This window comes from Myroides sp. LJL115 (genome assembly GCF_054871665.1).
In genome coordinates, this window is sequence record NZ_JBTXLS010000013.1 from 1 (window position 1) to 57386 (window position 57386).

General features: G+C 34.1%; 55 protein-coding genes and 1 riboswitch. Of the genes, 36 read left to right on the plus strand and 19 right to left on the minus strand.

What is annotated here, in order from left to right; genetic code table 11:
* Positions 1 to 232: 232 nt before the first annotated feature.
* Positions 233 to 583, minus strand: coding sequence for a 50S ribosomal protein L19 (gene rplS, locus ACYSNX_RS04925; RefSeq protein ID WP_461753575.1), 351 nt, complete (start codon positions 581 to 583; stop codon positions 233 to 235).
* A gap of 851 nt (positions 584 to 1434) precedes the next feature.
* Between rplS and ACYSNX_RS04930 the strand changes: the two genes are divergently transcribed.
* The 16 genes from ACYSNX_RS04930 to ACYSNX_RS05005 all read left to right on the plus strand — a co-directional run bounded on the left by ACYSNX_RS04930 (position 1435) and on the right by ACYSNX_RS05005 (position 14082).
* Positions 1435 to 1782, plus strand: a complete 348-nt coding sequence (locus ACYSNX_RS04930; protein WP_461753576.1) for a hydrogenase maturation nickel metallochaperone HypA/HybF — start codon at positions 1435 to 1437, stop codon at positions 1780 to 1782.
* A gap of 12 nt (positions 1783 to 1794) precedes the next feature.
* Positions 1795 to 2502: a hydrogenase nickel incorporation protein HypB gene (hypB, locus tag ACYSNX_RS04935; RefSeq protein ID WP_461753577.1), complete on the plus strand. Its 708-nt coding sequence runs from the start codon at positions 1795 to 1797 to the stop codon at positions 2500 to 2502.
* Between the two features lies 1 nt (position 2503).
* Positions 2504 to 2965: an urease accessory protein UreE gene (locus ACYSNX_RS04940; RefSeq protein WP_461753578.1), complete on the plus strand. Its 462-nt coding sequence runs from the start codon at positions 2504 to 2506 to the stop codon at positions 2963 to 2965.
* Between the two features lie 5 nt (positions 2966 to 2970).
* Positions 2971 to 3963 carry an ABC transporter substrate-binding protein gene (locus ACYSNX_RS04945; protein WP_461753579.1) on the plus strand — a complete coding sequence of 331 codons (993 nt, stop codon included), beginning with the start codon at positions 2971 to 2973 and terminating at the stop codon, positions 3961 to 3963.
* Between the two features lie 8 nt (positions 3964 to 3971).
* Positions 3972 to 4973: a FecCD family ABC transporter permease gene (locus ACYSNX_RS04950; RefSeq protein ID WP_461753580.1), complete on the plus strand. Its 1002-nt coding sequence runs from the start codon at positions 3972 to 3974 to the stop codon at positions 4971 to 4973.
* Positions 4970 to 5743 (plus strand): ABC transporter ATP-binding protein, encoded by a 774-nt coding sequence (locus tag ACYSNX_RS04955; RefSeq protein WP_461753581.1) that lies wholly within the window; start codon positions 4970 to 4972, stop codon positions 5741 to 5743. Before ACYSNX_RS04950 ends, ACYSNX_RS04955 begins: the two co-directional genes overlap by 4 nt.
* A 10-nt stretch (positions 5744 to 5753) precedes the next feature.
* On the plus strand, positions 5754 to 6254 hold the full coding sequence (locus tag ACYSNX_RS04960) for a GNAT family N-acetyltransferase (protein ID WP_461753582.1): 501 nt from the start codon (positions 5754 to 5756) through the stop codon (positions 6252 to 6254).
* A gap of 795 nt (positions 6255 to 7049) precedes the next feature.
* Positions 7050 to 7352, plus strand: coding sequence for an urease subunit gamma (gene ureA, locus ACYSNX_RS04965; protein ID WP_461753583.1), 303 nt, complete (start codon positions 7050 to 7052; stop codon positions 7350 to 7352).
* An 18-nt stretch (positions 7353 to 7370) separates the two neighbouring features.
* Complete coding sequence (gene ureB / locus ACYSNX_RS04970) at positions 7371 to 7745, plus strand: urease subunit beta (protein WP_461753584.1); 375 nt, start codon at positions 7371 to 7373, stop codon at positions 7743 to 7745.
* Positions 7742 to 9463: an urease subunit alpha gene (ureC, locus tag ACYSNX_RS04975; RefSeq protein WP_461753585.1), complete on the plus strand. Its 1722-nt coding sequence runs from the start codon at positions 7742 to 7744 to the stop codon at positions 9461 to 9463. The genes ureB and ureC overlap by 4 nt, the downstream gene beginning before the upstream one ends.
* Positions 9464 to 9531: 68 nt before the next feature.
* Positions 9532 to 10041 carry an urease accessory protein UreE gene (locus tag ACYSNX_RS04980; protein WP_461753586.1) on the plus strand — a complete coding sequence of 170 codons (510 nt, stop codon included), beginning with the start codon at positions 9532 to 9534 and terminating at the stop codon, positions 10039 to 10041.
* Positions 10034 to 10723 (plus strand): urease accessory protein UreF, encoded by a 690-nt coding sequence (locus tag ACYSNX_RS04985; protein WP_461753587.1) that lies wholly within the window; start codon positions 10034 to 10036, stop codon positions 10721 to 10723. Before ACYSNX_RS04980 ends, ACYSNX_RS04985 begins: the two co-directional genes overlap by 8 nt.
* A 13-nt stretch (positions 10724 to 10736) precedes the next feature.
* Positions 10737 to 11375 carry an urease accessory protein UreG gene (gene ureG, locus ACYSNX_RS04990; protein WP_461753588.1) on the plus strand — a complete coding sequence of 213 codons (639 nt, stop codon included), beginning with the start codon at positions 10737 to 10739 and terminating at the stop codon, positions 11373 to 11375.
* Positions 11376 to 11377: 2 nt separating this feature from the next.
* On the plus strand, positions 11378 to 12181 hold the full coding sequence (locus tag ACYSNX_RS04995) for an urease accessory protein UreD (protein WP_461753589.1): 804 nt from the start codon (positions 11378 to 11380) through the stop codon (positions 12179 to 12181).
* A 33-nt stretch (positions 12182 to 12214) separates the two neighbouring features.
* The gene (locus ACYSNX_RS05000; RefSeq protein WP_461753590.1) at positions 12215 to 13096 is read left to right on the plus strand and encodes an urea transporter; all 882 of its coding nucleotides are present in this window, start codon (positions 12215 to 12217) and stop codon (positions 13094 to 13096) included.
* Between the two features lie 98 nt (positions 13097 to 13194).
* A complete protein-coding gene (locus ACYSNX_RS05005; protein ID WP_461753591.1) occupies positions 13195 to 14082 on the plus strand; it encodes a helix-turn-helix domain-containing protein in 888 nt (295 codons plus the stop codon).
* 158 nt (positions 14083 to 14240) lie between these two features.
* Here the strand turns inward: ACYSNX_RS05005 and trmD are convergent, their stop codons facing one another.
* Positions 14241 to 14924, minus strand: a complete 684-nt coding sequence (gene trmD / locus ACYSNX_RS05010) for a tRNA (guanosine(37)-N1)-methyltransferase TrmD (protein ID WP_461753592.1) — start codon at positions 14922 to 14924, stop codon at positions 14241 to 14243.
* Positions 14925 to 15114: 190 nt separating this feature from the next.
* Here trmD and ACYSNX_RS05015 point away from each other — a divergent pair, with 190 nt between their 5' ends.
* The 3 genes from ACYSNX_RS05015 to ACYSNX_RS05025 all read left to right on the plus strand — a co-directional run bounded on the left by ACYSNX_RS05015 (position 15115) and on the right by ACYSNX_RS05025 (position 18254).
* Entirely contained in the window at positions 15115 to 16272 is a 1158-nt protein-coding gene (locus ACYSNX_RS05015) for an MFS transporter (protein WP_461753593.1), read from the plus strand.
* 43 nt (positions 16273 to 16315) lie between these two features.
* Positions 16316 to 17248: a peptidylprolyl isomerase gene (locus tag ACYSNX_RS05020; protein WP_461753594.1), complete on the plus strand. Its 933-nt coding sequence runs from the start codon at positions 16316 to 16318 to the stop codon at positions 17246 to 17248.
* A 61-nt stretch (positions 17249 to 17309) separates the two neighbouring features.
* Complete coding sequence (locus ACYSNX_RS05025; protein WP_461753595.1) at positions 17310 to 18254, plus strand: threonine ammonia-lyase; 945 nt, start codon at positions 17310 to 17312, stop codon at positions 18252 to 18254.
* An 85-nt stretch (positions 18255 to 18339) separates the two neighbouring features.
* On the opposite strand, the gene ACYSNX_RS05030 is transcribed toward ACYSNX_RS05025, so the two are convergent.
* The 3 genes from ACYSNX_RS05030 to ACYSNX_RS05040 form a co-directional block, all read right to left on the minus strand.
* Entirely contained in the window at positions 18340 to 19227 is an 888-nt protein-coding gene (locus ACYSNX_RS05030) for a DMT family transporter (protein WP_461753596.1), read from the minus strand.
* Between the two features lie 231 nt (positions 19228 to 19458).
* Entirely contained in the window at positions 19459 to 21015 is a 1557-nt protein-coding gene (locus ACYSNX_RS05035; RefSeq protein ID WP_461753597.1) for an FMN-binding glutamate synthase family protein, read from the minus strand.
* Between the two features lie 287 nt (positions 21016 to 21302).
* A complete protein-coding gene (locus tag ACYSNX_RS05040) occupies positions 21303 to 22523 on the minus strand; it encodes a chloride channel protein (protein WP_461753598.1) in 1221 nt (406 codons plus the stop codon).
* 202 nt (positions 22524 to 22725) lie between these two features.
* Between ACYSNX_RS05040 and ACYSNX_RS05045 the strand changes: the two genes are divergently transcribed.
* Entirely contained in the window at positions 22726 to 23250 is a 525-nt protein-coding gene (locus tag ACYSNX_RS05045; RefSeq protein WP_461753599.1) for a GNAT family N-acetyltransferase, read from the plus strand.
* A 52-nt stretch (positions 23251 to 23302) separates the two neighbouring features.
* Here ACYSNX_RS05045 and ACYSNX_RS05050 read toward each other — a convergent pair whose 3' ends face one another.
* Complete coding sequence (locus ACYSNX_RS05050) at positions 23303 to 23659, minus strand: PUR family DNA/RNA-binding protein (protein ID WP_461753600.1); 357 nt, start codon at positions 23657 to 23659, stop codon at positions 23303 to 23305.
* A 76-nt stretch (positions 23660 to 23735) separates the two neighbouring features.
* On the minus strand, positions 23736 to 25487 hold the full coding sequence (locus ACYSNX_RS05055; RefSeq protein WP_461753601.1) for an ABC transporter ATP-binding protein: 1752 nt from the start codon (positions 25485 to 25487) through the stop codon (positions 23736 to 23738).
* Positions 25488 to 25720: 233 nt separating this feature from the next.
* On the opposite strand from ACYSNX_RS05055, the gene nusB reads away from it, so the two are divergent.
* From nusB to yajC, 3 genes are read left to right on the plus strand one after another with little or no spacing between them, the layout of a single operon-like run.
* Entirely contained in the window at positions 25721 to 26662 is a 942-nt protein-coding gene (nusB, locus tag ACYSNX_RS05060) for a transcription antitermination factor NusB (RefSeq protein WP_461753602.1), read from the plus strand.
* Positions 26663 to 26668: 6 nt separating this feature from the next.
* Positions 26669 to 27121, plus strand: coding sequence for a DUF1573 domain-containing protein (locus ACYSNX_RS05065; RefSeq protein WP_461753603.1), 453 nt, complete (start codon positions 26669 to 26671; stop codon positions 27119 to 27121).
* An 18-nt stretch (positions 27122 to 27139) separates the two neighbouring features.
* Entirely contained in the window at positions 27140 to 27415 is a 276-nt protein-coding gene (gene yajC / locus ACYSNX_RS05070; RefSeq protein ID WP_461753604.1) for a preprotein translocase subunit YajC, read from the plus strand.
* Between the two features lie 82 nt (positions 27416 to 27497).
* Here yajC and gap read toward each other — a convergent pair whose 3' ends face one another.
* Both gap and lipA read right to left on the minus strand, forming a co-directional pair.
* Positions 27498 to 28511: a type I glyceraldehyde-3-phosphate dehydrogenase gene (gap, locus tag ACYSNX_RS05075; RefSeq protein WP_461753605.1), complete on the minus strand. Its 1014-nt coding sequence runs from the start codon at positions 28509 to 28511 to the stop codon at positions 27498 to 27500.
* Positions 28512 to 28560: 49 nt separating this feature from the next.
* Positions 28561 to 29433 carry a lipoyl synthase gene (lipA, locus tag ACYSNX_RS05080; RefSeq protein WP_461753606.1) on the minus strand — a complete coding sequence of 291 codons (873 nt, stop codon included), beginning with the start codon at positions 29431 to 29433 and terminating at the stop codon, positions 28561 to 28563.
* A 368-nt stretch (positions 29434 to 29801) separates the two neighbouring features.
* Here lipA and nhaA point away from each other — a divergent pair, with 368 nt between their 5' ends.
* The 5 genes from nhaA (at position 29802) to ACYSNX_RS05105 (ending at position 35757) form a co-directional block, all read left to right on the plus strand.
* Complete coding sequence (gene nhaA / locus ACYSNX_RS05085) at positions 29802 to 31142, plus strand: Na+/H+ antiporter NhaA (protein ID WP_461753607.1); 1341 nt, start codon at positions 29802 to 29804, stop codon at positions 31140 to 31142.
* A 183-nt stretch (positions 31143 to 31325) separates the two neighbouring features.
* The gene (locus ACYSNX_RS05090) at positions 31326 to 32957 is read left to right on the plus strand and encodes an ABC-F family ATP-binding cassette domain-containing protein (protein WP_461753608.1); all 1632 of its coding nucleotides are present in this window, start codon (positions 31326 to 31328) and stop codon (positions 32955 to 32957) included.
* 186 nt (positions 32958 to 33143) lie between these two features.
* Positions 33144 to 34019, plus strand: a complete 876-nt coding sequence (locus ACYSNX_RS05095; protein WP_461753609.1) for a PPK2 family polyphosphate kinase — start codon at positions 33144 to 33146, stop codon at positions 34017 to 34019.
* Positions 34020 to 34124: 105 nt separating this feature from the next.
* Positions 34125 to 35498 carry an MATE family efflux transporter gene (locus tag ACYSNX_RS05100; protein ID WP_461753610.1) on the plus strand — a complete coding sequence of 458 codons (1374 nt, stop codon included), beginning with the start codon at positions 34125 to 34127 and terminating at the stop codon, positions 35496 to 35498.
* Positions 35499 to 35511: 13 nt separating this feature from the next.
* Positions 35512 to 35757 (plus strand): hypothetical protein, encoded by a 246-nt coding sequence (locus ACYSNX_RS05105; protein WP_461753611.1) that lies wholly within the window; start codon positions 35512 to 35514, stop codon positions 35755 to 35757.
* Here the strand turns inward: ACYSNX_RS05105 and meaB are convergent.
* The gene (gene meaB / locus ACYSNX_RS05110; protein WP_461753612.1) at positions 35754 to 36866 is read right to left on the minus strand and encodes a methylmalonyl Co-A mutase-associated GTPase MeaB; all 1113 of its coding nucleotides are present in this window, start codon (positions 36864 to 36866) and stop codon (positions 35754 to 35756) included. The genes ACYSNX_RS05105 and meaB overlap by 4 nt on opposite strands.
* A 127-nt stretch (positions 36867 to 36993) precedes the next feature.
* Here meaB and ACYSNX_RS05115 point away from each other — a divergent pair, with 127 nt between their 5' ends.
* Positions 36994 to 38238 carry an MFS transporter gene (locus ACYSNX_RS05115; RefSeq protein WP_461753613.1) on the plus strand — a complete coding sequence of 415 codons (1245 nt, stop codon included), beginning with the start codon at positions 36994 to 36996 and terminating at the stop codon, positions 38236 to 38238.
* Positions 38239 to 38322: 84 nt separating this feature from the next.
* On the opposite strand, the gene mgtE is transcribed toward ACYSNX_RS05115, so the two are convergent.
* From mgtE to ACYSNX_RS05145, 6 genes are all read right to left on the minus strand, one after another.
* Positions 38323 to 39636: a magnesium transporter gene (mgtE, locus tag ACYSNX_RS05120; protein ID WP_461753614.1), complete on the minus strand. Its 1314-nt coding sequence runs from the start codon at positions 39634 to 39636 to the stop codon at positions 38323 to 38325.
* Positions 39637 to 39742: 106 nt separating this feature from the next.
* Positions 39743 to 41068: a DNA recombination protein RmuC gene (locus ACYSNX_RS05125; protein WP_461753615.1), complete on the minus strand. Its 1326-nt coding sequence runs from the start codon at positions 41066 to 41068 to the stop codon at positions 39743 to 39745.
* Between the two features lie 146 nt (positions 41069 to 41214).
* Positions 41215 to 44067, minus strand: a complete 2853-nt coding sequence (carB, locus tag ACYSNX_RS05130) for a carbamoyl-phosphate synthase large subunit (protein WP_461753616.1) — start codon at positions 44065 to 44067, stop codon at positions 41215 to 41217.
* A gap of 164 nt (positions 44068 to 44231) precedes the next feature.
* A complete protein-coding gene (gene rpmH / locus ACYSNX_RS05135; protein WP_006256972.1) occupies positions 44232 to 44393 on the minus strand; it encodes a 50S ribosomal protein L34 in 162 nt (53 codons plus the stop codon).
* A 541-nt stretch (positions 44394 to 44934) separates the two neighbouring features.
* A riboswitch (cobalamin riboswitch) is annotated at positions 44935 to 45086 on the plus strand.
* A 324-nt stretch (positions 45087 to 45410) separates the two neighbouring features.
* Positions 45411 to 45632, minus strand: coding sequence for a hypothetical protein (locus ACYSNX_RS05140; RefSeq protein WP_461753617.1), 222 nt, complete (start codon positions 45630 to 45632; stop codon positions 45411 to 45413).
* 191 nt (positions 45633 to 45823) lie between these two features.
* Positions 45824 to 46174 carry a 4Fe-4S dicluster domain-containing protein gene (locus ACYSNX_RS05145; RefSeq protein ID WP_461753618.1) on the minus strand — a complete coding sequence of 117 codons (351 nt, stop codon included), beginning with the start codon at positions 46172 to 46174 and terminating at the stop codon, positions 45824 to 45826.
* A gap of 74 nt (positions 46175 to 46248) precedes the next feature.
* On the opposite strand from ACYSNX_RS05145, the gene ACYSNX_RS05150 reads away from it, so the two are divergent.
* From ACYSNX_RS05150 to ACYSNX_RS05170, 5 genes are all read left to right on the plus strand, one after another.
* Positions 46249 to 47307 (plus strand): acyl-CoA reductase, encoded by a 1059-nt coding sequence (locus ACYSNX_RS05150; protein WP_461753619.1) that lies wholly within the window; start codon positions 46249 to 46251, stop codon positions 47305 to 47307.
* A 13-nt stretch (positions 47308 to 47320) separates the two neighbouring features.
* Positions 47321 to 48397: a 3-phosphoserine/phosphohydroxythreonine transaminase gene (gene serC, locus ACYSNX_RS05155; RefSeq protein ID WP_461753620.1), complete on the plus strand. Its 1077-nt coding sequence runs from the start codon at positions 47321 to 47323 to the stop codon at positions 48395 to 48397.
* A gap of 65 nt (positions 48398 to 48462) precedes the next feature.
* Positions 48463 to 49413, plus strand: a complete 951-nt coding sequence (locus ACYSNX_RS05160; protein ID WP_461753621.1) for an NAD(P)-dependent oxidoreductase — start codon at positions 48463 to 48465, stop codon at positions 49411 to 49413.
* A gap of 122 nt (positions 49414 to 49535) precedes the next feature.
* Positions 49536 to 50000 carry a GNAT family N-acetyltransferase gene (locus ACYSNX_RS05165; RefSeq protein ID WP_461753622.1) on the plus strand — a complete coding sequence of 155 codons (465 nt, stop codon included), beginning with the start codon at positions 49536 to 49538 and terminating at the stop codon, positions 49998 to 50000.
* A gap of 77 nt (positions 50001 to 50077) precedes the next feature.
* A complete protein-coding gene (locus ACYSNX_RS05170; RefSeq protein ID WP_461753623.1) occupies positions 50078 to 50773 on the plus strand; it encodes a pseudouridine synthase in 696 nt (231 codons plus the stop codon).
* 3 nt (positions 50774 to 50776) lie between these two features.
* On the opposite strand, the gene ACYSNX_RS05175 is transcribed toward ACYSNX_RS05170, so the two are convergent.
* A complete protein-coding gene (locus ACYSNX_RS05175) occupies positions 50777 to 52018 on the minus strand; it encodes an ABC transporter permease (protein ID WP_461753624.1) in 1242 nt (413 codons plus the stop codon).
* A gap of 191 nt (positions 52019 to 52209) precedes the next feature.
* Between ACYSNX_RS05175 and hisS the strand changes: the two genes are divergently transcribed.
* Together hisS and ACYSNX_RS05185 are read left to right on the plus strand one after the other, a co-directional pair.
* Positions 52210 to 53580: a histidine--tRNA ligase gene (hisS, locus tag ACYSNX_RS05180; protein ID WP_461753625.1), complete on the plus strand. Its 1371-nt coding sequence runs from the start codon at positions 52210 to 52212 to the stop codon at positions 53578 to 53580.
* 147 nt (positions 53581 to 53727) lie between these two features.
* On the plus strand, positions 53728 to 54201 hold the full coding sequence (locus tag ACYSNX_RS05185; protein ID WP_461753626.1) for a hypothetical protein: 474 nt from the start codon (positions 53728 to 53730) through the stop codon (positions 54199 to 54201).
* A 16-nt stretch (positions 54202 to 54217) separates the two neighbouring features.
* On the opposite strand, the gene ACYSNX_RS05190 is transcribed toward ACYSNX_RS05185, so the two are convergent.
* A complete protein-coding gene (locus tag ACYSNX_RS05190) occupies positions 54218 to 55453 on the minus strand; it encodes a DUF445 domain-containing protein (protein WP_461753627.1) in 1236 nt (411 codons plus the stop codon).
* 37 nt (positions 55454 to 55490) lie between these two features.
* Positions 55491 to 57173 carry an RluA family pseudouridine synthase gene (locus ACYSNX_RS05195; protein WP_461753628.1) on the minus strand — a complete coding sequence of 561 codons (1683 nt, stop codon included), beginning with the start codon at positions 57171 to 57173 and terminating at the stop codon, positions 55491 to 55493.
* Between the last annotated feature and the right edge of the window lie 213 nt (positions 57174 to 57386).

Genomic DNA, 57386 nt, shown 5'->3' on the forward strand with positions numbered 1-57386 from the left:
TTTAAGCCACCCAATAGTACAGCTAGAAAACAAATAACGCTTACAAAGAGACTTAAAAAAGTCCTTTATAAGCGTTATTTTTTGTCTTTAAAAAAGCCGTTTCCTAAAAAGAGGCTACTTTATCAGTACCCTCGAGAAATCAATAGCTTTTTTGTATCCTATATTTTAAGGCAAAAAAAAGAGATTACAACATTTATTGCAATCTCTTTTCTTATTTCTCAGAGAAAGTGAATTATCTTCTTCTTTCTTTGATTTTAGCTTTTTTACCTGTAAGTTCTCTGAAGTAGAAAATACGAGCTCTACGAACTTTACCTCTTTGGTTAACTTCGATTTTTTCTAAAGCTGGCATGTTAACTGGGAAGATACGCTCTACTCCAATGTTACCTGACATTTTACGGATAGTAAAAGTTTCTGTAGATCCAGAACCTCTTCTTTGGATAACTACTCCTTTGAAGAACTGAGTTCTCTTTTTTTCACCCTCTTTAATTTCGTAGTACACAGTGATAGTGTCTCCAGCTCCAAACTCAGGAAAGTCTTTCTTAGCAACTAATTCTTCTTGAACGAATTTTAATAAATCTGCCATTTTTATAATGTATAAATTGTTTTTGTCTAGGGTAACATACACGGACCTCGCCAGAGGTTAGCCCAAATCAGGTGCAAAGATAAAAAATTAAATATAAATACAAACCATAAAAATGAAATACAAAAGAATATTTTTGTGTATTTAACTTGTTGTAAGGTAGCTTGTTAGGATGTTGCTTAGCTAGGTTGTAATACAAAATAAAAATAAGTATAAGCTATTTAAGTGCATTTTATTACTATAAGGGGATAGGAAAACCTATTTTTTCCTGACGGGATTTAAGGGTCGAAAAGTGCTATTTTTTAGTTTTTTTGTAAATGTTTTATTTTAAGGGTTAAATTGATGTGTAGCTATTGTAATTAAAAGGGTTAGCATACTTTTGGTTGAGGCTTTTAATAAAAAAATAAGAAAACTTTATTCTTTTAAATTAGGGTGATTTTATTTTTTTTAGTAATTTAATACTTGCTAATCAATATGTTAACTAAAAGAGATTCTAGGAGGTATACAAAATAGTAGGTCTAAGCAGATTTTATGGTATATTAGTCAAGATTTGTACTATTTTTGCGTTCGCCTAGATGGTAGTTTTGTATAGTGTTAAGCTTCCTTTTATAGGAGGATATATTACACTGCTTTTCAAAAGGTAGAATTCCTTTATCCAATAAGCACTTCAAAGGCAATACTATAGAGTGTTAGTAGCCATGTAGTTATACTTCAAGAAAGTGTGGAGGGTATACAATATCAAAAAATAAGCTATCCTTAAAATACAAAACTCTTCTATGTAGTCCACAAATGATGGGTTTTGAGACCTTAGATCAAAAGTAAAACAGTAAAATAACTAGATAATCCTATTTGTTATGCACGAATTATCCATAGTAAAAGATATTTTCACCACTTTAGAAGAGAACTATCAGGCAAAAGTGGAGGATATCGTAAAAATTGAAATCACAGCGGGCTTACTTTCCAATGTTCAGCCTATTTTAATTCAAAATGCTTTTAATGCTTTCTTACAAGATAATGTACAAAAGTATAAAGATATGGATTTGGAAGTGGTAGTGCAAGATATTGTGGCCCATTGTAAGGTATGCCAAAAAGATTTTAAGGTGGAGTACCACCGTTTTGTTTGTCCTTGTGGGGAGCCCAGCTCTACTATTGTACAAGGAGACGAACTATTTATATCAAAAGTAATTTTCAAACAATCTTAAATAATTATAACAATGTCAAATCCTAAAAGTCTTGGAAACCGTGTAGGTTCGTTACAGTGTGATAACACTACTTTACATTTATTAAAAGCCAATGATTTTGTGGCTAACGCTATTCGCGAAAAATTAAAGGGAATATGTGTCATTAACGTATGTTCTTCTCCAGGATCTGGGAAAACTACTTTAATGCAAGAAACAGGTAAGCGCCTAGGAAAAGAGATGAATATTAGCGTTTTAGTAGGTGATCCTGAAACCGATAGAGACGCTGTGCGTATGAAAGAGGTTGGTCTTAACGCCCTACAGATTGTTACAGGTGGTATGTGTCACATTGAAGCTCAAATGATTTTACAAGCTTTAGATCATATGGACTTAAGTAACATTGACTTATTATTTATTGAAAACGTTGGTAACCTTTTATGTCCTTCTGCTTTTGATTTAGGAGAAGACTATAGAGTTACTTTATTGGCTAGTACAGAAGGAGACGATAAGCCGAAGAAATATCCAAGAATGTTTTTAACCAGTGAGTTAATGCTAGTTTCTAAGTCAGACCTTTTACCTTACGTTCCTTTTTCAGTAGAAGCTGTAACTAAAGATGCAAGAGAGGTAAATCCTAATATTGAAGTAATCACTATTAGTACTTTAAAGGGTGAAGGTATGGACCAGTGGTGTGATTGGTTAAAAGAAAGAGTTGCCCTTAAAAAGGAGCAAAGTCAAAACCTATAATATGTCTGTTTTACCTATAACTATAGATTATATAAACCCTAGCTCGTCTAGGGTTTTAGATCCTAGTATTGCAATATTGCCTATTGAATGGTTTGAGAGTCAAAAAAGCTTTTTTCTTCGAGATACTTCCGATGGAAGTAGTATCAAATTAGAGAAGAACTTTAAAGGACACTGGCAAAATGGTGATTTGTTATATAGTGGTGATCAATTGATTGCTCAAATTGCTATTCAGCCTTGTTTAACTATTTGTTTTAGTGGGTATACTCCCAGAGAATTAGTGGATTTTTCTTACTATATTGGCAATAGACATTTGCCCTTGTTTACCAATGCAGCAAAGGATTGTTTATTAGTGGGATATGATGGGAATTTATTTGAACAATTACAAAATAAATTTTTAGATAAAATTACCTTAGTACAAGAGATATTGCATCCCCATGCACTTTTGCAAAAGCAATTAAAATAAAATTTATGTACAGGAGTATCGTATTGTGTTTGTGTATTGTTGTAACTATGATTAGTTATAGTTGTAAGGATAAGGCAAAGGAGTCTCCCTTAGAGATGAAAAACCAGTATAGTGTTATAGATGCTAGTGGGCAAAGGGTTACTTTAGATACAGTAGCTATGCGTGTTGTGGTGCTTTTTGATTCTGTAGTCGATCATGTTTATATGTTAGGGGCACAGGATAAATTGGTAGGTATTCCCTCTACGGTATATCAATACACGGATAAGTTTATGTTTCTATCCTCTATAGATACTCGTATAAAGAATAAAACCATAGCCACTCCTACCTTTAATGGTAGAAGTAGTGATATGGAAATGATTTTAGCCTTAGAGCCAGATCTTGTGGTTTGTTTCAAAGATGATATTCAGAGTATTGAGCAATTAGAGACTCTTGGAGTCCCAATTTATAGAGTTTCGTCTCAAAATAAAGAAGATATTCTAGATCAGATTATAGGTCTTGGGGTGTTATTAGGTAAACAACAACGCGCTAAAGAAGTTACCAATTATGTAGAAGCTTCTTTAAAAAATATGCAGGAGTATTCTTCTGATGTAAAGAAAAAGGTGTATTACGCTTGGAGTAATAACAGAGTGTTGTCCACCTCGGGAAAAGGCACCTTGATTGATATGGTTATTGAATTAGCCGGAGCAACTAATGCTTGTCCCTTAGAATTAGAAGCGCCAAATATTGGGGCAGAATCTTTGTATTTATGGAATCCAGATCTTATTGTAGTTTGGAATACTTTACCAAGTGATGTGTATGCTATGAAGGAATTGGCATCTTTGCCTTGTGTAGAAAATAAACAAGTTTATTCTCTTGAACCTTCCTTTACCTATGATCCTCATACGGTGAAATTTTTATTATTTGCCAAACAGCTTAAACAATGGTGTTACCAAGTATGGCAACAAGATGACTTTGATAAGCAGATTAAAGAAGATATGGATTTTTTCTATTTAAAATAAAAGAGTAGATGAAGAAAATACTCCAATACAATGCCTTGTGGATAGTACCACTTGCTATTATGTTTATTTCCATCCTACTTGGATCTACTAAGAACACTACCATTGTAGAGTTTATACATTATACTAAAGAATTATTACTTAGCTCGTCCTCTAAGGCAATGAGTCCAGCGGAAACTATTTTATGGAATGTTCGATTACCAAGGGTAATACTTACTTTTCTAGTTGGGGCTTCATTGGCTAGCGCTGGAGGAGTGTTACAAGCTATTTTTCGCAATCCCATTGTAGACCCTTTTACCTTAGGTATTTCTTCAGGAGCAGCCTTTGGTGCAGCTCTTGCTATGTTATTTCCAATTATTAGTTTGAATATTTCCGCTTTTGTCTTTGGAGTGATCGCTGTGGTGTTAACCTATAGTATTTCTTACGTTGGACAAAAAGCCTCTATTGTAGGTGTGGTTTTGTCGGGTATCATTATCTCGGGAATATTTACAGCCCTATTAACTTTATTGCAGTATATCAGTGATCCTTATAAATTACAGGCCATTATTCAGTGGACAATGGGGAATTTACATACCGCCTCTTGGTCAAAGGTACAACAATCAATTTTGCCTATTGTATTAGGATTGGGTTGTATTGTAGGACTTGGCGCAAGATTAAACTTACTTTCTTTGGGAGACCAAGAAGCTAAAGCAGTGGGGATAAATCCTTTTTATTTGAAAATAATCTTGATATCAGCAGCTACTTTAATTACAGCAGCCAGTGTTGCTGCAGTTGGAGTAATTAGCCTATTTGGATTAATTGTGCCACATATTTCTAGAATGATTTATGGGCCTGATAATCGAGTTGGAGTATGGGCAAATATTTCTATAGGTGGATGTTTTTTACTCGTTATTGACTTATTCTCTCGTACAGTGATGCCTTTTGAGCTGCCTGTTGGAGTGTTTACCATGATAATAGGAGCACCTATTTTTATTTATTTGATGAAAAAAAGCTTTAATAACTTACAGCAATGATTAACTCGGCGATTATAAAACTATCCAATGTAGAATTTTCTTATGGGAAGGAGCCTATCTTAAAAAAAATAAGTGGTTCTTTTCGCAAAGGAGCTTTTAGTGTTATACTGGGTAGAAATGGCTCAGGTAAGTCTACTTTGTTTAGCGTGTTAACAGGTTTGCAAAACAAGTATAACGGTGATGTTTTTATTGATAATATACAAAGAAGAGATCTGAAAATTGGAGATAAAACCAAAGTTCGTATTGGATTTTTAAATCAATTCCACCAAGCTACCTTTCCTTTCAAAGTAAAAGATGTTCTTCTAACAGGTCGTAGTTCTTTTTTTAAATTCTCTCCACAAAAGGAGGATTTAGATATGGTAGATCATATTTTAAAGCAATTTGATTTATATCATTTAAAAGATAAGCCATATACACAGCTCTCAGGAGGGCAAAGACAATTGGTTTTGTTGTGTAGGGTTTTGGTACAACAACCAGATATTTTACTTTTAGATGAACCAACCAATCATTTGGATCTAAATTATCAAGTCAAGGTTTTGCAAGTTTTGAGAACTCTTGCTAACCAGGGTACAACTGTACTTTGTGTCATGCATGATCCTAATTTAGCTCTTATGTATGGGGATGATTTTTTTGTAATGAGAAAAGGTAATTTAGTGGATTTATCCATTTTGGATCCTCAAGAAATTCATCAGGAATTAGAGAAAACATATAAGATAAAGCTAGATTGTATCGAAAATAAAGAGCATTTATTATATTTTCCTTCTAGATAAAATGATACAAATGAGTAAAATTAATATTCAAAGAGTAGACAATAAGGATATGCCCGTTGTTTTGACCTATGTAAAGCAATTCAGGACTATTTTATTTCCGATGCTTGATTCATTAGTAGTTCCTTTTGATTTAAAAGAATTTAGTAAATATTATATAGAGTCTACAACAGGAGCTTTTTTGAAAGCTACCTTAGAGGATAATACTATTATAGGTACAATTGGTATGATGCCTTATAAGGACAGGTTTTCTTATTTGGATTATAAAGGTAGAGTATGTGTGGAAGTGGCCAGGTTATTTATAGAGCCTGAATATAGAAGAAATCACTTTGCACAAGAATTGGTTCAAACCCTAATAAAGCTTGCTAAAAAGAATGGGGTAGAAGTACTTTATTTACATACACATCCCTTTTTGCCAGGAGCTGTAGAATTCTGGCACAAACAAGGCTTTAGTACGATAAAAAAGACCCAAGAAGGAAATTTTACTACTATTCATATGGAGCTGGAATTATAAATAGGTGTAAATAAAAACCTTTAAAATTACCAATCTATTGCTCAATGAGGCATTTTTTTGAAGAAAGTGCAATTCTTGTGATTACTTATTAGATAAAATTGTATTTGTAAGGTGTTGATTTTAAACTATTTAAATAACTTTAGGTCTTGTTTTTTTTTAATACTGTATAATGTAAAGAATAGAAATGGGTTTTTATGCTATTCTAGTCAAGATTTGTACTAGACTGTAGAGTCTTTTATGGTCTATCTTTGCTAAAGAGAATAAAACAGAAATAATACAAAATTAATGACACCAAATACTTTTTTTATATCGCCAAAAGCTAAGCTTGTAGACAGTTTGTTTACAGGGGCTTTATCTCAGGTGGTGGTGTGCTTAGTATTATTTTTGGAACAAAAATTCCAAAAACAAAGGCCCTTTAGGGCTTTAAAGCTTTGGAGTTTTGTATCACTATATAGCAATCTTCGCATATATAGATTAAGGGTGAGTTGTATCACAGATCGCCTAAATTACAAACAAGGGCTTCTTTACTTTAGAGTTCTATCTAGTTTGGTCTAATTGTTTTTTTGCGTCTTACAGTCAAGAAAGGATTCTTGGGACTATTTACTTTTAAAAAAAAAATAAATATCTCAGTATCAATTCTTTGCATTTAAATGGCAAAATACGTAAATTAGATGGACAAAAACTGTCTTTTTTTTTGAGAACAAAAATTATTTTTTATTATACAAGAGATACGCTATTCGAAAATTTCGAGTGATGCTATTTCTTATTGTTTAACTATTTTTAAACTATTTCGGTATGCACTTATTACCAAGAGAAACGGAAAAACTTATGTTGCATTTGGCGGGAGAGTTAGCCAAAAAGCGTAGAGCTAGAGGATTAAAATTAAACTATCCTGAATGTATTGCCCTTATTAGTAGTGAATTACTAGAAGGAGCAAGAGACGGAAGATCTGTTGCAGAGCTAATGCAATATGGTGCAACTATTCTAACACGTGAAGATGTTATGGAGGGAGTACCAGAGATGATTCACGATGTGCAAGTAGAGGCTACATTTCCTGATGGGACTAAACTTGTAACAGTACATAATCCAATTAGATAATTAAAAAAAATCAAAATTATGGTTCCAGGAGAGTACATTTTGAAACAGGAAGATGTGATTTGTAACGAAGGTAGAGAGGTAACTACAATTACTGTAGTAAACACAGGAGATAGACCTATTCAAGTAGGTTCTCATTACCACTTTTTCGAAGTTAACAAACAGATGGAGTTTGATAGAGCGAAAGCTTTTGGAAAACGCTTAAATATCATTGCAAGTACAGCCGTTCGTTTCGAGCCAGGGGAAGAATTGGTCGTAAACTTAGTTCCTTTTGCAGGTGAACGTAAAATTTATGGTCACAATGATTTAGCAAATGGAGAAACAATTTCTGAACAAGCTAAAGTAGAGGCTTTGAAAAAAGCTGAAAAAAACTATTTTAAAAATAAGAACGTATGAGTTTAAAGGTTAATAGAGCAAATTATAGTGCGATTTTCGGTCCAACAGTTGGGGATCGCGTTCGTCTTGGAGATACGGAAGTTATCATTGAAGTAGAAAAGGATCTCTTAAGCTATGGAGATGAGTGTAAATTCGGTGGTGGAAAAACCATTCGTGATGGTATGTTACAATCTTCTACGGCATTAAATAGCCCAGAGGTTTTAGATATGGTAATCACTGGCGCAATCGTCCTAGATCACTGGGGTATTGTAAAAGGAGATATCGGAATTAAAGACGGGAAAATAGTTGGAGTAGGAAGAGCTGGAAACCCTGATACTATGGATGGAGTTAGCCCTAATATGATTATTGGAGCTGCAACTGAAGTTCACGGTGCTGCTGGAATGATTGTTACTGCTGGAGGTATTGATACCCACATTCACTATATTAGTCCTACTCAAATTGAAACAGCTTTATATAGTGGTTTAACTACTATGATTGGTGGAGGATCTGGACCTGCTGATGGTACTTTAGCAACAACAGTTACTTCAGGAAAATGGAATTTAGAGCGTATGTTCCAAGCTACAGATAATTTACCTATGAACTTTGGTTTCTTTGGGAAAGGTAATATTGGTACAGAAGAACCTATTGTTGAGTCAATAGAAGCAGGAGCTCTAGGAGTTAAGATCCACGAAGATTGGGGCGCAACTCCAGCTACAATAGATAGAGCTTTATCTGTTGCAGACAAATACGATGTTCAAGTAGCTATTCACTCCGATACGTTAAATGAGGCAGGATTTTTAGAAGATACTATGCAAGCTATTAACGGGCGTGTTATTCATACTTTCCACACAGAAGGTGCTGGAGGTGGTCACGCTCCTGATATCATTAAATCTGCTATGTATCCTAACGTACTTCCAGCTTCAACAAATCCAACTCGTCCGTTTACGAAAAATACTATTGACGAGCATTTAGATATGTTAATGGTTTGTCACCATCTAAGTAAAGATATTCCAGAGGATGTTGCTTTTGCAGACTCGCGTATTCGCCCAGAAACAATTGCAGCGGAGGATATTTTGCAAGATCGTGGAGTATTTAGTATTATGAGTTCGGATTCACAGGCAATGGGCCGCGTGGGCGAGGTTATTACTAGAACTTGGCAGACAGCCGATAAAATGAAGAAGCAATTTGGTTTGTTACCAGAAGATAAAGAAAACGACAACGATAACTTCAGAGCTAAACGCTATGTAGCTAAATATACTATCAACCCAGCTATTGCTCACGGTATTTCTAACTATGTTGGATCAATCGAGCCTGGAAAGATTGCGGATTTAGTTATTTGGAAACCAGCTTTATTTGGAGTTAAACCAGAGATGATCCTAAAAGGAGGAATGATTGCTGCTTCTAAAATGGGAGATGCAAACGGATCTATTCCAACTCCTCAACCAATCATTTTACGTTCTATGTATGCAACTTTAGGTAAAGCTGTAACTAGAACGAGCTTTACTTTTGTTTCTAAAATTTCTTTAGAAAATGGTATTAAAGAGCAATACGGAGTGGATAGAACATTATTACCTGTTGAGAACTGTAGAAATATTTCTAAAAATGATATGGTTCACAATAATGCAACACCAGAGATTATTGTTAATCCTGAAAACTACCAAGTAAGTGTAGATGGAGAGGTATTAACTTGTGCTCCTATTGATGAGGTTTCTTTAGGACAAAGATATTTCTTGTTTTAATATAATATAAAGGCCATGGTGTAGTACTAACTGCACCTTGGTTTTTTAAATTCAACCCCAGGGTAATTATGATCATTTCCAAAGCACTTTATAACGCACCTGAAAAGTTAGACGATCCAAAGGCGGATATTTTAGCTATTGAGTGGTTTTGTGCCAATAAAAGGATTCAGCGCTTAATTACACAAAATGGCCAAGAAGTTGCAATCCGTTTTTTTGGTAAAGGACAAGAATTAAAACACGGAGATGTTTTAATAGAGACTCCCAATTCTTTAGTAGTAGTACAGGTATTACCTTGCGAAACTATTGTAGTAGAATTAGAAAACCTAATGGATTTAAGCTATGTTGCCTATCAAGTTGGTAATAAGCATTTACCTTTGTTTGTTAAAGGTAATATTTTGTTTATGCCCTATGAAAGACCAATTAATAAGTGGTTATTAGAAAATGGTTTTCAACCAAAGTTACAAGAGTGCGTCTTAGAAGATAAACTCAATGCTAATGTGGATCCAAGTCATAATAAACGTTTTACTTTTAAAATGAATAAAACTATTATGTCTATTAAACAATCAAACAATGAATAATAAATTTTTAGGACGATTACTACATTTAGCGGATCCTACCTTACCAATTGGTGGATATACCCATTCCAATGGTTTGGAGACCTATGTACAAAATGGATTAGTTAAGGATAAGGATTCTGCTCAAGAATACATCAGTAACAATCTTTGGTTTAACATTAAATACAATGACGCAGCCCTTATGAAATTAGCCTACCAAGCTTGTGAAAAGGGTGATTTTCAAGCACTTTTAGATTTGGATGATGAATGCAATGCATTAAAAGGTCCAATGGAAGTTAGACTTGGAAGTCAAAAACTGGGATTGCGTTTATTTAAAATATTTTCCCGTTACCAAGAGCATGAATTCCTAAAACAATGGGCAGAACAAATTAAGCAGAATAATGTATTTAGCAATTATTGTATAATGTTTGGTATGTTTGCTTGTATAATGGAATTGCCTTTAGTGGAAGCAATGCATGCTTATTATTACAATGCTGCCATTGGTATGGTTACCAATGCGGTTAAATTAGTTCCTTTGGGACAATTAGATGGACAAGATATTTTGTACAATCTGCACGAGGAATTATGGACCTTATCCAAAGAGTCTTTGGAATTAGATCCGAGTTTAATAGGAATGAGTAATATTGGTTTTGATATACGTTGTATGCAACATGAGCATTTGTATTCAAGATTATACTTATCGTAAAAATTAATAAGAAATGGAAGATAGAAAATACGTTAAAATTGGAGTTGGAGGACCTGTTGGTTCTGGGAAAACAGCTCTATTAGAGGCTTTAAGCCGCCGATTATTAAATGAATATGATTTAGCAGTAATCACTAATGATATCTATACAAAAGAGGATGCCAAATTTATGGCTAAAAATTCCTTATTACCAGAGGATCGTATTATTGGAGTGGAAACAGGGGGCTGTCCACACACTGCTATTCGCGAAGACGCAAGTATGAATTTAGAAGCAGTTGACGAATTAGCTCGTAGATTCCCAAATTTAGAACTGATATTAATTGAAAGTGGAGGGGATAACCTTTCATCAACATATAGTCCTGATTTAGCAGATGTAACTATTTTTGTTATTGACGTTGCCGAGGGTGAAAAAATTCCGCGTAAAGGTGGGCCGGCTATTACAAGAAGTGATTTATTGTTGATCAATAAAATTGACTTAGCTCCTTATGTGGGTGCTTCTTTAGAAGTAATGGAAAACGACGCAAGAGCAATGCGTAAAGGTGCTCCTTTTATTTTCTCTAATTTAAAAACTGGAGAAGGTTTAGAGAACATCGTGGGATGGATCAAAAAATATGCTCTTTTAGAAGATATCGAGGAACCAAATTTAGTAAGATAAGGATGGTTTGTTCTTTAGAAATAAAAGTTGAAAAACGAGATGGTGGAAAGTCCTATATGAAGGATACCTATGTAACTCCACCATTTCGAATTGTACCAGTTGGTCAGTATAATAGGGATGATGCGGCTTATTTAATGATCATGAGTGTTTCTCCTGGTTTATTAGATGGGGATGATCATCAAATTAAAATCGATATGGGTAAGGATGCTACTTTGCAGCTTCAAACACAGTCTTATCAGAGATTGTTTCAAATGAAAGATAAAAGTACGCAGGTTACTCGTGTTAATATGGAGCAAGGAGCTAACTTTAGCTATGTACCTCACCCGGTTGTGCCTCAAAATTTGTCTACCTTTATAAGTGAAAATATAATTCATATGAGTAAGGAGTCTCATTTTTTATTAAGTGATATTATTACTTGCGGAAGAAAGGGGTCAGGAGAGGTTTTTCAATATAATCATTTTCAAAATCTCACTAAAATTTATGTTGATGGCAAAATGGTGGTAAAGGATAATGTTTTACTCCAGCCTAAAGAAATGCCAATTTCAAGTATTGGACTCTTAGAAGGTTTTACTCACCAGGGTACTTTATTATATTACAATACCAAAGAAGTTGATGTTCTTGCTTATATTGAGTATTTTCACCAGTGTTATAAAGATAAAGATAATATTGAGTTTGGAATAAGTCAATTACAAGGAGATGGATTTATTATTCGTATTTTAGGTAATGGTGCTGAGATTATATTTAGCATTTTCAAGGAAGTTCAACAAAAGTTATGGGAAGAGCAATTTTTACTACAACGCAAATAAGCTCTTTTTGTATCGACACGCTAACATAGCATCATGAAACAGTACATGATAGACATTTACAAATCTTTGTTTAAAGGATTTGGACAAATTATGCTCCAAGCAAATATCTTTACGGGGTTATTGTTTTTTGCAGCCATTTTATACGATTCCACCATAATGGCCTTAGGAGGAGTAGTGGCCAATTTAGTGGCCATTTTTACAGCGAAAATTTTAGGCTACCACAAGCATAATATTGAGCAAGGCTTATACGGATTTAACGCTAGTTTAATAGGTATTTCCACTTTCTTTTATTTCGAACCCAGTCCAGGAGTTTGGATGATTATAATTATTGCATCAATTTTATCCACTTTAATGATGCGTTACGCTTTGGAGAGGGATTTACCTGCATATACCTTCCCTTTTGTGCTAGCTAGTTGGGGAATTATATTTTTCTTAAGTATTCCTGCCTTTGGATTTAAAGCGGTTCCGACTCATTTTGAGCAGGTAGAAGAGATAGATGATATTTTAATTCAAGGCCATGCCTTTGGACAAGTTATTTTCAATGGTAGCCCCATGGCCGGATTAATATTCTTTGTTGGAGTGTTTATCTCTAGTCCAATTAAAGCTTTATATGCCTTTGCTGCCGTAGTTATAAGTATTTATATTTCTCATAGTTTGAATGCTCCAGAGGAGTTAATACAACAAGGCGTATTTAGTTTCAACGCTGTTTTATGTGGAATTGCTATGGGAGGAAATAATGTTAGAGATGGAATTTATGTGTTAATCTCCATTTTTATAGCCACAGTAGTGGATATCTATTTAATTGAATGGGGAGTAACTACTCTAACTTTCCCTTTTGTATTATCTATGTGGTTTATGTTTCCAATTAAAAGGATTGATAATTGGTTCGCTAAAACAATTAGTTTGTTTACCTAGTGTTAACCTATAATATACTATTTGCTTTAGTTTGTCTTTAGCGTGTATCTTTACCGATCAAGACAATCTAAGAGTAATTAGATTTAATTTAGCATACAATGTCAAAGAATTCGATTCAGATTTTAAATAATTTTCAATATAAGAAGATGTTTTTACCCAAAGTAGATAAAGCTATTTTGGATAATAAAAGTATCATTCAAATTTATCGTTTAGAAGATTATCTACAAGGTATTGTTATGCCTGTGGTGCCCTATCGTACTACTTTTAACTTTATGATTCTTTTAACTAATGGAACCATGACTCAGTATTTAGATAGTGGAGCTTATAATTTGAAAGCTGGAGAGGTAATAAACGTTAGAAGTGGTAATATAACTGCCACTTTATCGATCTCTAGTGATATCGAAGGTTTTTTCATAGCTTATGAGAATGAGGTTATTACTGATATTGCCTTGGGTAGTAATGATATAAAATTCTTTACAATGAATCCTTACATTGTTTTAAGTAAGACTAATGCAAAATGGATCAAAAAGCTTTTACTTTTATTTGAACAAGAACTCCACAGTGCCAATCAAGAAATGGAGGTATGTGTTTCTTTAATGCATACCATTTTATTAAAAATTATTCGTGTAGATATTGAATTAAAAACTCCTATGACAAGACAGTTAGATATTGCTTTTCGTTTCAGAGAGTTTGTTCAGCGTTTTCACATCGATCATAAGAATGTTTTGTTCTATGCAAACCTTTTACACATTAGTGAAAATTACTTAAATAAATGTGTGAAGGAGGCTACTAATAAGCCCCCGAAACAATGGATTAATGAGATTAGTATTTTACATTCTCAAATTCTTTTACAAGATAAGAGTAGGGATATTGCAGGTATTGCCTTTGAACTTAACTATAATTCGGCTTCTTATTTTACGCGTTTGTTTAAAAAAGTAACCGGATATTCTCCAAGTGATTATAGGAAAAATAAATTTTTATCCTAAAAATAGATTATTTTCTTTTTCATAACTAGTTAATTGTGCTGTCTATTGCTTGTCAATAGGCAGTTTTTTTTTGTCCTAATACTTAAACAATCAAAAAAAGCCCCTTAGAGCCTATCATTTAGTCTAAGAGGCATTTTATTTAACTCCCCATGTTAAGCTTATTTATGACGATCTAATAAATCTGGTCGTCTATTTTGTGTATGGTCGTAAGCTTTTTGTTCTCTCCATTTTTCAATTTCAGGAAAGTTTCCGCTTAAAAGTATCTTTGGTACATCCCAACCTTTATAGCTAGCAGGTCTAGTATAAATTGGTGGGGCTAATAAATCATCTTGAAAAGAATCTGTTAGTGCAGAAGTTTCATTGCTTAATACTCCTGGGATTAAACGGATAATGGCATCACAAAGTATTGCAGCACCTAATTCTCCTCCTGATAATACATAATCTCCTACAGAAATCTCTTTGGTTATAAAATGATCTCTTACTCTTTGATCAACTCCTTTGTAGTGACCACAAAGTATAATGATATTTTTTAGCAAAGACATACTATTGGCCATTTGCTGGTTTAAGGTTTCTCCATCAGGACTCATGTAAATAACATGGTCGTATTCTCTTTGGGATTTTAAATGGCTAATACAGCGATCAATTGGCTCTATACTCATTACCATTCCAGCACCTCCACCAAATTGGTAATCATCCACATTTTTATGCTTATTAGTACTATAATCACGTAAGTTATGGAAGTGTACTTCTACTAAATCCTTAGCAATAGCTCTTTTTAAAATCGAAGCTTCAAAGGGACTACGGATTAATTCAGGTACAACTGAAATGATATCTATGCGCATATTGTTTATTCTTTTTACAAAGGTACAATGCTATTTTTTAATGTGCAAAAAAGCCTTGTTTTACTCTAAGACTTTACTTATAATCTTTAAAATTTTGGACAGATAAAAATTACCTGAAATGGAAGATTTTTCCAAAATAATTACGCTTTTTTTTCTTGTCTAGTTTTTATAGAAGCCCTAGGTTTGTACTATGAGTTTAAGTAAGAGTAATGTTTTATTTATGGCCTGTGTAACAGGTCTTATTGTTGCCAATCTATACTATTGTCAACCCCTTGTTCCACTGATCGCCGAAGAATTTGGTATTTCTCAAGCAAGGGCTGGTTCTTTAACCTATCTAACCCAAGGTGGGTATGCATTAGGAATTTTATTAATGATTCCTCTTGGAGATAAATTAGAACGAAAAAGCCAAATAAGTATTACTGCCATTTTAGCAGCCACTTGTTTATTTCTAAGCGCTTTTGTATCTGATTTTTTAGTCTTGCAAATTGTAAGTTTTGCTCTTGGAATGTTTTCTATAGTACCTCAGTTGCTTTTGCCAATGGCAGCCAGTTTGTCTAATGAACAACAAAGAGGCAAGGTCATAGGTACAGTTGTTTCTGGGCTTTTAATTGGAATTTTGTTTTCTAGGACCTTAAGTGGCTTTATAGGTCAATGGATTGGTTATAGAGGAATGTTCTTGACAGCTGGTTGTATAGGTGTAGTTTTAGTAATTTTTATCGGTCTTTTATTACCAAAAGATAGACCGGATTTTAAAGGTAATATTTCCTCTTTATATACTTCTTTATATACTTTAATAAGACAAGAGCCTGTTCTTAGACATGCTACGATAATTTCTAGTTTAGCCTTTGCTCAATTTGGTGCATTTTGGACTACTATGGTTTTGCTTTTAGCCAATAGTCCGTTTAATTATGATTCTGCCATTATTGGTTCTTTTGGATTAATTGGTGCCGTTGGTGCTTTTGCTGCTCCTTTAGTTGGAAAAATTGGTCATAGTGGCTCGGCTAGTACTTTAATTCAATACGGTATTGTGTTAACCCTTTTGAGTTTTATCGTTTTTTCCTTGTCTTCTAGTAGTTTATGGGGAGTGATTATAGGTATTATTCTTATTGATTTGGGACTTCAAACGGTACATGTATCTAATCAAACGAGAATTTATGCTTTGTCGCCAATGGCACGTAATAGAATTAATACTGTCTATATGTCATTTAGTTTCCTTGGAACGGCCTTTGGCTCAGCTTTTGGTTTAGGACTATATAATCATTTTGGTTGGATAGGATTGTGTATGGGAGGTATTAGTTTATCGCTAATTTCTTATATATTCTTTCTATATTCCAAAAAGAATAATTAAATTTAAATAAAATTAAAGAAGTTAAAATTTAAAATAGATAATAATGGAAAACGGTATTTACGCAAAATTTAATACATCTAAAGGAGAAGTTTTAGTAAAACTTACAGAGGATAAAACCCCTGGAACAGTAGGGAACTTCGTTGCTTTAGCAGAAGGAAACTTAGAGAATACAGCTCGTAAACAAGGAGAACCTTACTATGATGGATTAAAATTCCACCGTGTGATTCCTGACTTTATGATCCAAGGAGGTTGTCCTCAAGGAAGTGGTTCAGGTGGACCTGGATACAACTTTGATGATGAATTTCACCCAGAATTAACTCATGATGCTCCTGGAGTTTTATCTATGGCTAATGCTGGACCTGGAACAAACGGATCTCAATTCTTCATCACTCACGTTGCTACACCTTGGTTAGATGGTAAACACACTGTATTTGGTAAAGTAGTAGAAGGACAAGATATTGTAGATGCAATTGCACAAGGAGATTCTATTGAGTCTATCGAGATTGTTAGAGTAGGAGAAGAAGCTCAAAACTGGAATGCAGTAGAGGCTTTTCGTAACTTTGAAGGAGATAGAGCTAAGAGATTAGAAGGAGCAAGAAAAGAAGCAGATGCAGCTGTAGATGCAATTGCTCAAGGTTTCCAAAAAACACCAAGTGGATTACGTTACCAAATGATCGTAGAGGGAACTGGTAAGGCTGCTGAAAAAGGAAAAACAGTTTCTGTACACTATAAAGGTGCTTTAGCTGATGGAACAGAGTTTGACAATTCTTACTCAAGAAAAAAACCAATTGAATTCCCATTAGGACAAGGATATGTGATTGAAGGATGGGATGAAGGTATCTCTTTATTAAAAGTAGGAGATAAAGCTAGATTTGTAATTCCTTCTTATTTAGGATATGGAGAAAACGGAGCTGGAGGAGTTATTCCACCAAATGCAACTTTAGTTTTCGACGTAGAATTAATGGATGTAAAATAAACTACAAGTAATAGAAACTCTCAACTTTTAGTTGGGAGTTTTTTTTAGAATATTATTATCTATGAGACAAGAATTAGAGCGGGTTTATGCCCAAATCGCTCCTTATATTCATCATACTCCTATTATGGAGAGTGGTCATATTGAAAATTTTCTAGGAAATGATTTGTATTTTAAATGTGAAAATTTTCAAAGAGCAGGTTCTGTTAAACTAAGGGGTGCTATTAATGCTTTGTTGCAATTAAGTGAAGAACAAAGAAAAAAAGGAGTAGTGACACATTCTTCGGGTAACTTTGCCCAAGCCTTGGCTTTAGCATCTAAGGTACTAAATATAGAGTGCTCTCTTGTTATGCCTTCTGAGGCTCCTTTAGTTAAACGCAATGCTGTTTTAATGTATGGAGGTAGAATTATTGATTCTTTAGCTACAATGGAATCTAGGGAGAGAATTTGTAATAGTATTATCGCAGAAACAGGTGCAACCTTTATAGACCCAGCCAATAATAGGGATGTTATCTTAGGAGAAAGCTCTGCTACTGCTGAATTATTAGCTATGCATCCTGATCTAGATGCTATTATAGTTCCTGTAGGTGGTGGAAGCCTACTTTCTAGTACTATTTTAGCGTGTAAAGCTTTTGGTAAGGAGTCTATTGAGGTTTATGGTGGTGAACCTCAGGAAGTAGACGATGCATATCGTTCTTTACAAATGGACTGTATCCAAAGTAACTTAACGATAGATACCATGGCTGATGCTCTGTGTGGTGAATTAGGTGAGTTGACTTTTGATATTATCAAAGATGGAGTGAAGGAAATTATTTGTATTCGTGAGAATGAAATAATTTCCTCTATGCGCTTGATTTGGGAACGCATGAAAATTATCGTGGAGCCAAGTAGTGCTGTAGCTCTAGCAGCCTTAATAAAAGAGAGGCCAATGTTTCAAGGAAAAAAAATAGGCATTATTCTCTCTGGAGGAAATGTTGATTTAGATAATTTACCTTTCGAAGATCAGTAAATATCTTGATAATAGGTATAGAAAAACCCCTGTAGATAAATAATTTACAGGGGTTTTTATGTTTAATCCTAAAAGGAATTTATTTTTATTTTTTAAAGGATATTTTTTTTTCTCCAAAGTATAATCCGGCGATAATAAGTATTGCTCCCACAATTTGTATGGTCCCTAGTATTTCACCATCAAATATTCCCCATATAAAAGCTACTAAAGGCATTAATAAAGAAACAGAAGAGGCAAAAGTTGCATTGGTTTGATGGATTAATTTATAATAGAAAATATTGGCTAATGCACTACCAAAAAATGCCAATAGAAATACGTATCCAACTCCTTGAAGGGCATCAGTCTGGGTGAATAAAGTTTGGAAAAAGCCTGTGGATATTAGTACAATTAAACCAGGTATTAAAAGGATTAATTCAATAAATGCAGTCCAAAGAATAGGGGAGATATTTCCCATATACTTTTGAGTTAATAAGCCACTATAGGCATACATAAGAGTTGCTATAATAAGTAAAAGGTAGTAAAACCATTCATTTGAGACCACATGGTGAGATCCCGGGCTTTGCAAAAGTAAAATTACCCCAATAAAGGATAGCACTACTCCTATTACATGACCTGTTTGGGTTTTGTATCTAAAAAATATTGCCCCCAAAATAATAACAAAAATACTCATTAGAGCATTTAATATTCCCGCAATAGAACTATGTAAATGGGTCTCGGCTATTGGGAATAAAAACATAGGTATAAAGCTCCCTGTAACAGCCGTTAAAACTAACCAGCCAAAGTTCTTTCTAGGAAGTGATTTTACCTTTGGAAGGGAAATGGGAAGTAGGAAAATCCCAGCAAAAGTTATACGTAATGCTCCCACTTGTAAAGGGGTGAAATAATCCAAGCCTCTTTTGATTAATATAAAAGAGGATCCCCAGATAATGGATAAGAAAATAAGGGTAAACCAGTGTTTAGCTTTAATTGGCACGTTGTATAAAAAGTAAAGGTTAATACTAGAAGATAAGTTGCAAGTATACTAAAAAAAGGACTTCAAATAAAGAAGTTTTTCAGGTCAATATTGTATTAAATAACACATTTTATAAAGTCTTACTATTGTGTAAGAGTACTTTCCTATTTCTAAAAGCCATTGGTTTTAGTTAGACTCCAAAAAAAGGCCGTACTATAAAAATAGACGGCCTTTAATATGAGTAAAGATAGTTTAGTTATCTTTTTTTCTTGTATCTAATTCTCCGAAGTACATTTCTTGGAAACTTTTGTTCACACCGTGATCTACTCGTTTATGGAAAGTTTTTGGATCAATTTGAGATGGTTTTTCATAACCACAAGCACTAATGAATTCTCCTAATGCTTTCATTGTATTACCGTGGAAAGCAGCAACACGCTTTCTTTTATCTGTAACATCAATTGCTTTGTATAATGACTCATCTTGGGTAGCAATTCCTACAGGACAGTGTCCACTATCACATTGTAATGCTTGAATACAGCCTAATGCAAACATCATTCCACGAGCACTATAACATGCATCTGCACCTAAAGAAAGTGTTTTTGCGATATCGAAAGCAGAAATAATACGACCAGAAGCAAGAATCTTCACTTTGTCTCTTAATCCATTTTCAATTAATGTTTTATTAGCAAATACTAAAGCATCGTTTAAAGCCATACCCATGTAGTCGATAAACTCTAATGGTGCAGCTCCAGTTCCACCTTCTGCTCCATCAATAGTGATAAAGTCAGGGTAGATTCCTGTTTCTACCATAGCTGTAATAATGTTGATAAATTCATCTTTTCTACCAATACAAATTTTAAAACCAACTGGTTTTCCATCAGAAAGTTCACGTAATTTTGCAATAAAGTGAATTAATTCAGTTGGATTAGAAAACGCAGAGTGACCCGATGGAGAGTGTACTGTTGTATGAGGTACAATACTTCTAATCTTAGCAATCTCTACAGTATTCTTTTCTGCTGGTAATAAACCTCCGTGACCAGGTTTGGCACCTTGAGATAATTTCAGCTCAATCATTTTAACCTCTGGGTATAATGCACGTTCTCTGAATAACTCTCCGTCAAATTGACCTTGTTCGTTACGACAACCAAAATACCCAGTACCGATTTGCCAGATTAAATCTCCTCCAGAACGGTGGTATGAACTAATTCCACCTTCTCCTGTGTTATGAGCAAATCCTCCGATTTTAGCACCTTCGTTTAAAGCAGTAATAGCTCTTTTACTTAAGGCACCATAACTCATTGCACTAATATTATAAATACTAGCACTATATGGTTGAGAACATAAATCACTTCCAATAGTTGTTCTAAAGTTAGTGTCTTTTACTGTTTTAGGGTAAACAGAGTGAGAAGCCCATTCGTATCCAATACGGTTAGCATCATCTTGCATACCAAAAGAAACAGTTTGTTTCTCATTTTTAGCTCTTTGATAAACAATAGAACGCTCGCGTCTATTGAATGGTTTTCCATCTAATTCACCTTCCCAGAAATACTGTCTCATCTCAGGACGAATTGCTTCGAACATATATCTGAAACGTGCAAATAGGGGGTAGTTTTTACGGATTGTATGCTTTGTTTGGCCTAAATCTTGTAGGATTAGGATCATAATAAATCCTGAGATTACTAGGTTTACAATACTTGCTATAGATTGGTACAATACCAAAGAAGTAATAGAGTAAACTAAATATACTACAGATAGAGCAACAGTTACTTGTCCAAAGGTAAATCGATTAAGAAATTTTTTGTGAAACATAAAATAAATTTTAATGTAATCTTTTGTTGTTTGTTGTAATTTTTTACATTTTTTTTTCGACTTGATTTTTCCCCTTGAAACACAAATTAATTCATCTGTTATTGAAAGGCTAGTTCTTAGGTCTAAAATCGAGGCAAAGGTAGTAAACATTTTGAATTTACCCAGTTTTTGTAGCTAATATTTTGGTCTATATTAGTTGGGTTATTGAGGAATTGTTAATTTTAATAAAATAAAACACTAAATATTTGAAAATATGGCTCTTATCTTGTCATATTTATTTTTTTAAGCTATTTTATTGTAGCATTTTCAAGATCAAATTGTTGATTTTTATAAATGCTATGTCTGCCAGAAACCATAAATGCTATACTACAGCCTAAAGCAATGTATAAAGCATTATGCCAGCCAAATAATTCTATTCCCATAGCAATACAAGCAAGAGGGGTTTTAGTACAGGCACAAAACACTGCAACAAAGCCTATACTAGCTATTGCATCTAGGGGTAAACCTAGGTGATAAGCCAAGGCGCTCCCAAGAGTAGCTCCAATAAAAAATAAAGGTGTAACCTCTCCGCCTTTAAAGCCACTAGATAGAACTAAGGCAGTAAGAAGTAATTTTATAGCAAAAACCCATAAGGGCATTGGACTTAAAAAGGCCTCCTGTATGGTTTTAACCCCTAAACCATTGTAGATATCGGTTTGTAAAATAACAATTATAAGCACAAAAAGGGCTCCTCCTACAAATGGACGCCAGTAACTTATGGTTATATATCTAGTAAATAAAGCACTTAAGAGCTCACTTAATTTAACAAAGGCAATACCTGTTAGTCCGAAGGCAATAGCACAAAGGCTAATAAGAAGGATGTTTTTTGGATTAAAGTCTATTTCGGAAAAGCTTAGGTAATGGCTATGTGGTATTTTTAATGCAGCTACTACCCAATTGGCGATAAAACTAGATAGTATAATTGGATATAATTGTTTGTATTGCAGTTTTCCCACCACCATTATTTCAAGGGCAAATAAACTAGCGGCAAAGGGGGTGCCAAAAACTCCGGAGAATCCAGCGCTAATCCCTATTAAAATTAGGGTTTTCTTTTCAGTAATGGTAAAAGAAAAAAAACGTTGTAATTGGCTTGATAATGATGCTCCCATTTGCAAGGCTGTACCCTCTCTTCCTACTGAGGCCCCAAAAAGATGGGAGACTAATGTACCAAATAATACCATAACACTCATTCGAAAAGGAATCATCTGAGTTGGGTTATGGTATTGTTCTATTAAAAGGTTGTTTCCTTTATTGGCTTGCTTTGCCCAATACTGATATATGATCCCAACTAGAAGACCAGCTAAGGGTAAAAAGAAAATTAGCCAAGGGGTGTATTCCCGTAATTGGGTTGCTTTATCTAAGTAGAATAAAAAAAATGCACAGGCCAGACCTACCGTCACTCCAACAATACTACTAAAGGAAGTCCATTTTAGGATATATTGTAATAGACCGGACTGTTTTTGTTTCATAACTTAGATATTTTGTTAAGGAGTTTTTGTACCTGCGCAATATACAAAAAAGTAAAGTTCCATAAACTTATTCAATCGTTCAAAAAAGGTATCGATGCGAATTTTGAGCAGTGAAAAACTATAATATGGTCTAAATAAATAAAATCATTTTATAAGTAACAGCCTTATTTATAAGTACATTTGCCCGTTAGCAAAAAACAAAATGAAGTTAGAGGATATTATTACAGATCGTCTTTATCTTTTTCCTTTGACTATAGAATTGTGTAAGGAGTTGTTCCATGGGGATTCTTGCTTATTGGAAAAGCATAGTTTAAAAAGGTCTTTTAATTGGCCTGCCACAGATATGTTAGAAGCATTAGAGCGAATTATTATTAATTTACAAAAGGTAGCACAACCAAGTGGTTTTGAGTCCTGGTTAATTGTGAAAAAAGACACTTCCACCATAATTGGGGATATTGGTTTTAAAGGCCAGTCTAATAAAAAAGGAGAAATAGATATAGGGTATGGCATCACAAAGCAAGAACGACAAAAAGCTTATACAAGTGAAGCTGCTCGTGGATTAATTCAATGGGCTTTTTCTAAGGAGTCTGTAATAGTGATTACAACCAAAACCCTGATTAGTAATCTAGCCTCTGCAAGAACTTTAGAAAGTTTTGGATTTAAAGAAAATGGAGTACATGGTGATGTTATTCTGTGGAGCTTGGAAAGAAAATCATTAAAGATTTAAAATAAAAAAGAGACTGTCTTTTAAAAACGGTCTCTCTTTTTGTATAATTTAATTAAATATCATCAAAACTAATGTCTGTAAATGAATTTAATTCCTCTTTTGGATATTCTTTTTTGAAATCTTTTTGATGTCTTTCAGAAATTACTTCTTCTCCTTTATTGTCTACAACAAAATTTGTCATCTCGTCAAGAATTTCTCTAAAGGCTGTAAAGTCTTCTTTGTATAAATAGATTTTATGCTTTTTGAAATGAAATGACCCGTCGTCTTCTGTAAATTTTTTGCTCTCTGTAATGGTAATGTAATAGTCATCTGCTTTGGTTGATCTCACATCAAAGAAATACGTTCTTCTACCAGCTCTCAATACTTTAGAAAAAATCTCCTCTTTTTCTAACATTTCGTTATCTCTCATAATTCCTTCTTATCAATTAATTGATTCGTTCATATAGCTTTCAAAATTCTAAAAAAAAACTTAATAAACCAACTTTTTACACTAATTCTTTTTCAGTGAGTTGTTTTTGATATAAATCACTATAATAGCCTTTTGTGCCCATTAGCTCTTGGTGTGTACCTCTTTGAATAATCTGTCCTTGATCCAGAACTAAGATGTAATCCGCATTTTTAGCAGACGATACTCTATGGGTGACAATTAAGGTTGTAATACCTTGACTATGGGTTTTTAAACTATCTAAGATGCTCTCTTCTGTTTGTGTATCTACTGCAGATAAAGAGTCATCTAAAATCAAAATAGGCGCATCTTTAATAAGAGCTCTAGCAATGGACACCCTTTGCTTTTGACCACCTGATAAAGTTAATCCTCTTTCTCCTAAAATAGTTTGGTATCCTTTTTCAAAGGCTTCTATATTATGGTGTACGGATGCCTTTTTAGCCACTTCAATGATTTGTTCTTGAGTAGCATCATGTTTTCCGAATTTGATATTATTAGCAATAGTATCACTAAATAAAAACGAATCTTGTGGTACAAAGGCTATCGACTCTCTAAGGTTACTTAGATTCAAATCCTCAATCGGGGTATTGTCAATATATATTTGTCCACTAGTGGCATCATGAAGACGAGATATTAATGACAATAAGGTACTTTTACCTGAACCAGTTTTACCTAGAATTGCTAAAGTTTTACCTTTTTCAAGGGAAAAGCTAATTTGATTTAGAGCGGTTATTCCTGTATCTGGGTAGGTATAACTCACTTTATCAAAGAGTATACTTCCTTGTATTGGAATCACAGGAGCATTGTTGTTAATTATCTCTGGTTTTATGTCTAAAAATTCGTTGATTCTTTTTTGAGAAGCTTCTGCTTCTTGTACCATCATAGCTACCCACCCTAAAGAAGCGATTGGCCAGGTAAGCATATTGATGTATAAAATAAACTGAGCGATAATCCCGATATCTGGAATACTCCCGTTAAAATACATTAAAGAACCTACTAGAATAATCACTAAGTTACTTAATCCAATTAAGAAAATAAGTACAGGACCTAGTAAAGCATTGGTTTTAGCTAATGCTAAATTTTTAGTTTTACTTTCTTTGGTTAAATCTGCAAAGTCCGCTTCTTTTTCTTTTTCCAAAGAATACGCCTTTAAAACACGAATTCCAGAGAACATTTCTTGGGTGAAAGAAGATAGGTGAGATAAGTTTTCTTGGAAAGCTTTACTACGGTGATTGATCTGAATACTTAGTTTAAAAATAAAGTATCCTAGAAAAGGTACTGGTAGGAGGGAGTAAAAGGTTAGTTCAGGCGATATAATATACATTTGAGTTAAAACTACAGCAAAGCGTATAATAGTATTAATAGAGTACATTAAAGCTGGACCAGCATATTGCCTTACCTTTCCAACATCTTCACTAATGCGGTTCATTAAGTCTCCTGTTCTAAAGCGTTTGAAGAAGCTCTGTGTTAGCACTTGATAGTGAGCATAAATCTCATTTTTTAAATCAAACTCTATATGACGTGACATTACAATTAAGGTTTGCCTCATAATAAAGGTTAGAAAGCCTGCTATTAGAGTAGTAATTAAGATATAGAAAATATTTTGGGTTAAAATACCAATTACTTTATCATGATCCTCTGGTGTCAAGCCCTCTAAAGTACGAATAGAGTCCCCAACTAACTTAGGGGTAAAAAGGGTAAATATCTGAGCAATAATGGTAATAAGAACCCCAACTATAAAGCGGGTTTTATATTTGTAGAAATATTTATTTAAATGACTAAGTGCACTCATAATCAAATTTGATGGACAATAGGGTTAAATAAAATACAAACCATTTTGGGTGTATTTGCCACAAAGATACTCTATTCTAGGTAGAACGGAATTTTGTAGAGTTTAATTATTTACTAAAAATATCGTTAAAAAAGATTGGATTACTATTTTTTGTCTTTGTTTAAAATTATATTTTCTTACCTTTGCCCCGTTATATAAACGTCAATCATTTATCTAAAAAGTTCTTAAGTAGCATGTTAAACAGAAGACACATTCGTATAAAAGTTATGCAAACTCTTTATATGATGCAACAAAGTAACTCTGACAATATCCAAACCGGAGAGAAGTTTCTAATTCATAGTCTTGAAAATCTACAGGATTTATACCTGTTGGTAATTAGTACATTAACAGAGGTTAGAAAAAAAGAAGAGGAGTTAATTACCCTAAGCCAGAAAAAACATTTAGCTACAGATCAAGAACGAAATCCCAATAATAGATTTATCCACAATAAGGTATTGAAGGTTTTAGAAGAATCCGTTTCTATTGAAACTAAAGTACAAGAAAGCAAATTAAACCATTGGCAGGTAAACTACACTTATATTCAATTGCTTTTAGAGCAAATCAAACAAAGTGAGTACTACCAAACCTATATGGCTTTAGAGCAGAGCGATTTTGAACAAGATCGTCAATTTGTAGTGGATATATTTACTCATATTGTTGCACCGGATGAAAAAATCTATTCGTTTTTCGAAGATTCTCAACTAACATGGTTAGATGACCTACCTGTGGTAAATACCATTATCCAGAAGCAGTTAAAACAAATCAAAGAGCACGATAGTCAAATTTTTGTTCCTCGATTATATAAAGACAGTACTGATAGAGAATTCGCTATTGATTTATATAGAAAAACAATCTTGAACTACCAGGAATTAACAAAAGAGTTTGAAGACAAGACTCCAAACTGGGATCCAGAGCGTATCGCTGAATTAGATACCATTATTTTAAGAATGGCTATTTGTGAAATGCTTCGTTTTAGTTCTATTCCTGTAAAAGTTACAATAAATGAATATTTAGAGGTAGCAAAAGAGTATTCTACGCCAAAAAGTAGTATTTTTATCAACGGAGTTTTAGATAATATTTCTAAAGCATACTCTCAAGATGGAAAAATTACAAAAATTGGTAAAGGATTACTTTAATTAATTATGAAGAAAAGTTTATTAGTAGGTTGTTTATTTACAATGGCTTTGGTTTCCTGTAAGGACAATCAAGGAGCATCTAGTAAAATAGACCTAGACAATGCAAAGAAGGTGGAACAAGAATCCACTCAAGCTAGAAAATATCCAAAGATTTCTTTTGATAGATCAATGCATGATTTTGGAAATGTAGCCAACAATGAAGCCGTTTTTACAGAATTTGTACTAACCAATACAGGAGATAGTGAGCTAATCATTATAGGAGCTACTGCTTCTTGTGGTTGTACAGTACCAGAATACCAAAAGACACCAATCCTACCAGGAGAGTCTTCTGTGTTAAAAGTACGTTTTCAACAGGCCCAACAAGGGATGCAACAAAAAACAGTTAATCTAACAACAAATACAGAAAAAGGGGAGGAGATATTAGTGATTAAAGCTAATGTACTTCCTAGAAACAATTAAAACTAAAATAATTTCAATATGGAAGGTTTACAACAATTTTTACCAATTATTTTAATGTTTGCGGTTATTTATTTCTTAATGATCCGCCCACAACAAAAAAGAGCTAAAAAAGAAAAAGAGTTTGAAGCGAATATCGCAGTTGGTGATCGCATTATCACTAAAAGTGGTCTTCACGGAAGAATTGCTGAATTGAATGATACAACTATTGTTTTAGAGACAATGGCTGGAAAACTTTTAATGGAGCGTTCTGCAGTTTCTATGGAAATGAGCCAAAAATTAAACGAAAAGAAATAATTAATTTTTCTTTAGGGAAAATTAATCCATAAAAAAAGGATACCATTTTAAGGTATCCTTTTTTATTTTATAAAAGTCGAAACTAATTATCTTTAGCTATTGTGTTGAAATATAAAATCAAATCAATAATACGGTTGGAATAGCCAATTTCATTGTCATACCAACCAACTACTTTTACCATTTTATCTAATACCGAAGTAAGTTGTGAATCAAATAAACAAGATGCAGGATTCCCAAGTACATCTACAGACACAATAGGGTCTGTGGTATAGCTTAAGATGCCCTTTAACTCACCTTGAGAGGCTTTTTGAAAAGCTTCGTTGATTTGTTCTATACTTACTTGTTTTTTTACATAAGCGGTTATATCTGTTAAAGAACCGTCTGGTACTGGAACACGTATACCACCTCCACCCAATTTTCCTTCGTATTGAGGAAATATCTTAGTTAGTGCTTTAGCCGCACCTGTTGTTGTGGGTACAATACTTTGGGCAGCTCCTCTAGCTCTTCTTAGGTCTTTGTGGGGTTGATCATGTAAACTTTGATCGGTAGTATAGGAGTGTACTGTTGTGATGTAAGCCTGTTCAATACCACATAGCTCTTGGATTACTTTAATCATTGGGGCGGCATTATTTGTGGTGCAGCTTGCATTAGAAATAATGGTTTCTTCTCCTGTTAAAGTGTCTTCATTCACACCTAAGACAATGGTTTTGATTTCTGTATCCTCTGGAGGAACTGATAAGATAACTCTTTTGGCACCATTTTGTAAATGGGGTTGTAAAGCAGAGAAGGTTTTTCTTTTACCTGTGCATTCTATTACGTAATCTACCTGTAAAGCTTTCCAGTCTAATTGCTGTATGTCACTTTCTCTAGTAAAAGGTATCTTATGATTATCTACTATTAAATGATTAATAGTAGAGTCAACAGGATAGTTTAAAATTCCGTGAATACTATCGTATTTTAATAAGTGAGCCATAGTTTTGGCATCTGCCAAATCGTTTATAGCTACTACCTCTATACTGGGGTGGTTAATTAATAGTTTGAAAAGATTTCGGCCAATCCTACCAAACCCGTTAATAGCAACGCGTGTTTTTTTCATAAGCTTATCCAAAAAAGAAATTCGCCAGATTTACTGGCGAAAATATATACTACAATAAATGTTTTTGTGCTCTATAAGAGGAACGAACTAAGGCTCCACTTTCCACATGTCTAAAACCAAGTTCTAGACCTAATTTTTCATATTTTTCAAATTGTTCCGGTGTGATAAACTCCTTTACCGGTAAATGCTTTTTACTTGGTTGTAGGTATTGTCCTATGGTTAGAACATCTAAATTAACCTCTCTTAAATCGTGCATGGTTTGGATAACTTCTGCTTCTGTTTCCCCTAAACCTAGCATAATACCTGATTTTGTACGGTTAATACCTTGCTCTTTTAGGTACCTTAACACCTCTAGACTTCTTTCGTATTTTGCTTGAATTCTAACCTCTCTAGTTAATCGTTTAACCGTTTCCATATTATGGGAAACAATCTCTGGTTTAACTTCAATGATACGGTCGATATTTCTAGTCATCCCTTGAAAGTCTGGTATCAATGTTTCCATGGTTGTTCCAGGACTAATGCGGCGAACAGCTTGAACTGTTTCTGCCCATATAATGGAACCTCCATCTTTTAAATCATCTCTATCTACACTGGTAATTACAGCATGTTTAATCTGCATTAGCTTAATAGATCGGGCAACTTTCTCTGGTTCGTCCCAATCCACAGTTTCTGGTCTTCCAGTTTTTACACCACAAAACCCACATGAGCGGGTACAAATATTACCTAAGATCATAAAGGTTGCTGTACCTTCTCCCCAACATTCTCCCATATTAGGACAACTTCCTGAGGTACAAATGGTGTGAAGTTTGTATTTATCTACTAAACCTCTTAATTCGGTGTATTTCTTTCCTGTAGGAAGCTTTACCCTTAACCACTTTGGTTTTGCAAGTGGCTTTATATTTGAGTCTAAAACAGTATCCATATTTTTGATTTTCAAAATACAAATATACTTATTCTATTAACTTATCGCCCTTTTTTGAAAACAATTACTTTAAAGCCTTGGCTTAAAGAAGGTTTGTTGTGGTTTTCTACCTTGCATTAGATTAAAGACTTTTATCCCTTTTTAGAATCCTAAAGTATAAATATAAAAAAAAATATGCTTTGTTATAACCTTTGTGAAAATAAGTTTTTTTAATAAATAATTGGTACTTTTATCAAATGACATTGGGTATTTTGGTTCTTTTTTGCTAAAATTCCTTAAATATGGCGACGTATCTTTGAATACTTGTTATACAAAAATTTGTCTAAAAGCCCTAGAAAAGCTATATTCGCCTCAAATTTATTTTTACGATGGAAAACAAAATTAAACTAACTATTGCCGATAAGTGGATTGCTGATCCTGCAAAAAGGTTCATGGATAACTCAACTTCTGGAGGAATAGTTTTATTTATTGCAGCTATGGTGGCTATTTTTATGGCTAACTCACCTTGGGCAGAGCAATACATGAATTTTTGGGATAATAATTCAATTGGATTTTCTTTCAATGACATTCCGTTAAAGCACTCTTTTAAACATTGGGTAAATGATGGTTTAATGGCTATCTTCTTTTTTGTGGTAGGTCTTGAATTAAAAAGAGAATTAACTACTGGGGAATTATCTTCACCAAAAAAAGCTATGTTGCCAATTATTGCCGCTATTGGTGGTATGGTGGTACCAGCTAGTGTGTTTTTATTTTTCAATGGAGGAACAGATGCATCTCATGGATGGGGTATTCCAATGGCAACAGATATTGCTTTTGCTTTAGGAGTGTTATATTTATTAGGGGATAGAATTCCACTTTCTTTAAAAGTATTCTTAACCGCTTTAGCTATTACAGATGACTTAGGTGCTGTAATTGTGATTGCTTTATTCTATACCAGTGATCTTAATATGATGAATTTAGGTCTAGGATTTGGATTCTTTGGAGTTTTACTTCTTAGTAACTTTATTGGAATTAGAAATACGATTTACTACGCTATTATTGGTATTGGAGGGATCTGGTTCTTTTTCTTACTTTCTGGGGTTCACGCTACTATTGCAGCGGTTTTAGCAGCTTTTGCTATTCCTTCTACAATGCGCGTACCAGGGGCTTACTTTAGCTCTAAAATGAGTAAGTATTTAGATCGTTTCAAATCTGGAAAACCAGAGGATAACTCTCAAATATTAACTGACCCACAAATGCAAAGCGTGGAGAAAATGAGAAATCTTGCTACAGAAGCTTTACCACCATCGGTGCGTTTAGAAAATAGTATGCACGGTTTTGTAGCTTTCTTTGTGATGCCTGTATTTGCTTTGGCTAATGCTGCTATTCCATTTACAATGGGAGGCGCTGAAGGAGTTAGTAATGTAACTCTAGGGGTTGCTTTAGGATTATTAGTAGGTAAAGTAATCGGAGTTTCTGGTATTACTGCTTTATTAATTAAATTAAAAGTAGCATCTATGCCTCAAGGAATGACCTATACTAATTTATTTGGGTTAGGTTTCTTAGCAGCTATCGGGTTTACAATGTCTTTATTTGTTACAGAACTTGCCTTTGATGTACAGGCTCACCCTGAGTTTCCAGGTCAAGCAAAAATCGGTATTTTAATGGCATCAGGAATTGGAGGATTAATCGGATTTTTGATTCTTCGTTTTTCCAAAGCTAAAAAGTAAACCTATTAGTTTGCGTTAATATATAATATAAAGGGCTGTCTTATCTAGGTAAGACAGCCCTTTGTCTTTTATAACTTATTTGTTTTTTTGCTCGTAAATAATTTTTGTTTTCCCCTAGTTTTTACTCTTGAACCAATACAAAGTAATAGTATATTTGCAGGGTTAATATTGAAAACAAAATATATGATTACAGTTAATGATATTTCTGTGCAATTTGGTGGAACTACACTGTTTAGTGGGGTGAATTTTTCGATCAACGAAAATGACAAAATTGCCTTAATGGGTAAAAATGGAGCAGGTAAATCTACCTTGCTTAAAATTGTAGCAGGGGAAAATAAACCTAGTACGGGGAGCATATCTGCACCTAAGGATGCTGTTATTGCTTATCTTCCACAGCATTTACTTACTCATGATGATTGTACTGTTATGCAAGAGGCTAGTAAAAGTTTTGCTAGTGTGTTTTCAATGAAAGAAGAAATAGATCAAATCAACGAGCAGCTTACTGTACGTACGGATTACGAAAGTGACGAGTATATGAAGCTAATCGAACGTGTTTCTGAATTAAGTGAGAAGTACTATGCTATTGAGGAGGTTAATTATGAAGCAGAGGTAGAAAAAATATTAAAAGGTTTAGGTTTTTCACGAGAGGATTTCTCTCGTAAGACATCTGAGTTCTCTGGAGGATGGAGAATGCGTATTGAGCTAGCCAAAATCTTATTACAAAAGCCAGATTTGATTCTACTTGATGAGCCTACTAACCATATGGATATTGAGAGTATTGAGTGGTTAGAAGACTTTTTATTAAATCAAGCAAAAGCGGTGATGGTTATTTCCCACGATAGAGCTTTTGTAGATAATATTACCAATCGTACTATTGAGGTAACGATGGGGAAAATTTACGATTATAAGGCTAAGTATTCGGATTACTTAGTACTTCGTGCAGATCGTCGTGAGCATCAATTAAAAGCCTACCAAGAGCAGCAAAAGATGATTGCTGAAAACATGGAGTTTATCGAAAGGTTTAAGGGAACTTATTCTAAGACTCTTCAAGTACAGTCTAGGGTAAAGATGTTAGAGAAATTAGATATCATCCAAGTAGATGAAGTAGATAATTCAGCCCTTCGTTTGAAGTTTCCACCTGCACCTCGTTCAGGGCAATATCCTGTTGTTGTAAAAGAGCTTACTAAAATTTATGGAAACCACACGGTTTTTAACAAGGCAGATATTGTTGTAGAAAGAGGACAGAAGGTTGCTTTTGTTGGGAAAAACGGGCAAGGTAAATCCACTATGATCAAGGCCATTATGTCTGAGATTGATTTCCAAGGAGATCTTGAGATTGGTCATAATATTCAAATTGGATACTTTGCTCAAAACCAAGCTTCTTTACTAGATGAGAACTTAACTATTTTTGAAACAGTAGATCGCATTGCCCAAGGAGATATACGTACACAGATTAAAAATATTCTAGGAGCTTTTATGTTCCAAGGAGATGATATCCAAAAGAAAGTAAAAGTTCTGTCAGGAGGTGAAAAAACAAGATTAGCTATGGTTAAGCTTTTATTAGAGCCTTATAACCTACTTATTTTGGATGAGCCGACTAACCACTTAGATATGAAAACTAAGGATATTATTAAAGCAGCTTTAAAAGAATTTGAGGGTACTATTATCTTAGTTTCTCACGACAGGGATTTCTTAGATGGTTTAGCAGAAAAGGTATTTGAATTTTCTAACAAAAGAGTAATCGAGCATTTCGAAGATATTAAAGGATTTTTAGCAACCAAGAAAATGGAAAGCTTAAAAGAAATTGAAAAATAAATATCCTTTTTTAAGGTATATGTAAAGTTAAAGCTTACATGGGTAGTTGCTATTCATGTAAGCTTTTTTGTTTTTATAACTTTTTTTAGGGATAGGTTACTTTATTGTAAAAAAGCTTCTTGTTGCTTTTTTTACAAGTCTTATTTCCTTAAATTGTACTGTAGCAACTATTTAAGTTTGTATAGTATGAAATTGGACCAAAAATACAAAGTAGAACAGCCGATCGTTTTAGATCAAATACCTACTCAAAGTACTTGTAACTATTCATCATCTAAGGCTGAGCGTAAACTAAAGAAAGTAGCCAGGAAATTGGCCAAATTTCAAGATACTATGTATGCCCATGGGAAGTATAGCGTTCTGATTTGTATTCAAGGTATGGATACTGCAGGAAAGGATAGTTTAATTAGAGAAGTTTTCAAAACTTTTAATGCCAGAGGGGTAGTGGTGCAAAGCTTTAAAAAACCTACTTCTTCTGAATTGGAACACGATTACCTATGGAGACATTATATTGCTTTACCTGAAAGAGGAAAGTTTAGTGTGTTTAATCGCAGTCACTATGAAAATGTCTTAATAGCTAGGGTTCACCCACAGATTGTTCTAAAGGAAAATCTTCCTCATTTACAATCCGAGGATCAGATTACTTCGTCACTTTGGGAAGAACGTTATAGCGATATAACCAGTTTTGAAAAGCACCTATCTAATAATGGAACAATTGTTTTGAAGTTTTTCCTTCATTTAAGTAGAGCAGAGCAGAAAAAAAGGATCTTGCGTAGACTAGAGAATATAAAACACCAATGGAAGTTTGCCCCAGAGGATATTAGAGAAAGACAGTATTGGTCCGAGTATCAAAAATACTACCAGATAGCTATTAATAAAACCTCTAAGCCTTGGGCTCCATGGTTTATTATTCCAGCCGATAACAAAGAAATTTGTAGATTAATTTTCGCTCAAATTCTCTTAGAGGAGTTACAAAAATATGCCGATGTACAGTTGCCTATTCTCTCTAGTGAATTACAAGAACAATTAGCCCTGTATAGAGAGATTTTACTGCAAGAATCTTAAATTTTTGTTCAAAGATTCAAACCCGGAAACTTTCCACAGATTCTTGTCTATCATTATAAGGTGTTTTGTAAACAAGGGTGTATATTTGCACCAAAATGAATGAAAATGAATCTTTCGATCTACTTTAAAGAGTTTAGGTATAATATACAATTGGCTTATCCCATTATTTTGGCTATGCTTGGTCATACTATAGTTGGGGTAATTGATAATATCATGGTTGGGAAAATTGGGGCTACTGAATTAGCTGCTGCTTCTTTGGCCAATAGTTTTGTGTTTATTGCTATAGCTTTAGGAGTGGGGTTTTCAACGGCAATAACCCCTTTGACAGCTCATAGTGATGCCGAGAAAAACGTAGAAGAGGGTAGAGGTATTTTTATCAATGGTTTATTCTTATGTTGTGTTTTAGGCTTGTTTTTGTTTGGAGTTATTTTCTTTGCAAAGCCTTTGCTAATTTATATGAAACAACCTCAAGAGGTGATTGTTTTGGCAAAACCCTTTTTGGATATTGTAGCCCTTAGCTTAGTACCTTTGATTATTTACCAAGCTTACAAACAGTTTTCTGATGGTAAAAGTCGTACTAAAAATTCTATGTATGCAACCATTATCTCTAACGTAACTAACGTTTTCTTTAACTATGTACTGATTTATGGTGTTTGGTTTTTTCCAGAAATGGGAATGATTGGGGCGGCCTACGGTACCCTTATTTCAAGGATAGTTATGCTAGTGTATATGCACTTCTCTTTACATAGCCAACAGGACTTTAAACCATTTTTAAAGAATATTTCTTTTAGAGAAATTAAAAAAGAGATGAGTTTAAAAATTAGTAAGATTGGTTTGCCTTCTGGCTTAATGAGCTTCTTTGAAGTTGCGTTATTTGTTGGAGCGGTATGGCTTTCAGGAATGATTGATATTGTTTCTCAAGCAGCCAATCAAATTGCTTTGAGCATGACCTCTATGACCTTTATGTTAGCTAGCGGATTAGGAGTAGCTGCTATGATACGTGTTGGAAATCAAAGAGGATTAAAAGATTATGTCAAGTTAAGAGTAGTAGCTTCTTCTATTGTATTAATGGGAATTATTACCTATAGTATACTTGCTCTTATCTTTGTTTTATTAAGAAACTATATCCCAATGTTATTTGTGGATAATCACGATATTGCTGCGGCACAAATCAATCACGAGGTAATTAAAATCGGTGGACAGTTACTTTTAGTAGCTGCTATCTTCCAAATTTCAGATGCCATCCAAGTTATTATTCTTGGAGCTTTAAGGGGATTGCAAGATGTAAATGTGCCTATGGTACTTACCTTTATTTCTTACTGGTTGATTGGATTTCCCGTTTCGATTTACTTAGGTTTATATACCGATTTAAAAGCAGTGGGTATATGGATAGGACTTTTAGCTGGACTCACCACAGCTGCTATTTGTTTATCGCTTCGATTCCATATACTTTCTAAAAGATTAATAGAAAACAATTAAATACCATATTATTATGCAATTACCTAAATTCGTTTTAGCAGACAATAGTGATAACCCAGAGGCTATCTATATTGTACACTTAGAATTCCCTCGTTTTATCATTGATTTAAATGAAGAAGACATGGAGTTTTTGGAAACTATAGAAGAATCCGAAGAAGCTGAAGTAGAAGCAGAAATCGAAGATTTAATAGCTCAAGCTGGTGAATTCTATGAAAGAGAAATGGAGCGTTATGTAGAAGATGAGGATTTAGAGGATTAATTCTTTTTTTCTATATTTTGAAAATACATATCTAATATTTGTTGAGCAGCTGCAAAAGGGGAAACTTCACTTTTTTGCACTGCTTCTTTGTTTATACCAATTTGTTGTTGAACCCTTGGCGAATCAAAAAAGTGCTGTAAAAGCTGTTCTTGTATAGTTTCCATCATCCAATACTGATTTTGTTGAGCTCTTCTTTGCTCGAAATATCCATTTTCGTTAGTAAGTTGGTAATACTCTAAAATATAATCCCATATTCTTTGAATACCTGTATGTTCTAAAGCACTACAAGTACGTACCTTTGGTGTCCAGCCTGATGGTTTTTTTGGAAATAAATGCAAGGCTCTATTATATTGTAATTTGGCAATTCTAGCCCTATCGATGTTTTGTCCATCGGATTTATTAATCACCACCATGTCGGCCATTTCCATAATACCTCTTTTTATACCTTGGAGTTCGTCTCCGGCTCCAGGTAAATTTAAAAGTAAAAAGAAATCTACCATACTTTGTACGGCAGTTTCACTTTGACCTACTCCAACGGTCTCTACTAAAATTGTATCAAAGCCACTAGCTTCACATAGAATAATGCTCTCTCTAGTCTTTTTTGCTACTCCACCTAAATTTTCTCCAGAGGCAGATGGACGAATAAAAGCGTTGGGATCTTTTACTAATTCCTCCATTCTTGTTTTATCCCCTAGTATACTTCCTTTAGTAACACTACTACTTGGATCAATAGCTAGAACTGCTACTTTTCTTCCCAGTTGGGTAAGTAAACTACCAAAGGCTTCAATAAAGGTACTTTTACCCACTCCAGGTACTCCCGTAATTCCAATTCGTATGGACTTATTACTATAAGGTAATACAGCTTTAATTACTTCTTGGGCCTTTAATTGATGCTCAGCATTACTACTCTCAATTAATGTAATTCCCTGGCTTAAAAAAACTTTATCCCTAGCTAAGATTCCCTCTATGATTGTTGCCGTAGAAGGTATTTGCTTACGTTTGGCTCTTAGTTTAGCGATAGCTAAAGCATTGGTGGTATTGGGCTGTTCTATGCCTTTGTTTTCTTTCAAAGCTGATTTATGTTCATTTAAGGAGTGGTGCTTTTCCAAAGTATTTGTTTTTGATAGTAAAAAGTAAATGTACTAAAAAAGCATATAGATAAAAATTTTGAGCTTTAATTTAATGCTCAACAGGGTATTAACCCTTATATTTGCTACTTCAATATAATTATCTATTATGACCAAAGTATTTTCTTTTGCCCAGCGTTTAAAAAGCAAGGTGCAAGAGCAAACCAGCGCACAAACCACCGTTTATCCCATTTTATTATTGATTAGTATTGGGCATTTGTTCAACGACTTTATTCAAGCAATTGTACCGGCAATCTATCCTTTATTGAAGGATAATTACGGCTTGGATTTTGCTCAAATCGGTATGATTACTTTTTGTTTTCAAATTTCCTCTTCTTTACTTCAGCCAATTGTTGGAAATTATACGGATGCTAATCCTAAACCTTATTCCCAAATCTATGGGATGATTTGTTCTATTATGGGGATTATTATCTTAGCCTACGCACCTAGTTATGTTTGGATTTTGGTGGCTGTTATCTTAATAGGTATTGGATCTTCCATCTTTCACCCAGAGTCCTCTCGAGTATCCTTTGTTGCCTCAGGAGGGAAGCGCTCATTGGCTCAAAGTATCTTCCAAATTGGAGGAAATACTGGGACAGCCTTAGCTCCACTACTTGTAGCTTGGATAGTTTTGCCTCGTTCTCAAGTATATCTTTTATGGTTTTTAGTAATTGGAGTAGTAGCTCAAATTGTATATTACTACATCGGAACCTGGTATAAAGGGATTTTGGCTCATAAGACGGCTAAAAAACACAAAGAGATTTATATGCCAGTTTTAAGTAAATTAAAAATAAACACTTCTATTGTAATACTTTTAGTGTTGATTTTCTCTAAGTATTTTTACGTAGCGAGTATTTCAAGTTACTTTCAATTTTATGTAATGGACAAGTTTTCTATTACCTATACCCATGCTCAGATTTATCTGTTTTTGTTCCTTTTAGCTACTGCTTTAGGTACTTTAATTGGTGGGTTTTTTGGAGATAAATTCGGAAGAAAGTACATTATCTGGTTCTCCGTTTTAGGAGTGGCTCCTTTAACTTTATTACTGCCTTATGTAGGTCTTTTTTGGACAGGGTTGTTAATTGTATTAATAGGACTAATTATCTCCTCTGCTTTCCCTTCTATATTGGTATATGCTCAGGAATTATTACCTAAGAAAATTGGTATGGTATCTGGACTATTTTATGGATTTGCCTTCGGTATGGGTGGAGTAGGTTCGGCTGTACTTGGATGGTTAGCGGATAAAACCTCTATAGAGTATATTTATCACCTATGTGCCTTTTTACCTCTTTTAGGGATCGTTGCATGGTTTTTACCAGACATGAAAAAAGTGAAATTTACTTTAGAAAAATAGATGCTATAATCTAGAAACTAGATACAAAAAAAGCACATAAAATTACTTTATGTGCTTTTTTTGTATTTCAAATTTTAAGATGTCTTAAAGAAGCTTTCCACTTAAAAGTAATGCAGCAATACTAAAGTAGATAATAAGTCCGGAAACGTCCACTAAAGTGGCTACAAATGGAGCTGAAGCTGTTGCGGGATCCAATCCAAACTTTCTTAGTACAAAGGGAATTAAAGATCCAGATAAGGTCCCCCAAAGTACAATTACCACTAGGGATATAGATACGCTTAATCCCACGTACAGCCAGTGTTCTCCATAATCGTAAATAGCAGCTTGTTGCCAAATAAGAATTCGGATAAATCCAATAACTCCTAATAGACCTCCTAACATTACTCCAGAGGAAATTTCTTTTCTCATTACATACCACCAGTCTGTTAGCTTTAATTCTCCTAAAGCCATTGCTCTAATGATTAAAGAAGCAGCCTGGCTACCAGAGTTTCCTCCACTGGAAATGATAAGGGGAACAAATAAGGCTAATACAACTGCCTTTTCGATTTCTCCATCAAAATAGCCCATAGCAGAGGCAGTTAACATTTCCCCTAAAAACAGGATAATTAGCCAACCAGCTCTTTTGCGTACTAATTCAAAAAGCGGGGTATGTGTATAGGAAAGATCTAACTCTTCCATCCCCCCGAACTTTTGAATATCTTCTGTATCTCTTTCTTTTATTTTGTCTAATATATCATCGAAAGTTACAATACCTACTAAAACACCTTTCTCTGTGATAATAGGTAGGGCAGATCTGTCGTATTTTTCAAAGATGTCAAAGGCATCTTCCATTTTTGTGGTAGTGGTAATAGACACAAAATTGTGGTCAATTAACTGAGAAATTAAAGTATCCTCATCGGCTAGGAGTAATTGCCCAATTTTTAAGTCATCTATTAAGCAGTTATGGCTATCCACTACATAGATGTAGTTTAGAGTTTCTGCTTTTTTACCATATTTTTTAATGTGTTGTAGTACTTGCTTTACTGTTTTGTCTTTTTTAGTTTGTATATATAAAGGAGTCATTAAGCGCGCAATACTATCCTCTTTATAACCAATTAAATTCAAAGCAATTTGCTTTTCTACATCATTGAGTAGATTGATGGAGTACTTGATTAATTCATCAGGGAAATTCTCTAGTATTTCCGTTCTATCATCGGGTTCTAAGTTATTAAGTACCTCGGCATAGTCTTCTTGAGTCATACTACGCACGATTTCTTCTTGTACATTTATTTCCAAAAAAGAAAAGACCTCGACCTTTACATCCGCAGGTAATTTTAGAAATTCAAGATTTCTGTCTTTTCTTTTCATTGTGGATAGTAATTCTGCTATATCAGCAGGGTGTATGTCTTTAAATATCATAAAACAAGAGTTATTTCACAGGTTGTTATGCCTGTATTTTCTTTAGTAAATGTACTGCTTCTTGTTTGAATAAAAAAAAAGCTTGGAAAACTTGATTCCGTTAAGTTTAATCCTCCCTGTTTTGAGTATCTATGAAGTTTTGGGATTGTAAATTTTTTTTGGCTTTTGCTCCCATATCTTTTAATTTTTGCACCGAAGTAATTAAGTTCCCTTTCCCTAAGCTGAGTTTATTATAGGCCTGCTCTTGGGCTTGTTTGGCTTCGTTTAATTTAGTGGTTACTTTTTCTAAATCCTGTACAAAACCAACAAATTTATCATATAGTAGACCAGCGCTTTTTGCTATCTCAAAGGCATTTTGAGTTTGTTTCCTTTGGCTCCACATAGACTCAATAGTACGAAGTGTAGCTAGTAGAGTAGAAGGGGTAACAATGACGATGTTCTTTTCAAAGGCTTTAGTGTATAAATGTGGATCTTTTGCGATGGCACAAGAAAAAGCTGTTTCAATAGGAATAAATAATAGAACGAAATCCGGTGAACTTCCCTTATAAAGTTCGTGATAGTTTTTAGAGCAAAGCGAATCTATATGGCGTTGTATAGAAATAAGATGGTGGGTTAAAAACTTTTCTTTGTCTTTTTGATCATCTGTATTTACAAGTTGCTCATAGGCTACTAAAGAAACTTTAGAGTCAATAACCATATGTCTGTCTCCTGGTAGTTTTACCACCACATCTGGACGAAGCTGCTTGCCTTTGTCATCCGTATAACTTTGTTGGGTAAAGTACTCTCTATCTTTTTCTAGACCAGATTTCTCTAAGACATTTTCCAAAATCATCTCCCCCCAATTCCCTTGCATTTTATTATCTCCTTTTAAAGCTTTGGTTAAATTAAGGGTCTGTTCACTCATGGTTGAGTTGATTTGCTGAAGGCCAAAAATTTGTTGGCGCAGCGCAGCATGATGATCAATACTTTCCTTATGAGTTTGTTCTACTTTATGCTCAAAGTTTTTTATTTTCTCTTGTAAAGGAAGTAAGATGCGCTCGATGTTTTGGCTGTTTACTTGAGTAAATTGCTCGCTTTTTTGATGTAGTATTTTATTGGCTAATAATTCAAATTCTTGAGCAAACTTTTCTTGGTATTGGCTACTTTGGTGTTTTTCCTGATTAAGGAGCTCCTGCAAATGTTGGATTTGGATTTGCATTTTAGCATTAGTGGCTATTAGGTCTTGATTGTCTATTCGCTGTATTTGTTCGTTTTCTAATAGGTGGCTTTTCTGATTTTGTAAATCAGTGATTTGTTCTTGTAAATAAGTGTTATTAGCCCTAAGAGTGAATACCTCTTGTGGAGTATTATTTTTTTTTGAAAATAATTTAACCAAAAGAAATAATATAATTGCTGTTAGGGTACACAGAATTATGGTGAATTGCATAGTCATAGAAAAGAATTTACTACTGTTTTTTATTTACTCAAAAATAGAAAAAATAAGTAGACTTAAGGGGGTATTTTTGCTAGGGTTTATAGCAAAAAAAAGAGGTTAGCTTTTTAGCTAACCTCTTTTGGTGTTTATTCAAAGATAAATGCTTATTTACTTAAATACATTTTTCTACGTGCGTAAATGTCATAGAAGGTATCGTCTTTTAAGCTATCGATAAACAAGATGCTTTCTCCTGTTGGTTTCATCTCTGGGCCTAAAGCTTTGTTTACATTCTTGAATTTGTTAAAAGAGAATACTGGTGTTTTAATAGCATACCCGTTTAAGTGTGGATTGAAATTGAAATCCGTTACTTTATTGTGTCCTAACATAACTTTGGTAGCATAGTTTACATATGGTTCACCATAAGCTTTTGCAATAAAAGGAACTGTTCTAGATGCTCTTGGGTTAGCTTCAATAATATATACAATATCGTCTTTGATTGCGAATTGGATATTGATTAATCCAACTGTTTTTAAAGCTACTGCAATTTTCTTAGTGTGGTCTTTAATTTGTTGTAAAACAAACTCACCTAAGTTAAATGGAGGTAACATAGCGTGGCTATCTCCTGAGTGTACTCCACATGGCTCTATGTGTTCCATAATACCAATGATGTGCACATTTTCTCCATCACAAATTGCATCTGCTTCTGCTTCGATAGCTCCATCTAAATAATGGTCTAATAAAAGCGTGTTTCCTGGAATAGAATTTAAAAGTTCAATTACATGCTCTTCTAATTCTTTTTTGTTGATTACAATTTTCATTCCCTGACCTCCTAATACATAAGAAGGACGAACTAATAATGGGAAGTCTAACTCATCTGCAAGTTCTAGTGCTTTTTCAGCTGTTTTTGCTACTCCAAAACGAGGGAAAGGAATTTCCAATTCTTCTAATAAAGTAGAGAAACGTCCACGATCTTCCGCAAGGTCTAATGCATCATAGCTAGTTCCGATGATTTTAATACCATGACGGTCTAATTTTTCAGCAAGTTTTAAAGCAGTTTGTCCTCCTAATTGAACAATAACTCCTTCTGGTTTTTCGTGTTGAATAATATCATAGATATGCTCCCAGAATACTGGTTCGAAATATAATTTATTTGCTGTATCAAAGTCTGTTGAAACAGTCTCAGGGTTACAGTTAATCATAATTGTTTCATAACCACACTCTTCTGCAGCCATAACTCCGTGCACACAAGAGTAGTCAAATTCGATTCCTTGACCAATACGGTTAGGTCCTGAACCTAAAACAATGATTTTCTTTTTGTCCGATACAATGCTTTCGTTTGCTACATAAGTAGTTCCATCTGCATTTTGTATTTCTGGTTCAAAAGTAGAGTAGTAGTAAGGTGTTTTAGCTTCAAACTCAGCCGCACAAGTATCTACTAATTTAAATACACGTTGAATATTTAACTCCTCACGTTTTTTGTATACTTTACTCTCTAAAGTATTAAGCATGTGAGCGATTTGTCTATCTGCAAAACCTTTTTGCTTAGCCTCTAAAAGTAAATCTTTCGGAAGTGTGTCAATTTCATAAGTAGAAATCTCTTTCTCTAACATTGCAAGTTCTTCGTATTGTTTTAAGAACCACATGTCGATTTTAGTGATTTCATGAATTCTACTTAATGGAATACCATGTTGAATAGCATCATAAATGGTAAATACTCTATCCCAAGATGCATTGGTTAATTTTTCAATGATTTGGTCATAGTTAGTATACCCTTTTCCATCAGCACCTAATCCATTTCGTTTAATCTCTAAGGATTGGGTAGCTTTATGTAAAGCTTCTTGGAAAGAACGTCCAATTCCCATTACCTCACCTACAGATTTCATTTGTAATCCTAATGTGCGGTCTGCACCTTGGAATTTATCAAAGTCCCAACGAGGTATTTTTACAATTACATAGTCTAAAGTAGGCTCAAATAAGGCCGAAGTATTCTTAGTAATTTGGTTTTGTAATTCATCTAATGTGTATCCTAAAGCCAATTTAGTAGCTACTTTAGCAATAGGGTACCCTGTTGCTTTAGATGCTAAGGCAGAAGAACGAGAAACACGAGGGTTGATTTCAATTGCAACGATATCTTCTTTTTCATCTGGTGAAACTGCAAACTGAACGTTACATCCACCTGCGAAGTTACCAATAGCGCGAATCATACGGATAGCTAAGTCACGCATTTTTTGGAAAGTAGTATCTGATAAAGTCATAGCTGGTGCTACTGTAATACTATCTCCTGTGTGAATACCCATTGGGTCCATATTTTCGATTGTACAGACAACAACAACATTGTCATTTTTATCGCGAATAATTTCTAATTCATATTCTTTCCATCCAAGTAAAGCCTTGTCAATAAGTACTTCATGGATTGGAGAAGCTTCTAAACCATAAGTCAATAAGTCATCAAATTCCTCCTCTGTGTGTACAAAAGCTGCTCCTGTACCTCCTAAAGTAAAGGATGGACGGATTACTAGCGGGAAGCCAAATTCCTGTGCAATTTCTTTTCCTTCTAAGAAAGAAGTAGCTGTTTTTGCTGGCGCAACAGGAACGTCAATTTTTTGAAGTAATTGTTTGAATTGCTCACGATCTTCGGTAACATTAATGGCATTAATGTCAACTCCGATTAGGCGTACTCCAAAATCAGACCAGATTCCTTTTTCATCACACTCTAAACATAAATTTAAAGCTGTTTGTCCTCCCATAGTAGGTAAAACGGCATCAATTTCTGGATGAGCAACTAGGATTTCAATGATTGATCTTGCAGTTAATGGTTTTAAGTAGATATGATCTGCCATGGATGGGTCAGTCATAATGGTAGCAGGGTTAGAGTTAATTAAAATAACTTTTACTCCCTCTTCTTTTAATGATCTAGCTGATTGTGATCCTGAATAATCGAATTCACATGCTTGTCCAATAACAATTGGTCCTGAACCAATAATTAAAACCGTTTTAATAGAGTTGTCTTTAGGCATCTTGTGTTGTTGTTATGTTAAATACTTTTTTTAGGAAAAAAAGTAAGTTTAGTGCTGTGTTTGTGGTCTTTTGTTGTGTTTTTGTTGTAAATCCTTTTGGATTGAGTATAAAAAAAGGCGTTACCCATTAATAGTAACACCTTTAGCCATGTTTTATAAAAACATTATTTTTTATGTCTAGTTTCACAAGAAACAGTTAATTTGTGTCTTCCTTTAGCTCTTCTTGCTGCTAATACTTTTCTACCGTTAGGTGTAGACATTCTGTCCATGAAACCGTGTTTGTTTCTTCTTTTTCTATTCGATGGTTGAAACGTTCTCTTGCTCATTGCTTTTATCTTTAAATCTTAAATTTTACTTCTTCTACTCAGCTTTGAAATGTCAGGCTTCAAAACCGAGTGCAAATATATAAAGTCTTTTTTCTCTTACAAAACCTTTTTGAAAAATATTTTCAGTTTTATTGAATTTTATTGTTTCTAAGGTTTAAGTAGCATTTACATTTACCTAAGGTATTGTTTAAAAAACAATAGAATTTACTTGTTGCAAGATACAAAAAAAATGGATTAATAGCTATAAGAAGAATTGATTACATAATTTTCAATTTAAAAGGCATGGAGCAGAAGATAAAAGAGTGTAGCATTCCTTTATGCTTTTTTTCTAGTACAGGGCTTTTTCCCTTAAAATTGATGAAAAGCTCTACTTATTTACTTGTAAAACTCTCCTTTAGTCAAGCCCGAGAACATTTTATGCTAGGTTTTTGGGGTGTTGTATACAATAGTAAAATAGTCCTTATTTTAAAATCTAGGGAAAAACGCTCTTTATATCTTTGGTATATCTAATTTATTACTATCTTGGCCCTATGTTAAAAGGAGATTCCGTTGGGATCTTGATCAAAGAATAAGAAAATAATGGGGAATCGTGTGTAAATCACGAACTGTCGCGCAACTGTAAGTGCTATTATCACTTTGTAAATAAAGTAAACTAGTATAAGTCAGAACACCTTTTTCTAATTCAAAAGATATTGCTTTCGCGTATAAAAGGCCAATTATCTAACAACTACACTACCACTATTAATTAAATGTACTATTGCTACTTCGAGCAAGAGGATATTTACCTTTTAGGTATACTTGTTTTATAATATACTTTTCCGCGCTTAAGCTAATTTATTTTATTACGTTTTTTAAATAAGATCAGGTTTAATTTATCCTCTTCTTAGGTATACACTAATAGACTATGCTCTTCTTGGAGCCAGGTCATCGGATAAATCTTGTAAGTAATTTACATTATTTAGTTTTTTGGTAGGGGGATGTTTTTTAAAAAAGTATCCCCTTTTTTATACCACGGACTTACTTTTTTGTCAAAAGATAGTAGATGACATAAAACCAGCCAAAGAAAAAATGTAGGATAGCCCATAGGACCGAATGATTTCTTTGCCAAGATAAATATACCGCTAAAAGTGAACCAATTGTTATCCCTCCCCCATATAAGGAAATGGAAGGTCCCCCTGCATAAATAGCTGAACTCGATAAAAGTGCAGCAAAGGCTAGTAGTGTGTTTTCCTTTTTCATCTTTAATGATTTTTACTTGGGTTGTTTTGTCTTATAAAGATAGTGAAAAAAATGCAAAAAATTGATTTTTAATAGGGTAGGTTGTTATTTGTAAGTGCATTTTTAGTTCTTTTTACTAAAAGAACTAGTGTTATGTCTTAGTCAAATAAGAAGTCAAAAAAAGCGATACCTTATGGATATCGCCTCTATTTTTAGTGATTATGTAAAAACGCTTGTCTATCTAGAAGTGTTTTTTCATCCTCTACATGATTGTCATCCGGTACACAACAGTCTACTGGACAAACTGCAGCACATTGAGGTTCATCGTGGAAACCTTTACATTCTGTACATTTAGAAGGTACAATATAATAGAATTCATCTGAAACAGGTTCTTGAGCTGCATCAGCTTCTACTTCTGTGCCATCAGATAAAACAACTGTACCTGTTAAAGCAGTACCGTCTTTATATCTCCAATCATCTGCACCTTCATATATAGCTGTATTAGGGCATTCTGGTTCGCAAGCTCCACAATTAATGCATTCGTCTGTTATAATGATTGCCATAGCTTATATTTTTATATTATATGTATTAACTTTGCTACAAATTTACACCCAAAACAATTCACAAACAAATCAATATGGATTTAGATGTTAAAAAAAATGCTTTTGTTAAATTAGGAAGCTTTTTGAGCCAATTTACCCATGAGCAGCCAATTATAGATACTCAAAGCCCACAAGAACAAGAGTTATTTCACCAATTCAAAGAGTTAATTAATACGGCAGTACACCACAATGGATGGTTTACCAAAGAACAAGTGTTAATTTGTGTGGAATCTTGGGCGAGTGCACTGACCCAAGAAAATATGGATTTGTGGTGTTCAGCCTATGATTTCTCTAAAGAGCCTTTAAAGAAAGTTGGATTGATTCTAGCTGGTAATATTCCGCTTGTTGGTTTTCATGATGTAATTTGTGTATTATTATCTGGAAATATAGCTATGGTTAAACTTTCTAGTAACGATAAGAAGTTTTTACCTTTTATTGCTCATTTATTAGAATTACAAGCTCCGGAGTTTAAACAGCGCATCGGTTTTGTAGAGGATAAATTAGATGGCTTTGATGCAGTTATTGCAACAGGAAGTGATAATACGGCACGTTATTTTGAGTATTACTTCTCTAAAGTACCTAATATTATTCGCAAGAACAGAAATTCTGTAGCAGTATTAAATCAACAAGAAACTCCAGAAGAGCTGATCGCTTTAGGAAAAGATATCTTTACTTATTTTGGTTTAGGTTGTCGTAACGTTTCTAAATTATACCTTCCAAAAGGATATGATTTTGATTTGTTTTTCCAAGGAATGTACCCTTATAATGAAGTAATCAATTACGATAGATATGCCAATAACTATGATTACAATAAAGCGGTGTTTTTAATGAGTGAATTTAAACTTCTAGATAATGGATTTTTAACCATAAAAGAAGATACAGCTTATAGTTCTCCTATTTCTAGTGTGTTTTATGAGTATTATGATTCCTTAGAGCAATTGAAAGAACAGTTCAAAGAAGATGAGCAAAAAATACAATGCATTGTCTCTAATGATTTAATTCCTGGGAGTATAGGTTTTGGACAAACTCAAATGCCTCAGCTTTGGGATTATGCGGATAATGTTGATACTTTGAAGTTTTTATTGAATCTTTAAAATTTATATCCCAATGACAACTAAGGTACATAATTTTAGTGCGGGGCCTTGTTTGTTGCCTCAAAGCGTTTATCAAAAAAGTGCTCAAGCAATTTTGGATTACAACCATACGGGGGTCTCTATTTTATCGATGTCTCATCGAAGCAAGGAGTTTATTGCTATTTTAGAAGAGGCTCAAAGTCTTGCTTTGTCTTTATTGGGACTTAGTGATAAGAAGTACTCTGTTTTGTTTTTGCAAGGAGGTGCAAGCATGGAATTCTTACGTGTACCTTATAATTTTCTAAAAACAAAGGTATGTTACTTAGATACTGGAGTATGGGCTAATAAAGCCATGCAACAAGCTAAGTTATTTGGCCAAGTAGACATTGGACTAGATGGGAAACAAAGCCAGTATACTTCTATACCTTCTGAGGTTTATGTGGATCAACAGGTAGACTATCTGCACTGGACTTCTAATAATACTATTTATGGAACCCAGTTTAAGGCTCCTCCAATAATAAAAGGGGATATTCCTAGTATTTGCGATATGAGTTCGGATATTTACTCTAGGGAATTCCCTTACCAAGAAATTGATTTAATTTATGCTGGTGCTCAGAAAAATATAGGCCCTGCTGGAGTCAGTGTAGTTATTATTTCCAAGGATTTAATGCAAAGAGCCAAAAGTGATATACCTGCAATGCTTGATTATGCAGCCCATATAGAGCATAGAAGTTTATATCATACTGCTAATGTGTTTGGAATCTACACCTGTTTGTTAAATTTGCAATGGCTGCAAAGTCAAAATGGAGTAAAACAAATGCATAAACGAAATCTTCTAAAATCGGATCTTTTATATAACACTATAGACGAGCTAGATTTCTTGCAAGGTATTGCCCAAAAAGATTCTCGTTCTATGATGAATGTTACATGGAAGTTTGACAATGCAAAGCAAGAGGAGTTATTTGATCAATTAGCCAAAGAAAATAGTATTGTAAATATTAAAGGACACCGTACTTTAGGTGGGTATCGAGCTTCTTTATACAATGCTTTAGATATAGAAAGTGTAGAGGTATTAACCCAAGTTTTACACCATATGAAAACATTGGTCTAATATTGCTTAAGATTAAAATAAGAACTATTTTTATACATAGTAACGAGAAAAAAACGAGTATTTCTATGAAGATATTACTAAATGATGGCACTAGCCAGCAAGTGATTGAGCACTTAACCCAAATGGGTTTTGAGCTTTTACAGGTGAGAGTAGCCTTAGAACAATTACCTACTTACACCAAAAACAAAGAAGTAGACGTTTTATGGGTGGAGAATGGTACTTATTTGGATAAACAAACCCTAGATGAGTTAGCACATATAAAGGCCATAGTGTGGGCTACAACCAATATTGATTTAGAGCTTGTAGATTATGCTAAAAGCAATGGGATTAAGGCAATATGGCCAGAAGAGTCCTTGAGTAATGCGACAGCTGAAATGGTGTTTGCTCATCTTTTTAGTGGAGCAAGGCTTTTGCAAGAATCCAATAGAAATATGCCTTTAGAGGGAGATACAAGTTTTAAGTTTTTACACGACTCCTATAAAAATGGTTTTGAATTAGCAGGTAAAACTTTAGGAATTATTGGTATGAATAGTGCAGGGGAGTTAGTAGCTCAAAAGGCTTTAGCCCTTGGTATGCATGTGGTGTACCACGACCCTCAAGTAAGTACGCTTTTCAATGAGTATATACTACCTAATTCTGTACATTTTAAAGTAGAACTAGAGTCTATGACAAAGAAAGAGGTTTTACAACAGAGTCATTTCATTAGTGTACACCCTCGTTTTTACCAGCACTATCTTGTAGATACAGAGGATTTCCAAGAATGTGAGAACTTATTGGGTATTATTAATTGTGCTTATCCTACAGCCATTAATGAAGTTGCTTTAGTGGATTTAGTAAATGAAGAAAAGATATTTTTTGCTGGTTTGGATCGTTTTGAAGAAGAACCTAAACCTGCAATCACTGTATTGATGCAGCCTAACTTTAGTTTATCTGCCAATACTAATTCCTCTACAGATTCAAGTGAGGCTTTATTTATGGAAGAAGTACTAGAGAAAGTAAAGGGATTACTTCCTTAAAAAAGAAATTTTATCCATTAAAGCAAAGGGAAAAGCACCTGTAAAAAAGACCAATATTACTGTGTTTTTAGGACTTCGGTCTTTATAAAAGCAGTATCTTTGGTGTAAAACTCTATAATACTATGAATAATATTCACTGGCATACCAAGTCTTTTGAAGAATTAACCAATGAGGAACTTTACGGTATATTACAACTAAGAAGTGATGTGTTTATCGTAGAGCAGCAATGTCCTTATCCGGATTTAGATGCAAAAGATTTACGTTGTTTACACGTGTTTGCTACCTTCGGTCCAAAGATTATTGCATGCTCACGTATTGTCCCTCCAGGCTTGAGTTATCCTCAAATGTCCATTGGAAGAGTGGCTGTTTGTAAAGAATTTAGGCAAAAGAAACTAGGTAAAGTTTTAATGGATTTTACCCTTGAAAAAATAGATCAGGAATTTGGCGCTCAAGATATTCAAATTGGTGCCCAGGTTTATTTGAAGAAATTTTATGGAAGCTTTGGTTTTGAACCTGTTTCCTTAGATTATGATGAAGATGGTATTATGCATGTAGATATGCTTAGAAAACTTAACTGTATTATATAGCAACTATATAATATACCTTGTACAAGACTCCTTTAATAGCTATTATTTTAGGGGTCTTTTTTTATATCTTTGCCTTTATGTTAGAGATTCTTTATCAAGATCAGTATATAGTGGCTATCAATAAACCTAGAGATTTATTGGTGCACAAGAGTTTTATTGCCAGCGATATTAAAGAATTTGCAGTGCAAATTCTAAGAGATCAAATAGGGCAGAAGGTATATCCAGTACATCGTTTGGATAGGAAAACTTCCGGGGTTCTTTTGTTTGCTTTGGATAAAGAGACTTTGAAAATAGTAAATGAGAACTTTGCCACTAGAGAGGTGGACAAGACTTATTTGGCTATAGTTAGAGGGTTTACTCCAAAAGAGGGAGAAATCGATTATGCACTAACTAATGATAGTGGTAAAAAACAAGATGCTCTAACAACTTTTACTACCTTACAACAAGTAGAGATACCCTTAGAGAGTAAAACCCATCCTACTTCTCGTTATTCTCTGGTACAAGCTCATCCCATTACAGGAAGGCAACACCAACTACGCAAACATTTTAAGCATATTTTTCATCCTATTTTAGGTAGTAGACCACATGGATGTAATAAGCAAAACAAGCTTTGGTTAGATACCTATGGCCTAAAAAGCATGTTTCTTCACGGATTGGAATTAGAATTCACCCATCCTTATTCCAAAGAAAGAATCTTTTTAAGAGCGCCATTGGATCAAGAGTATAAGAAGTTTAATGCTATTTTAGGCTTTGATTTATCTGCTTATTACTAAGAGTTATTCATAACGTAAAGCTTCTACAGGATCTAATTTAGAAGCTTTTAAAGCTGGGTATAATCCAGAAATAATCGCTACAATAAAAGTTGTGATAAAGGCTGCGATGATGGCTTGGTAAGGTACAGTAAAGGAGAAAGACATTACTTTTGCTAATCCTAAAGCAGTTAATATTCCAAGGGCTGTTCCCACTATGCCTCCCAATTGACCAATGATAATGGTCTCAGTAAAGAATTGCCAAGCAATTACTCTTCTTGTTGCTCCTAAGGCTTTTCTAATACCTATTTCTTTGGTTCTTTCCGTTACAGATACCAGCATTATATTCATAAGGGCAATAGAGGAGCCTAAGATGGTAATTAGCCCAATTAACCATGCAGCCATATTTAAAGTTTCGGTTCCCTTTAACATAGAGCGCATCACATCGTCACTTCTTTCAATACCAAAATTATCTTCTACACTTGGGGCTAAACCTCTAATATTCCTAAACTCAGCTAAAGCACTATCCTCGGCTTGGTTTAAGAACCCATCTTGGGCTACAGAGATTTTAATGGTGTAGTTAATGTCTGCGCGGTTAAATATTGCCCTAGCAATACCTAAGGGAATATATATGCGCTGGTCTTCATTATTGCCAAAGGAGTTACCTTGAGGCTTTAATACTCCAATGATTTTGAATTTATAGCCACGTATGGAGATTATTTGACCTAAAGGATCTTGGTTTTTAAATAAACCATTGGCAAAGTCAGCTCCAACAACACATACATAGTGATTGGAGGAAATATCGGTATAATTAAATGCCCTTCCTTCTTGTACTATTAATCCACTGTTGGAAAGATAATTCTCATCCACTGCAGTAACACCAACTTGGGGATCTGTTTTATCCGTTAAGCTTTTTACCTCCAAATTGGATCCAGCATTAAAAGATAAAGATACTAAAGAGGACATAAAGTGATAATTTTTTTTGAAATCCATCGCTTGTTGATAGGTGATAATGGGATTAATTATCTTTTTGACATCATTATTTCTCATTCGCTGCTTGGCACTGTATCGTTCTATGGTTAAGGTATTGGCCCCCATAGAGGAATAATCTTCTATCAAAGTGTTTTTTAAAGCACTAACCATAGCCAGAATTCCAACTAATGCCCATATACCAATGGCTATAATAAATACAGTGATTAAAGTTCGCGTTAATTGTCCGCGAATACTACCTAAGGCGATGTTAATATTTTCAAATGCAATTTTCCACATACTTATATGTAGTTGTTTTTATAAAAAAGTTACACCTAAATGTAAGGAAATTATTCAATTATATTTAAAAGAGTATTTGTCCTTTTGTTCTAAGTAGCCTCTATGGTGCATTTATCTGTATATGGGAGCAGTGGGGTTATAAAAAAAAGGTGTATTTTTGCCAAAAGAATCAATAATTTAAGGATATAAAAATGGCAAAAAAACCTGGAATTCCAAAAGGAACAAGAGACTTTTCTCCAACGGAAGTGGCAAAAAGACAATACATTATGCAAACTATTCGACATGGATTTGAGAAATTTGGTTTCCATCCCATTGAAACTCCTTCCTTTGAGAACTTAGATACCCTTTTAGGTAAGTATGGGGAAGAAGGTGATCGTTTGATTTTTAAAATTCTAAATTCAGGTGATTACCTATCTAAAGCAGATACAGAATATTTAGAGCAAAAAAACAGTGCTAAACTAACTAATCAAATTAGTGAGAAAGCATTGCGTTATGATTTAACGGTGCCTTTTGCACGTTACGTTGTAATGCACCAAAATGAAATTGACTTTCCTTTTAAGCGTTATCAGATCCAACCTGTTTGGAGAGCAGATAGACCTCAAAAAGGTAGATATAGAGAGTTTTTCCAATGTGATGCTGATGTAATTGGTAGTACTTCACTTTGGCAAGAAGTTGAATTTGTAAGTCTTTACGATAGAGTTTTTACAAGCTTAGGAGTAAAGGGAGTAACAATCAAATTAAATAACCGTAAAATCCTATCTGGAATTGCTGAGGTAATTGGTGCAAGTGATAAATTAATTGACTTCACTGTAGCTTTAGATAAATTAGATAAGATAGGTCAAGACGGAGTGAAAAAGGAAATGATTGAAAAGGGGATTGATCCTGAGGCAATCGATAAAGTACAAGTTTTATTCCATTTCACAGGAAGTTTTGAACAAAAAATAAAACAATTAAAGGAGCTTTTAAGCACTTCAGAAATAGGATTAAAAGGAGTGGAAGAATTGGAATTTGTAGGTAAACAAATCCAACAAATTGGGCTTCAAAGTGCTATTTTAAACTTAGATGTTACTCTAGCCAGAGGTTTAAATTACTACACTGGAGCCATTTATGAAGTGCAAGCACCTGAGGGAGTAAAATTAGGGTCTATTGGTGGAGGTGGACGTTATGATGATTTAACAGGTATCTTTGGTTTAAAGGATATGAGTGGGGTTGGAATTTCTTTTGGTCTAGACCGTATTTACTTAGTAATGGAGGAATTAGGTCTTTTTCCAGAACAAGTTAGTGCTTCAAGTAAAGTTCTTTTCTTAAACATGGGAGAACAAGAGATGAGTTATGCCATGAAAGCTGCTATGGTTTTAAGAGATAAAGGAATTAAAGTAGAACTTTACCCTGATAAAGCAAAAGTAGGGAAGCAGTTCCAATTTGCTGATAAAAAAGGAATTGGTTTTGCTGTTTTGGTGGGAAGCCAAGAAATGCAACAAAACACCTATACATTGAAAAACTTAGCTACTTCAGAACAAGTAGAACTAGATTTAGAAGGCTTAATTGCACACCTTGAATAAAAAATTATTTACATAAAATAAAAAAAAAACAGTTGTTCCATTACAACTGTTTTTTTTCTATTCTTTCTTTTTCAGATATTTACTATTTATAAGTAAAGTATATCTACTTATTTTGATCCTTATATATTGCCACACCTTACAACAACTATGTCTATACCTAGAGCCAATCTTCAAGAGTTTATCCACAATTACAATACCCAAGATGCGCCTTATTTGGATTTAGATTGGAATGGAAAGTTTGGAACGAAATTTAAGGATGCCAATTTGTTTTTTCGCATGCAAATTGCCGAACAAGTCTACTTTGAGATTCAAAGTGTTGACTTAGAGTTGTTGAAGGATTTATTCATAGCCTTAGGTAGGACTACGCAACTTAACTTTAAAGTACATCCTTATTTCCATGTTTTTATTCAAGAGCTCTTACAAAGAGGAGGTAAGCAATATTTATTTGAATACATTTGTGCAGCACATATTTCCTATGATACCTTTGTGGCAACCTCTAGTGTTAATTTGAGTAAGGATAGGAAAATAGAGCTTTTAGAATATTTCGATTACCTAAAAGCTACTCAACCCAATGTGAGTAAATTGTTTATCCAAGCCATCAGAGATCGCTTTTTGGTATAGTAAAACTACTATAGGTTTACAGAATTAGAGTAGTTATAATAAAGATAAGTAGTCCCACTAGTCCTCCCACTAGTGTTCCATTAATTCGGATAAATTGTAGGTCTTTACCCACTTCTAACTCTAATTTATCACTAAGTTCTCTACCATCCCATTTATCTACTGTATTTCTAATTAATTCACCTACTTCTTTGGTGTTTTTTAAAGCAAGACGATACACCGTTTGTTGTACCCATGCATTAATTTTAGTTTGTAATTCTACTTGATTTTGTAAATCTAAGGCTACTTTATTTAAGCTAGTTTTGATATAGGTACGCAAAGCCCCGTCTTTATTATCTAATTGACTTATAATTAAGTCTTTGGCTGAATGATAAAAGTCTTGTATATAACCATCTAAAGTAACTGGAGAGATAAATTGAGCAACAATTTGATCTAGTTTATCCTTCCATTTCTCACTAGTTTCTATTTCGTGGGCTAAAAGCTCTAGTCGCAAAGTTATTTCTTGGCGAATTTTATGCTCTGGTGTGTCTTTTACATCTTGTAGGAAAGTTATGATTCCCTCAATAAGTTGATTGGTCACAGCTTTTCCTCCAATTAAGCCTAGTATGGGTTTTCTTTGAATTACCGCTTGGTAGATTTGATCTCTATTTTGTTGTACATATACCTGTACTTTAGGTAAGATAACATCTAAAAGACGATCGTGTTCTTGATTTTCTATAGCATAAAGTAAGCCCTGGCTTAGCATAGATTGAAAATCAATCTTTTCAAGGGCATTTTGGGCTTTTACATATAAAAAGTCTGTAACTTTTTGCTTGTCTAAATCTATTACAATCTTACGTGCTAATAGGCAGATCTCCTTTTCTACCAGGTCTTGGTTTTTTTCTACAGCTAGCCAATTTCCAATCAAACTTGCTAGGTCTATTTTTTTAATATAGGGACGTATGTTTTCCGAGGTCAAAAAGTTATCCGTTACAAAGTCCCCAAGATTATCACCAATGGTATTTTTACTGTTCTCAATTAAATTAGTGTGTGGTATTTTAAGACCCATTGGGTGTTTAAAAAGAGCAGTAACTGCAAACCAGTCTGCTAATGCTCCTACCATGGCCGCTTCTGCAAATGCTTTCACATAGCCCATCCATGGAGATGGAGAATACTTAATAGAAAATACCATTGCCAGGTAGACTATTGCCATGGCAATAAACAGTCCTGTTGCAATTCTTTTATGTTTGGATAGTTGTCTTTTTTTATCGGGCATAATGGGGGATTTTGAGTTAAAGTTACAAAAATTAGCTTTAAAAATCTTCTTCTATCTCAAAGCTTACTAGTTCTTTGGTAGTTGGGTGTATAAAAGTAATCTTCTTTGCGTGTAGATAAAGTCTATTATCTTTAGTTCCATATAGGTCATCGCCAACTATAGGGCAGTTTAATCCTAAGGGGTGACTAGCATGCATTCTCAATTGATGAGTTCTACCTGTGATAGGGTAGAATAACACCTTTGTATTGGTTGGGTTTTTAGCTACTATTTCCCATTTTGTAAGACTTGGCTTTCCATGGGTATAACATACTTTTTGTCGGGGTCTATCCTCTATGTCTAAAATTAATGGTAAGTCTATAAGAGAATCTTGGTAATTTGGATGACCTTCCACAAGAGCAACATAGGTTTTTTCTACTGTTTTTTCTAAAAATTGCTTTTGTAGGGCTTTATGGGCCTTCTTGGTTTTGGCAATAATTAAAATACCAGAAGTTGCCATATCCAAACGATGTACAATAAGGGGGCTATCGGTTTTTCCAAATAGCTTTTGCATACGTGTAAAAACAGAGTCTTTTATATGAATCCCAGGAACAGATAAGAATTCATGAGGTTTATTTACTATGGCAATATCCTGGTCTTGGTAAACAATCTCTAATTCAACCTCTATATTGGCTACCTCTAGTAAAGGATTATCCTCTACACTTAATCCCTGTAGCATATGGTTTAAGATAGGTTCGCATTTCCCTTTGCAAGCAGGATAGTAATTAAGGTGTTTTCTAATCTCGCTCTTAGGAGATTCTCCCCACCAAAATTCCGCCATAGCAATGGGGCGCATTTGATGAGCATAAGCATATTGTAAAAGGCGTGGTGCTGCGCAATCTCCCGCTGCTGCTGGAGGTTTTTTAAAAGCAGTATCCTTAAAGATATCCAAGAGATCTTTAGTTTGTCCTAAATTATTTAAAAATTGGTATTGTTTGAACAACTTTTGTTGAAGGGCATTGGATTTGTTTTTTCTAGATTCCTTTAAGGCCTCAATAGGAGCTTTTTGTTGTGTAATTATCGCCTCTAAGTCCTGTATTTGCTTTTGGCAATTTTGGGTTAAAACTCTTAATTGATGTTTATCTCTAAGGCTTTGTTTTACTAAATCTTCTTCTAAAGAGGTAAATTGCTCCTGTGTTAAAAGTGGCTTTTGTGAAAGACGTAGTTGCTTTCTTTGTTGTTTTAATTGCTTTAATTCCTGTTTTTTACCTTCTATTATTCTAGCATTATTTTCCGCAGAAAGTTGTAACTCTTGTTCTAAGGTATCTATATTAGATTGTTTCTCAAGTAAGCTAATTTGCTGGTTGATTTGATTTAATACAAGCTCTTCTTGAAGGAAGAACCCTTCCTTGTTATAAAGATCGAAAATACTCGGTACAAAACCTTCTACGTGAGTAAAAGGACCAAGTTTACCAGAAAATCCAGCTAGGTAGCCAATTTTTCCTTGGGTATCTTTTACCACTAATATTCCAAACATTTTTCCACAAGGCAAAGCCTTTGCAGACTCTGGGTCGAACAAAGCATGTATCTGTGGATCGTTTTTTAATTCCTCCATTAGCTCTTGGCTAGCTAAAACACTTAATGGATCGGGTTGGTAAAAGAAGGGATAAGTAAACTTTTCAGGTAGTTCAAAACTAGAAATATCGGCTTTGAAAGACCTAAATAGGGGTAAAGTACAAGACATATTTACATGAATTAAAGGGCAAAAATACACAATTAATAAAAAGCATTAGGCTTTTTGTATTCCATATAAGTGCAATTAAGATATTACTAAGAGGTTTTAGCTTTAAGATAATGGACAGAAAAACCTTCTTTTTACTGCATATTAGTCCTAGGAAAACACCTAAAAAGAATAATTCTTGTAAAAAAGTTTATTTTGTTGGCTAGGCTCTTTGTG

What these genes read in the sequence shown, in the direction of transcription:
- ACYSNX_RS05105 (WP_461753611.1), top strand. Translation starts at nt 35,512, where the DNA reads ATGCAATTACCTAAATTCGTTTTAGCAGACAATAGTGATAACCCAGAG.
- ACYSNX_RS05125 (WP_461753615.1), bottom strand. Translation starts at nt 41,068, where the DNA reads ATGACTATGCAATTCACCATAATTCTGTGTACCCTAACAGCAATTATA.
- ACYSNX_RS04945 (WP_461753579.1), top strand. Translation starts at nt 2,971, where the DNA reads ATGTACAGGAGTATCGTATTGTGTTTGTGTATTGTTGTAACTATGATT.
- ACYSNX_RS04930 (WP_461753576.1), top strand. Translation starts at nt 1,435, where the DNA reads ATGCACGAATTATCCATAGTAAAAGATATTTTCACCACTTTAGAAGAG.
- ACYSNX_RS05115 (WP_461753613.1), top strand. Translation starts at nt 36,994, where the DNA reads ATGACCAAAGTATTTTCTTTTGCCCAGCGTTTAAAAAGCAAGGTGCAA.
- ACYSNX_RS05150 (WP_461753619.1), top strand. Translation starts at nt 46,249, where the DNA reads ATGGATTTAGATGTTAAAAAAAATGCTTTTGTTAAATTAGGAAGCTTT.
- ACYSNX_RS04980 (WP_461753586.1), top strand. Translation starts at nt 9,532, where the DNA reads ATGATCATTTCCAAAGCACTTTATAACGCACCTGAAAAGTTAGACGAT.
- trmD (WP_461753592.1), bottom strand. Translation starts at nt 14,924, where the DNA reads ATGCGCATAGATATCATTTCAGTTGTACCTGAATTAATCCGTAGTCCC.
- ACYSNX_RS05000 (WP_461753590.1), top strand. Translation starts at nt 12,215, where the DNA reads ATGAAACAGTACATGATAGACATTTACAAATCTTTGTTTAAAGGATTT.
- ureG (WP_461753588.1), top strand. Translation starts at nt 10,737, where the DNA reads ATGGAAGATAGAAAATACGTTAAAATTGGAGTTGGAGGACCTGTTGGT.
- nusB (WP_461753602.1), top strand. Translation starts at nt 25,721, where the DNA reads ATGTTAAACAGAAGACACATTCGTATAAAAGTTATGCAAACTCTTTAT.
- ACYSNX_RS05140 (WP_461753617.1), bottom strand. Translation starts at nt 45,632, where the DNA reads ATGAAAAAGGAAAACACACTACTAGCCTTTGCTGCACTTTTATCGAGT.
- ACYSNX_RS04985 (WP_461753587.1), top strand. Translation starts at nt 10,034, where the DNA reads ATGAATAATAAATTTTTAGGACGATTACTACATTTAGCGGATCCTACC.
- ACYSNX_RS05055 (WP_461753601.1), bottom strand. Translation starts at nt 25,487, where the DNA reads ATGAGTGCACTTAGTCATTTAAATAAATATTTCTACAAATATAAAACC.
- ACYSNX_RS05025 (WP_461753595.1), top strand. Translation starts at nt 17,310, where the DNA reads ATGAGACAAGAATTAGAGCGGGTTTATGCCCAAATCGCTCCTTATATT.
- ACYSNX_RS05005 (WP_461753591.1), top strand. Translation starts at nt 13,195, where the DNA reads ATGTCAAAGAATTCGATTCAGATTTTAAATAATTTTCAATATAAGAAG.
- ACYSNX_RS04940 (WP_461753578.1), top strand. Translation starts at nt 2,504, where the DNA reads ATGTCTGTTTTACCTATAACTATAGATTATATAAACCCTAGCTCGTCT.
- ACYSNX_RS05065 (WP_461753603.1), top strand. Translation starts at nt 26,669, where the DNA reads ATGAAGAAAAGTTTATTAGTAGGTTGTTTATTTACAATGGCTTTGGTT.
- ACYSNX_RS05035 (WP_461753597.1), bottom strand. Translation starts at nt 21,015, where the DNA reads ATGTTTCACAAAAAATTTCTTAATCGATTTACCTTTGGACAAGTAACT.
- ureC (WP_461753585.1), top strand. Translation starts at nt 7,742, where the DNA reads ATGAGTTTAAAGGTTAATAGAGCAAATTATAGTGCGATTTTCGGTCCA.
- ACYSNX_RS05045 (WP_461753599.1), top strand. Translation starts at nt 22,726, where the DNA reads ATGAAGTTAGAGGATATTATTACAGATCGTCTTTATCTTTTTCCTTTG.
- carB (WP_461753616.1), bottom strand. Translation starts at nt 44,067, where the DNA reads ATGCCTAAAGACAACTCTATTAAAACGGTTTTAATTATTGGTTCAGGA.
- ACYSNX_RS04995 (WP_461753589.1), top strand. Translation starts at nt 11,378, where the DNA reads ATGGTTTGTTCTTTAGAAATAAAAGTTGAAAAACGAGATGGTGGAAAG.
- ACYSNX_RS05090 (WP_461753608.1), top strand. Translation starts at nt 31,326, where the DNA reads ATGATTACAGTTAATGATATTTCTGTGCAATTTGGTGGAACTACACTG.
- rpmH (WP_006256972.1), bottom strand. Translation starts at nt 44,393, where the DNA reads ATGAGCAAGAGAACGTTTCAACCATCGAATAGAAAAAGAAGAAACAAA.
- nhaA (WP_461753607.1), top strand. Translation starts at nt 29,802, where the DNA reads ATGGAAAACAAAATTAAACTAACTATTGCCGATAAGTGGATTGCTGAT.
- ACYSNX_RS04955 (WP_461753581.1), top strand. Translation starts at nt 4,970, where the DNA reads ATGATTAACTCGGCGATTATAAAACTATCCAATGTAGAATTTTCTTAT.
- hisS (WP_461753625.1), top strand. Translation starts at nt 52,210, where the DNA reads ATGGCAAAAAAACCTGGAATTCCAAAAGGAACAAGAGACTTTTCTCCA.
- ACYSNX_RS05165 (WP_461753622.1), top strand. Translation starts at nt 49,536, where the DNA reads ATGAATAATATTCACTGGCATACCAAGTCTTTTGAAGAATTAACCAAT.
- ACYSNX_RS05020 (WP_461753594.1), top strand. Translation starts at nt 16,316, where the DNA reads ATGGAAAACGGTATTTACGCAAAATTTAATACATCTAAAGGAGAAGTT.
- ACYSNX_RS05170 (WP_461753623.1), top strand. Translation starts at nt 50,078, where the DNA reads ATGTTAGAGATTCTTTATCAAGATCAGTATATAGTGGCTATCAATAAA.
- ACYSNX_RS05015 (WP_461753593.1), top strand. Translation starts at nt 15,115, where the DNA reads ATGAGTTTAAGTAAGAGTAATGTTTTATTTATGGCCTGTGTAACAGGT.
- hypB (WP_461753577.1), top strand. Translation starts at nt 1,795, where the DNA reads ATGTCAAATCCTAAAAGTCTTGGAAACCGTGTAGGTTCGTTACAGTGT.
- ACYSNX_RS04950 (WP_461753580.1), top strand. Translation starts at nt 3,972, where the DNA reads ATGAAGAAAATACTCCAATACAATGCCTTGTGGATAGTACCACTTGCT.
- rplS (WP_461753575.1), bottom strand. Translation starts at nt 583, where the DNA reads ATGGCAGATTTATTAAAATTCGTTCAAGAAGAATTAGTTGCTAAGAAA.
- gap (WP_461753605.1), bottom strand. Translation starts at nt 28,511, where the DNA reads ATGAAAAAAACACGCGTTGCTATTAACGGGTTTGGTAGGATTGGCCGA.
- ureB (WP_461753584.1), top strand. Translation starts at nt 7,371, where the DNA reads ATGGTTCCAGGAGAGTACATTTTGAAACAGGAAGATGTGATTTGTAAC.
- ACYSNX_RS05195 (WP_461753628.1), bottom strand. Translation starts at nt 57,173, where the DNA reads ATGTCTTGTACTTTACCCCTATTTAGGTCTTTCAAAGCCGATATTTCT.
- mgtE (WP_461753614.1), bottom strand. Translation starts at nt 39,636, where the DNA reads ATGATATTTAAAGACATACACCCTGCTGATATAGCAGAATTACTATCC.
- ureA (WP_461753583.1), top strand. Translation starts at nt 7,050, where the DNA reads ATGCACTTATTACCAAGAGAAACGGAAAAACTTATGTTGCATTTGGCG.
- ACYSNX_RS05175 (WP_461753624.1), bottom strand. Translation starts at nt 52,018, where the DNA reads ATGTGGAAAATTGCATTTGAAAATATTAACATCGCCTTAGGTAGTATT.
- ACYSNX_RS05040 (WP_461753598.1), bottom strand. Translation starts at nt 22,523, where the DNA reads ATGAAACAAAAACAGTCCGGTCTATTACAATATATCCTAAAATGGACT.
- ACYSNX_RS05050 (WP_461753600.1), bottom strand. Translation starts at nt 23,659, where the DNA reads ATGAGAGATAACGAAATGTTAGAAAAAGAGGAGATTTTTTCTAAAGTA.
- ACYSNX_RS05190 (WP_461753627.1), bottom strand. Translation starts at nt 55,453, where the DNA reads ATGCCCGATAAAAAAAGACAACTATCCAAACATAAAAGAATTGCAACA.
- ACYSNX_RS05145 (WP_461753618.1), bottom strand. Translation starts at nt 46,174, where the DNA reads ATGGCAATCATTATAACAGACGAATGCATTAATTGTGGAGCTTGCGAA.
- lipA (WP_461753606.1), bottom strand. Translation starts at nt 29,433, where the DNA reads ATGGATACTGTTTTAGACTCAAATATAAAGCCACTTGCAAAACCAAAG.
- yajC (WP_461753604.1), top strand. Translation starts at nt 27,140, where the DNA reads ATGGAAGGTTTACAACAATTTTTACCAATTATTTTAATGTTTGCGGTT.
- ACYSNX_RS04960 (WP_461753582.1), top strand. Translation starts at nt 5,754, where the DNA reads ATGAGTAAAATTAATATTCAAAGAGTAGACAATAAGGATATGCCCGTT.
- ACYSNX_RS05095 (WP_461753609.1), top strand. Translation starts at nt 33,144, where the DNA reads ATGAAATTGGACCAAAAATACAAAGTAGAACAGCCGATCGTTTTAGAT.
- ACYSNX_RS05185 (WP_461753626.1), top strand. Translation starts at nt 53,728, where the DNA reads ATGTCTATACCTAGAGCCAATCTTCAAGAGTTTATCCACAATTACAAT.
- serC (WP_461753620.1), top strand. Translation starts at nt 47,321, where the DNA reads ATGACAACTAAGGTACATAATTTTAGTGCGGGGCCTTGTTTGTTGCCT.
- ACYSNX_RS05160 (WP_461753621.1), top strand. Translation starts at nt 48,463, where the DNA reads ATGAAGATATTACTAAATGATGGCACTAGCCAGCAAGTGATTGAGCAC.
- ACYSNX_RS05100 (WP_461753610.1), top strand. Translation starts at nt 34,125, where the DNA reads ATGAATCTTTCGATCTACTTTAAAGAGTTTAGGTATAATATACAATTG.